This window comes from Thalassovita autumnalis, assembly GCF_001458255.1.
Classification (GTDB): Bacteria; Pseudomonadota; Alphaproteobacteria; order Rhodobacterales; family Rhodobacteraceae; genus Thalassobius; species Thalassobius autumnalis.
On record NZ_CYSB01000038.1, the window covers coordinates 1 to 56,411 of the forward strand.

At 59.6% G+C, this 56,411-nt stretch carries 52 protein-coding genes and 1 other RNA gene; 30 read left to right on the top strand and 23 right to left on the bottom strand.

Annotation, left to right across the window (positions count from 1 at the left end; all coding sequences use genetic code 11):
* Nucleotides 1-334 precede the first annotated feature (334 nt).
* The 3 genes from TL5118_RS14755 to TL5118_RS14765 are packed head-to-tail and all read left to right on the top strand — an operon-like array spanning nt 335 to nt 6,247.
* A complete protein-coding gene (locus TL5118_RS14755; RefSeq protein WP_058244887.1) occupies nt 335-2,794 on the top strand; it encodes a calcium-binding protein in 2,460 nt (819 codons plus the stop codon).
* A 46-nt stretch (nt 2,795-2,840) separates the two neighbouring features.
* Nucleotides 2,841-4,958, top strand: coding sequence for an ATP-binding cassette domain-containing protein (locus tag TL5118_RS14760; protein ID WP_058244886.1), 2,118 nt, complete (start codon nt 2,841-2,843; stop codon nt 4,956-4,958).
* A complete protein-coding gene (locus TL5118_RS14765; protein WP_058244885.1) occupies nt 4,955-6,247 on the top strand; it encodes a beta-barrel domain-containing protein in 1,293 nt (430 codons plus the stop codon). Before TL5118_RS14760 ends, TL5118_RS14765 begins: the two co-directional genes overlap by 4 nt.
* Before the next feature lie 64 nt (nt 6,248-6,311).
* On the opposite strand, the gene TL5118_RS14770 is transcribed toward TL5118_RS14765, so the two are convergent.
* The 11 genes from TL5118_RS14770 to TL5118_RS14820 all read right to left on the bottom strand — a co-directional run bounded on the left by TL5118_RS14770 (nt 6,312) and on the right by TL5118_RS14820 (nt 21,518).
* Nucleotides 6,312-8,093 carry a methyl-accepting chemotaxis protein gene (locus TL5118_RS14770; protein WP_082626402.1) on the bottom strand — a complete coding sequence of 594 codons (1,782 nt, stop codon included), beginning with the start codon at nt 8,091-8,093 and terminating at the stop codon, nt 6,312-6,314.
* 279 nt (nt 8,094-8,372) lie between these two features.
* Nucleotides 8,373-9,170 carry a heme ABC transporter ATP-binding protein gene (locus tag TL5118_RS14775; RefSeq protein ID WP_058244883.1) on the bottom strand — a complete coding sequence of 266 codons (798 nt, stop codon included), beginning with the start codon at nt 9,168-9,170 and terminating at the stop codon, nt 8,373-8,375.
* A 1-nt stretch (nt 9,171) separates the two neighbouring features.
* On the bottom strand, nt 9,172-10,245 hold the full coding sequence (locus TL5118_RS14780; protein ID WP_058244882.1) for a FecCD family ABC transporter permease: 1,074 nt from the start codon (nt 10,243-10,245) through the stop codon (nt 9,172-9,174).
* Nucleotides 10,245-11,117, bottom strand: coding sequence for a heme/hemin ABC transporter substrate-binding protein (locus TL5118_RS14785; RefSeq protein ID WP_058244881.1), 873 nt, complete (start codon nt 11,115-11,117; stop codon nt 10,245-10,247). The genes TL5118_RS14780 and TL5118_RS14785 overlap by 1 nt, the downstream gene beginning before the upstream one ends.
* Nucleotides 11,114-12,187, bottom strand: coding sequence for a hemin-degrading factor (locus TL5118_RS14790; protein ID WP_058244880.1), 1,074 nt, complete (start codon nt 12,185-12,187; stop codon nt 11,114-11,116). The genes TL5118_RS14785 and TL5118_RS14790 overlap by 4 nt, the downstream gene beginning before the upstream one ends.
* 77 nt (nt 12,188-12,264) lie before the next feature.
* A complete protein-coding gene (locus TL5118_RS14795) occupies nt 12,265-14,334 on the bottom strand; it encodes a TonB-dependent receptor domain-containing protein (protein WP_058244879.1) in 2,070 nt (689 codons plus the stop codon).
* 209 nt (nt 14,335-14,543) lie between these two features.
* On the bottom strand, nt 14,544-16,562 hold the full coding sequence (locus tag TL5118_RS14800; RefSeq protein WP_058244878.1) for a methyl-accepting chemotaxis protein: 2,019 nt from the start codon (nt 16,560-16,562) through the stop codon (nt 14,544-14,546).
* A gap of 358 nt (nt 16,563-16,920) precedes the next feature.
* The gene (locus TL5118_RS14805) at nt 16,921-18,354 is read right to left on the bottom strand and encodes a DEAD/DEAH box helicase (protein ID WP_082626400.1); all 1,434 of its coding nucleotides are present in this window, start codon (nt 18,352-18,354) and stop codon (nt 16,921-16,923) included.
* Between the two features lie 723 nt (nt 18,355-19,077).
* Nucleotides 19,078-19,515, bottom strand: coding sequence for a D-aminoacyl-tRNA deacylase (gene dtd, locus TL5118_RS14810; protein WP_058244877.1), 438 nt, complete (start codon nt 19,513-19,515; stop codon nt 19,078-19,080).
* Between the two features lie 225 nt (nt 19,516-19,740).
* Nucleotides 19,741-20,412, bottom strand: a complete 672-nt coding sequence (locus tag TL5118_RS14815) for a nitroreductase (protein WP_058244876.1) — start codon at nt 20,410-20,412, stop codon at nt 19,741-19,743.
* On the bottom strand, nt 20,412-21,518 hold the full coding sequence (locus tag TL5118_RS14820) for a TFIIB-type zinc finger domain-containing protein (RefSeq protein WP_058244916.1): 1,107 nt from the start codon (nt 21,516-21,518) through the stop codon (nt 20,412-20,414). The genes TL5118_RS14815 and TL5118_RS14820 overlap by 1 nt, the downstream gene beginning before the upstream one ends.
* A 137-nt stretch (nt 21,519-21,655) precedes the next feature.
* Here TL5118_RS14820 and TL5118_RS14825 point away from each other — a divergent pair, with 137 nt between their 5' ends.
* The 4 genes from TL5118_RS14825 (at nt 21,656) to TL5118_RS14840 (ending at nt 24,205) form a co-directional block, all read left to right on the top strand.
* Nucleotides 21,656-22,075 carry a CZB domain-containing protein gene (locus TL5118_RS14825; protein WP_058244875.1) on the top strand — a complete coding sequence of 140 codons (420 nt, stop codon included), beginning with the start codon at nt 21,656-21,658 and terminating at the stop codon, nt 22,073-22,075.
* Nucleotides 22,076-22,122: 47 nt separating this feature from the next.
* Nucleotides 22,123-22,521 (top strand): CZB domain-containing protein, encoded by a 399-nt coding sequence (locus TL5118_RS14830; protein WP_058244874.1) that lies wholly within the window; start codon nt 22,123-22,125, stop codon nt 22,519-22,521.
* Between the two features lie 442 nt (nt 22,522-22,963).
* Complete coding sequence (locus TL5118_RS14835) at nt 22,964-23,341, top strand: hypothetical protein (RefSeq protein ID WP_058244873.1); 378 nt, start codon at nt 22,964-22,966, stop codon at nt 23,339-23,341.
* A 489-nt stretch (nt 23,342-23,830) separates the two neighbouring features.
* On the top strand, nt 23,831-24,205 hold the full coding sequence (locus tag TL5118_RS14840) for a hypothetical protein (protein ID WP_058244872.1): 375 nt from the start codon (nt 23,831-23,833) through the stop codon (nt 24,203-24,205).
* Nucleotides 24,206-24,286: 81 nt separating this feature from the next.
* Here TL5118_RS14840 and TL5118_RS14845 read toward each other — a convergent pair whose 3' ends face one another.
* From TL5118_RS14845 to TL5118_RS14865, 5 genes are all read right to left on the bottom strand, one after another.
* On the bottom strand, nt 24,287-25,441 hold the full coding sequence (locus TL5118_RS14845) for an SPFH domain-containing protein (protein ID WP_058244915.1): 1,155 nt from the start codon (nt 25,439-25,441) through the stop codon (nt 24,287-24,289).
* Nucleotides 25,442-25,528: 87 nt separating this feature from the next.
* Entirely contained in the window at nt 25,529-26,470 is a 942-nt protein-coding gene (locus tag TL5118_RS14850) for a DUF2927 domain-containing protein (protein WP_058244871.1), read from the bottom strand.
* A 6-nt stretch (nt 26,471-26,476) separates the two neighbouring features.
* Nucleotides 26,477-27,676: a toxic anion resistance protein gene (locus TL5118_RS14855; RefSeq protein WP_058244870.1), complete on the bottom strand. Its 1,200-nt coding sequence runs from the start codon at nt 27,674-27,676 to the stop codon at nt 26,477-26,479.
* A gap of 82 nt (nt 27,677-27,758) precedes the next feature.
* Entirely contained in the window at nt 27,759-28,658 is a 900-nt protein-coding gene (locus tag TL5118_RS14860; RefSeq protein ID WP_058244914.1) for a 5-bromo-4-chloroindolyl phosphate hydrolysis family protein, read from the bottom strand.
* Between the two features lie 195 nt (nt 28,659-28,853).
* Entirely contained in the window at nt 28,854-29,984 is a 1,131-nt protein-coding gene (locus tag TL5118_RS14865; RefSeq protein ID WP_082626399.1) for a pseudouridine synthase, read from the bottom strand.
* A 118-nt stretch (nt 29,985-30,102) separates the two neighbouring features.
* On the opposite strand from TL5118_RS14865, the gene TL5118_RS14870 reads away from it, so the two are divergent.
* Complete coding sequence (locus TL5118_RS14870) at nt 30,103-30,552, top strand: nucleoside deaminase (protein ID WP_058244913.1); 450 nt, start codon at nt 30,103-30,105, stop codon at nt 30,550-30,552.
* A gap of 12 nt (nt 30,553-30,564) precedes the next feature.
* Here TL5118_RS14870 and TL5118_RS14875 read toward each other — a convergent pair whose 3' ends face one another.
* A complete protein-coding gene (locus tag TL5118_RS14875) occupies nt 30,565-31,269 on the bottom strand; it encodes a metal-dependent hydrolase (protein WP_058244869.1) in 705 nt (234 codons plus the stop codon).
* A gap of 147 nt (nt 31,270-31,416) precedes the next feature.
* Between TL5118_RS14875 and TL5118_RS14880 the strand changes: the two genes are divergently transcribed.
* The 9 genes from TL5118_RS14880 (at nt 31,417) to TL5118_RS14915 (ending at nt 37,844) form a co-directional block, all read left to right on the top strand.
* The gene (locus TL5118_RS14880; protein ID WP_058244912.1) at nt 31,417-32,067 is read left to right on the top strand and encodes a ceramidase domain-containing protein; all 651 of its coding nucleotides are present in this window, start codon (nt 31,417-31,419) and stop codon (nt 32,065-32,067) included.
* A gap of 35 nt (nt 32,068-32,102) precedes the next feature.
* Nucleotides 32,103-32,390, top strand: a complete 288-nt coding sequence (gatC, locus tag TL5118_RS14885; RefSeq protein ID WP_058244868.1) for an Asp-tRNA(Asn)/Glu-tRNA(Gln) amidotransferase subunit GatC — start codon at nt 32,103-32,105, stop codon at nt 32,388-32,390.
* Entirely contained in the window at nt 32,390-33,877 is a 1,488-nt protein-coding gene (gene gatA / locus TL5118_RS14890; RefSeq protein WP_058244867.1) for an Asp-tRNA(Asn)/Glu-tRNA(Gln) amidotransferase subunit GatA, read from the top strand. The genes gatC and gatA overlap by 1 nt, the downstream gene beginning before the upstream one ends.
* A 91-nt stretch (nt 33,878-33,968) precedes the next feature.
* The gene (locus TL5118_RS14895) at nt 33,969-34,679 is read left to right on the top strand and encodes a hypothetical protein (RefSeq protein ID WP_058244911.1); all 711 of its coding nucleotides are present in this window, start codon (nt 33,969-33,971) and stop codon (nt 34,677-34,679) included.
* Nucleotides 34,680-34,689: 10 nt separating this feature from the next.
* A complete protein-coding gene (locus tag TL5118_RS14900; RefSeq protein WP_082626409.1) occupies nt 34,690-35,415 on the top strand; it encodes an N-acetylmuramoyl-L-alanine amidase in 726 nt (241 codons plus the stop codon).
* A 61-nt stretch (nt 35,416-35,476) separates the two neighbouring features.
* An RNA gene (gene rnpB, locus TL5118_RS15855) (RNase P RNA component class A) lies at nt 35,477-35,888 on the top strand.
* Between the two features lie 178 nt (nt 35,889-36,066).
* Nucleotides 36,067-36,234 carry a 50S ribosomal protein L33 gene (gene rpmG, locus TL5118_RS14905; protein ID WP_007814563.1) on the top strand — a complete coding sequence of 56 codons (168 nt, stop codon included), beginning with the start codon at nt 36,067-36,069 and terminating at the stop codon, nt 36,232-36,234.
* 193 nt (nt 36,235-36,427) lie between these two features.
* Nucleotides 36,428-37,186: a hypothetical protein gene (locus TL5118_RS14910; protein WP_207383456.1), complete on the top strand. Its 759-nt coding sequence runs from the start codon at nt 36,428-36,430 to the stop codon at nt 37,184-37,186.
* 91 nt (nt 37,187-37,277) lie between these two features.
* Nucleotides 37,278-37,844, top strand: a complete 567-nt coding sequence (locus TL5118_RS14915) for a GNAT family N-acetyltransferase (protein ID WP_082626408.1) — start codon at nt 37,278-37,280, stop codon at nt 37,842-37,844.
* 102 nt (nt 37,845-37,946) lie between these two features.
* Here TL5118_RS14915 and TL5118_RS14920 read toward each other — a convergent pair whose 3' ends face one another.
* Both TL5118_RS14920 and TL5118_RS14925 read right to left on the bottom strand, forming a co-directional pair.
* Nucleotides 37,947-38,723 carry a Bax inhibitor-1/YccA family protein gene (locus TL5118_RS14920; protein WP_058244864.1) on the bottom strand — a complete coding sequence of 259 codons (777 nt, stop codon included), beginning with the start codon at nt 38,721-38,723 and terminating at the stop codon, nt 37,947-37,949.
* 180 nt (nt 38,724-38,903) lie between these two features.
* Nucleotides 38,904-39,122 (bottom strand): DUF1127 domain-containing protein, encoded by a 219-nt coding sequence (locus TL5118_RS14925; protein WP_058244863.1) that lies wholly within the window; start codon nt 39,120-39,122, stop codon nt 38,904-38,906.
* A 126-nt stretch (nt 39,123-39,248) separates the two neighbouring features.
* Between TL5118_RS14925 and TL5118_RS14930 the strand changes: the two genes are divergently transcribed.
* Nucleotides 39,249-40,100: a LysR family transcriptional regulator gene (locus TL5118_RS14930; RefSeq protein ID WP_058244862.1), complete on the top strand. Its 852-nt coding sequence runs from the start codon at nt 39,249-39,251 to the stop codon at nt 40,098-40,100.
* 64 nt (nt 40,101-40,164) lie between these two features.
* Here TL5118_RS14930 and TL5118_RS14935 read toward each other — a convergent pair whose 3' ends face one another.
* Nucleotides 40,165-41,124 carry an NADPH:quinone oxidoreductase family protein gene (locus tag TL5118_RS14935; RefSeq protein WP_058244861.1) on the bottom strand — a complete coding sequence of 320 codons (960 nt, stop codon included), beginning with the start codon at nt 41,122-41,124 and terminating at the stop codon, nt 40,165-40,167.
* A 352-nt stretch (nt 41,125-41,476) separates the two neighbouring features.
* Between TL5118_RS14935 and TL5118_RS14940 the strand changes: the two genes are divergently transcribed.
* From TL5118_RS14940 to TL5118_RS14960, 5 genes are all read left to right on the top strand, one after another.
* Nucleotides 41,477-41,848: a helix-turn-helix domain-containing protein gene (locus tag TL5118_RS14940; RefSeq protein WP_058244860.1), complete on the top strand. Its 372-nt coding sequence runs from the start codon at nt 41,477-41,479 to the stop codon at nt 41,846-41,848.
* A 117-nt stretch (nt 41,849-41,965) separates the two neighbouring features.
* Complete coding sequence (hisN, locus tag TL5118_RS14945) at nt 41,966-42,772, top strand: histidinol-phosphatase (RefSeq protein ID WP_058244859.1); 807 nt, start codon at nt 41,966-41,968, stop codon at nt 42,770-42,772.
* Nucleotides 42,773-42,912: 140 nt separating this feature from the next.
* Entirely contained in the window at nt 42,913-44,247 is a 1,335-nt protein-coding gene (locus TL5118_RS14950) for an 8-oxoguanine deaminase (RefSeq protein ID WP_058244858.1), read from the top strand.
* 339 nt (nt 44,248-44,586) lie between these two features.
* Nucleotides 44,587-45,069 (top strand): CAP domain-containing protein, encoded by a 483-nt coding sequence (locus TL5118_RS14955; RefSeq protein ID WP_058244857.1) that lies wholly within the window; start codon nt 44,587-44,589, stop codon nt 45,067-45,069.
* A gap of 100 nt (nt 45,070-45,169) precedes the next feature.
* Complete coding sequence (locus tag TL5118_RS14960) at nt 45,170-45,667, top strand: CAP domain-containing protein (RefSeq protein ID WP_082626398.1); 498 nt, start codon at nt 45,170-45,172, stop codon at nt 45,665-45,667.
* A 70-nt stretch (nt 45,668-45,737) separates the two neighbouring features.
* Here TL5118_RS14960 and guaD read toward each other — a convergent pair whose 3' ends face one another.
* On the bottom strand, nt 45,738-47,057 hold the full coding sequence (gene guaD / locus TL5118_RS14965) for a guanine deaminase (RefSeq protein WP_058244855.1): 1,320 nt from the start codon (nt 47,055-47,057) through the stop codon (nt 45,738-45,740).
* A gap of 184 nt (nt 47,058-47,241) precedes the next feature.
* Between guaD and mgtE the strand changes: the two genes are divergently transcribed.
* Nucleotides 47,242-48,675 carry a magnesium transporter gene (gene mgtE, locus TL5118_RS14970; RefSeq protein WP_082626397.1) on the top strand — a complete coding sequence of 478 codons (1,434 nt, stop codon included), beginning with the start codon at nt 47,242-47,244 and terminating at the stop codon, nt 48,673-48,675.
* A complete protein-coding gene (locus TL5118_RS14975; RefSeq protein WP_058244854.1) occupies nt 48,672-49,229 on the top strand; it encodes a 5-formyltetrahydrofolate cyclo-ligase in 558 nt (185 codons plus the stop codon). Before mgtE ends, TL5118_RS14975 begins: the two co-directional genes overlap by 4 nt.
* On the opposite strand, the gene TL5118_RS14980 is transcribed toward TL5118_RS14975, so the two are convergent.
* A complete protein-coding gene (locus tag TL5118_RS14980; RefSeq protein ID WP_058244853.1) occupies nt 49,226-49,852 on the bottom strand; it encodes a GntR family transcriptional regulator in 627 nt (208 codons plus the stop codon). The genes TL5118_RS14975 and TL5118_RS14980 overlap by 4 nt on opposite strands.
* 67 nt (nt 49,853-49,919) lie before the next feature.
* Between TL5118_RS14980 and TL5118_RS14985 the strand changes: the two genes are divergently transcribed.
* The 5 genes from TL5118_RS14985 (at nt 49,920) to TL5118_RS15005 (ending at nt 54,951) form a co-directional block, all read left to right on the top strand.
* Entirely contained in the window at nt 49,920-50,408 is a 489-nt protein-coding gene (locus TL5118_RS14985; protein WP_058244852.1) for an OsmC family protein, read from the top strand.
* 95 nt (nt 50,409-50,503) lie between these two features.
* Complete coding sequence (locus TL5118_RS14990; RefSeq protein WP_058244851.1) at nt 50,504-51,325, top strand: TIGR00282 family metallophosphoesterase; 822 nt, start codon at nt 50,504-50,506, stop codon at nt 51,323-51,325.
* A gap of 19 nt (nt 51,326-51,344) precedes the next feature.
* The gene (locus TL5118_RS14995; protein ID WP_058244850.1) at nt 51,345-52,271 is read left to right on the top strand and encodes a DMT family transporter; all 927 of its coding nucleotides are present in this window, start codon (nt 51,345-51,347) and stop codon (nt 52,269-52,271) included.
* A gap of 20 nt (nt 52,272-52,291) precedes the next feature.
* On the top strand, nt 52,292-54,070 hold the full coding sequence (locus TL5118_RS15000) for an SLC13 family permease (protein WP_058244849.1): 1,779 nt from the start codon (nt 52,292-52,294) through the stop codon (nt 54,068-54,070).
* Nucleotides 54,071-54,210: 140 nt separating this feature from the next.
* Nucleotides 54,211-54,951, top strand: coding sequence for a YebC/PmpR family DNA-binding transcriptional regulator (locus TL5118_RS15005; protein WP_058244848.1), 741 nt, complete (start codon nt 54,211-54,213; stop codon nt 54,949-54,951).
* 485 nt (nt 54,952-55,436) lie between these two features.
* Here TL5118_RS15005 and TL5118_RS15010 read toward each other — a convergent pair whose 3' ends face one another.
* Nucleotides 55,437-56,324, bottom strand: coding sequence for a LysR family transcriptional regulator ArgP (locus TL5118_RS15010; RefSeq protein WP_058244847.1), 888 nt, complete (start codon nt 56,322-56,324; stop codon nt 55,437-55,439).
* Between the last annotated feature and the right edge of the window lie 87 nt (nt 56,325-56,411).

The following is a 56,411-nucleotide window of genomic DNA, read 5'->3' on the forward strand; positions in this document are numbered from 1 at the left end:
GTGGGAGAGTAGGTCACCGCCAAACCTAATAAATACCAATTCCTCTCAAAACGATAAAAAACAAAACACCGAGCAACGGCCGCCCCATCAAGGGCGGCCGTCGGCGTTTAAGGGGTGAGATCGCAGACCGACCGGTACGGCGCAGATCACTGAAATAACCTATAGCTGTGACAGACAAATCGATGAAAATGCGTAAATCTTAGCTGCTGATCAGACCCCTAATTGAAAAAAAATTTATGTATTCACTGCGGCTTGAGCCATCTTCTTGGGGAAGATGTTAACCCTTTGCCCCTAACGTCTTGAGGAACGCAATCCCTGAGACTGAGGTGTGCAGATGGCAAACGGCGGCGAATCCCCGAACAGTGATCCGGTGAAAGACTTCATCGGAACCACGGATGATAACCAGATCATTGACGGGGTCCAGAACGCGGCGGGGCAGACCCTGCGCGAAAAACTGGCTGAGGCGGATAAGGTCAATGGCCATGCCGGCGATGATGACATCAGCACCGGCGCGGGCAATGACCTGGCCGCGGGCGACATGGTTGGGGATGAATGGTCCTTTGTTGACGGGAAATGGGTCTTCAATCCCGCGGCTGTTCAGGTCAGCGATCTAGGGCTCACCCGTTCCTATGACGACGATATTCGCACTGGCGATGGGGATGACGTGCTGCTGGGCAACGGTGGCGATGACACGCTCAGCGCCGGGCGTGGGGATGATACAATCAATGCGGGGCGTGGCGACGATCATGCCTTTGGCGGTGAGGGGGATGACCTCCTCAACCTTGAGCAGGGCAATGACCGGGCCGAAGGGGGATTGGGTGCTGACACCGTCAATGCCGGGGATGGGGATGACATCGTCTATGGCGATTTGAAAGGCGGCAATGTCCTTGCCGACGGCAGCGACGGACTCACCAGTTTTTCGCAGTATGGCGACAGCCCGGGCTGGGTGATGGCGGATGAGGACGGCGTTGAAACCATTTCCCAATCGGCCAATACCGTCGCTGGGGAGGCTTATACGATCTCCTTCGAGCTGGCGGCGAACCTCAGCGGTGGACATGGTTGCGGTCAGGTTGAGGTGCTGTGGAACGGTGAGGTTGTCGGCACGGTCGAAACCACATCAGGGGTCTATGAAACCCATGAGATTGAAGTGGTGAGCGCCGGCGAAGAGGGGCAACTGTCCTTCCGCGCGGTCCCGCCGGAAGGCAGCGTTGATTATGATTTCAGCGGTCCGGTGGTCAGCTATGACAAGACCGTCTCGCTGGGCGGGCAGGATGTTTCTGTTGATGCCTTCGCGCCGGGACAGCCGGTGCTGTATCAGGTGATTGATGGCCATCTGAAGGCCTTTGATGTTGAGGCGCGGTCTTACGTGGATGTGGGGGATCCGCCGGGGTTCAAAATCAACGCCGTGGGGTTCAACGCCGAAGATGATCTGATTTATGGCGTTGCCAAATCAAAAGGCGTGGATGCGCTTGGTAATGAGGTCAGCACCAATGACATCGTAATGCTGGATGCCTCTGGCGCCGCTTACCGGGTTGGTGACGGATTTTACGGCGATTATGTTGGTGACTTTGATGACAGCGGCAACCTTTGGACATTCCACTCGTCCCTGGATCGGATCAGCGTGGTCGATGTGGACAGTCGCGACGCCGACGGGAACCCTGATATTCAGCATTTCCATCTGCCGAAAGGTCTGTTCACCGATCGCACCTATGATCTGGCTTATAACTCCGAGGATGGCAATTTCTATGCGGTGGTGTCTCCGGGGCAGAATGGTGCTGCGGGCAAGGTGGTCAAAATCGATGTCAGCGCGGTTGCCGCCGGTGGCGAGCCGACCTTTCGTGAGGTTCCAATCACCGGCACGCTTTATGGTGACACCATGGAAAGCGGTATGGCTAAGGGGGCGTATGGCGCGGTCTTCTTGGATGGCGATGGCAACCTCTACTACGGGCTGAACAAAGGGGATCACGATCTCGATGCCAGCACCGGCAGTCAGGGCGCGATCTTCAAGGTCAATGTCGATTGGGATCTTGGCCAGGCCTATTCTGAATTTATGTCCGAAGCACAATCCACCGGATCCAACGACGGTACGGTCGATCCACGTTCGGCGGATGCCTTCACCGAGATTGACGCCGAGGCGCCGGTGCTGCTGCGGAACCCGCAACTGATCCAGGCTGAGGGTGGCAATGATGACCTGCGCGGTGGCGCGGGGGACGATCAGCTCTTTGGCAATGCAGGCGATGACACTTTGCAGGGTGGAGAAGGGGAGGATCGCCTGTCTGGTGATCAGGGCAATGATAACATCAGCGGCGGCACCGGGGATGACACGGCCTCTGGCGGGGCGGGCAATGACTCGATCCGCGGTCAGGAAGGCGATGATGTGATCAGCGGTGATGAGGGGCGTGATTATCTCAATGCCGGCAGTGGCGATGACCGTGTCGATGGGGGTGAGGGCGCTGATAAGATTGTCGGCGGCACCGGATCTGACACCATCGAAGGGGGTGCGGGCAATGACCACCTCTGGGGGGGCAACTGGCGCGGCGACGGCACCACTGATACCTTTGTCGTTTCGGGCGGTGCGGGACGCGACATCGTCCATGACTTTGAGGCGGACCATGACCGGATAGACCTAACAGCCTATGGGTTGGAGTTCAGCGAAGTCGAAGCAGCCCTGGCGGATCGCGGCTGGGCGACGGAACTGGATCTAAGCGCACTGACCGGTGGCGAGAGCGGTGACAAGCTGTTGTTGAAATCGGTGAATGTCGACGATCTGGATGAAAGCAATTTCATCTTGTGAAACCGCAGAACTTTGACCGTCGTGCCAGTGACTGCAGGGGGCTGCCATGAATGCCTATCGTCATTTGCAACGCGCCCTGCCTCCGCTTTTGGTGTTTTCACTGGTGAGCAATCTGGCTGTTCTGATCAGCCCGCTTTTCATGATGCAGGTGCTGGATCGGGTCATTCCCAGCGGCAACACGGCCACCTTGCTGCTGCTGGGCGGTCTGGCGTTGGCCGCCCTGTCGTTGCAGGCCGGGGTGGAATGGGGGCGTGATCTGGCCTTGCTGCGCCTCTCAACCTGGGCTGAGGCGTTGGGAACTGGCCACGTCGTCGCAACCGCTGGGCAATCGCCAAAAGGACAGCCCGCCAGATCGCAAACCGACCGCAGTGACATCGACCGCATCGCCGGGCTGTCGCAAGCGCTGGCCAGCCCGGCCGCCACCGCCGGTCTCAGCCTGCCTTGGTTGCCGTTGTTCCTGTTGGCTTTGTGGATCATCCATCCGGGTTTCCTGCTGTTGCTGCTTGGCTTGCTGTGCCTTTTCGGTTTGGCCCGTCTGGTGGAACGTCAGATGACCCGGGCCGGCAGCAGTGCGCTCACCAGATTGCAACAGCAGGAGGCGGCGGTTCTGCAGCACGCGGGGGATTTCGCCGGGCGTCTGGGCGTTGCAATGATTGAACAGAACCTTCTGCAGCGGTTTCAGCGGCTGCAGAGCGCCCGCCACCGTCAAAGCGATCAACTGGCGGGCTATCAAACAGCCCTCGCCGGGATCAACAGCTGGTTGCGCAGCCTTGGCCAGATCATGGCACTGGGACTTGGCGCCTTTCTGGTGACGCAAAATGCTTTGAGTCCTGGGGGCATGATCGCGGCGTCTCTGATCCTCAGCCGGACCTATGCCACCTTTGAAGCTGTGGCCACGCAATGGCCGGTGATCCGGCAGGCGCTGTCAGACTATGCCGCGCTCAGCAAAGGGGGGGATGCCGTTGAGCCGCCCCCCGTTGAGATCCCGGAGTTTTCAGGCACTTTGCGGGCTGAGGGGCTGATTGTGCCGCGCGGCGGCGGCGCCCCACCGCTGCTGGACCGGGTGTCCTTTGCACTGGATCCAGGCGAATGTCTGGCGATCGTTGGCAGTTCCGGGTCGGGGAAAACAACCCTCCTGCAAGCGATTTCAGGCGTCGCACCTGCCCCCATTGGCTCGGCCTTTCTGGACCAAAGCGAATTGCGGGCCCTGCAGCGGCAGAACCTCTATCGTGCCACCGGATATCTGCCGCAGCGGGCGGAACTGGTTGCTGGCAGCATTGCAGAAAATGTCGCCTGTTTTGAACCCGACCGGCAGGATGCTCAGGTGATTGAGGCCGCCAAATCCGCTGGCGTACATGGGTTGATCGCGGCTTTGCCGGATGGCTATGAGAGCGATCTGGCGCAGGCGCCTTACCTCTTGTCGGCAGGGCAGGTGCAGCGGGTTGCCCTGGCGCGCGCGCTTTATACCAAACCCAAATATCTGTTTCTCGATGAACCAAACGCGCTGCTGGATGGTGACGGGGAACGGGCGCTAGCGCAGACCTTACTGCGGCTCAAGGCTGAAGGGACCACAATCGTGATGGTGCTGCACCGATCCGGTCTGATGGGGCTGGCGGATAAGATCCTGCGGCTGGAACAGGGCCGGGTGATTGACTTTGGCGTCCGGGCCGAGGTTCTGGCCCGGCTCAGCGGCAACCGTCGGCGCATGGCGCTGCCTCTGTTGGCGTCTTCACTGCAGGATTTGCGGGATTGGGTGGCCTCGCAATTTACCCGCTCCAGTGATGAGGCCTTTAGTCAAAAGGCGCAGTTGGTCGCGATGGAGTTGTTTCACCTTGCGCTGGCGCAGGCACCATCGCCGCAGCAGGACCATCCCTCGGTCGAATTTTCCCTGAAGTTTCTGAATGAATTGGAATGTGAGTTGCGCATGGTCGGCGCTGGCGACGCAGATCTGGAGGAGAAGATGGTGCGGGTGCGCAAACAACTGGCCACCGGGCGCGAACCTTCCGGGGATCAGCCGCGCGATGAGATGGCCTTGGCGGCGGTCAGTCAGATGAGCCAGAGCTTCGCCCTGCACACACAAGAGGATGTGACGGTGTTTCACGTCGCTTTACATGCTGATCGCGGCGGACTGGGCCAGCAACAACCGCAGGAACGGATCAATTGAGCCATTCACCTCCCGCCAACCCAGATGCCTTGCCACATCAGGTCATGGGGCCGATCTATCGCAGCGGCCTGGCTCTGCTGGCCTTTCTGGCGGCGGTGGCACTCTGGGCGGTCTTTGCACCACTGGCCAGCACCCTAAGCCTCAGCGGCAAACTGGTTTCTGCACAGCCCGCGGTGGTTCTGCAGCACCCCTACGGCGGGCTGGTGGCAGAGGTGGCAGTGAAACGTCACGACCGTGTGGACCGGGGGGCGCTGTTGCTGCGCCTCGACACCTCCCTGGAGGCCGCGCAAGTTGAAGCCACGGTGGCGCTGCAAAGCCGGCTTTTGCAGGAAAATGCGAGCATCGCCGCGCTGCTGGATAGGGTAACTGCGTCAAATGCTGTTGATCCCGACCCAGAGGGCGGTACATCGCCGTACAAGCTGCGGGCGCGTCAGGCGCTGGTGCAACGGGCAACGAAAAAGGCGAGTGCTGAGAGCCTGACCCGACAGGCGGCGGCGCTGCAGGAAAAAATTGCCATCACCGAGGCCCAGCTGACCGGCATGCAGGCACGGGCGGACCGGCAGGATGCGCTGCTGCAAAAAGGCCTTCTAAAACGCAACGAGGGGGAGGCGCTGGCGGAACAGATCCTCATCGTTCAGGCTGAGGTGCAGGGCGACCGGGCGGAATTGGTGGCCTTGCAGGACCAGGCGCAGCAGGTTGCGGCGCAGGCGGATCTGGTGATGTTGCAGCTGCGCGAAGGGCTGCGCAGCACTATGGCGGCAAATGAAAAACAGCTGGAGGATATTGGCAAAACCCTGCTGTCATTGCGTGATCGCGTCGCGCGCGCTGAGGTCCGCGCGCCGGTGGCAGGCATGGTGACGGAGTTGAGCCTGGAAGCCGGCAACAGCTATGCCCAACGCGGGGCCACGCTGGTTGCATTGGCGCAACCGCTGGATCGGCCGCATGTGGCCTTTACCGTGCCGGTCTCACACATTGATCAGCTGCAGCCCGGCATGTCGGGGCGGCTGATTTTGCCTAGCCTGCCGCAACGGGCGATGCCGGTGATCGATGTCACTGTGGCAGCGATTTCGCCGCGTGCGGTGCTGGATGATAGTGACCAGCCCATGGGGTACGCGGGTCGGGCAGATCTGTCGGCCGCGGCGGCGGACCGGTTGCAAAGGGCGCTGGGGCAGTTGCGCCTGTCTGAGGACATGCCAGTGCAGCTGATCATTGAGGTGCGCCAGACAACCTTGGCTGAATACCTGCTCAAACCCTTTGCTGCGGCGTTCCGCAATGCCCTGCAGGATTAGACATGAAAACGCCGCCCCGGGGCCGGGGACGGCGCTGCGAAAGGTGCGAGTGTCCGATCGGGTGTCAGGCTGCTTTGCTGTTGGCCGGGGTGAAATCCACCTCATCCGCGTCATCGCCAAGATCCAGTGAGATCCCAGTGGAGGACTGCGGTGCCGCGGTTGCGGGGGCAGGGGCTGCAGCTACCGGTGCGCTAGGGGCAGTCGGTGCTTTCGCACTTGGCGCGGGGCTGTCAGCCTGACCGGCCTCACCTAGATCAAAGACGCTGATAGCATCGCGCAGTACTCTGGCCTGTGACGCCAGTTCCTCAGCGGTCACCGAAAGTTCTTCGGAAGCAGCGGTGTTGGTCTGGGTGGAGCAGTCTACCTGACCGACAACAATGCCGATCTGTTCGATGCCCTTGGTGATTTCCGAGTTCGAGGTGGAGATGTTGGACACCAGTTTGGAGGTGTTGGAGATGCTTGGCACCAGTTCATCCATCATGGTCATCGCCGTCTGAGACGATTCCACCGTTACAGAGGTGAGCGTGTTGATCTCAGCGGCCGCTTCCTGGCTGCGCTCTGCCAACTTGCGCACCTCAGATGCAACGACTGCAAAACCACGTCCATGTTCGCCCGCCCGTGCGGCCTCGACCGCGGCGTTCAGGGCCAGAAGGTCGGTCTGGCGTGCAATTTCCTGCACCACCTGGATCTTCTCGACGATGCTGTCCATGTGTTTGGTTGCTTCGTTCACCGCGTGACCACTGTTGCGCGCCATTTCGGCGGCCTCGTGGGCCAGCGCTTCGGTTTGGTGTGCGTTGTCGGCCGTGCTGGAGATGCTGGCGGCGATTTCCTCAACCGAGGCCGAGGCCTCTTCCGTGGCGGCTGCCTGAGTGATCGAAACCTCCTGCAGCTGGTTTGAGGTGGCTGAGATCTGGATCGCGCCGGCGGCCACGTTTGAGGCGGAACTTGTCACATCGCCGACGGTACGCCGCAGATCTGCGACCATCCGGTTGAGATCGGTAAGCAATTCACCGATTTCATCTTTGCGGCGGTTGTCGACTGTCGCGGTCAGATTGCCGTCTGCCACTTGTTTGCTAAGCGTTTTGGCGGAGTTCAGGCCGCGGCTGATGGAACGCACCATGCTGAAACCCACCAGAAGGCTGAACACCAGCGCACCGATGATGATGCCCATCAGCTCAAACCAGGCGAGGTTATATTCCTGTTCAGAACGCTGCACCTCTTCTTCGAGGATGATGCTTTCCTCTTCCGAGAAGTCGTGGATCAGTTTCAGGATCGCTTTGTCAAACTTGCCGCCTTCGGTCACCAGTTTCAGCGCGGCCTCTTCCAGTTTGCCCTCTTTGAACAGTGCGATCACCTCGGCGTTGACAGCCTCCAACTGGGTGCGCAGCGCGACGAATTTGTCCAGCACCGCCACTTCTTTGGCGGCGGCATGGCCGTAGGAGGTTTTGATCAGTTCTTTTTCTTCATGTTCCAAGGCCTCCAGTTCATGTTCAATCTGATCATGTAGCGGGCCTTTGTCGATCATCACGTAATCCCGCATCAGGTTCTGAATACGCTCTTGGATGATGGCCAGTTCATCAAGGTCGCGCAGCGCTTGGAAATCTTCGTGCACGATCTTGTCATTTCGATCTTTTAGGACGGCCATCTCTTTCAGGGAGATGACGCCGATAGCGACAATGAAGGTTGTTAATAACGTAAATGACAGAGCCAATTTGGCTTTGATAGAGAGGGTCATACTGAATACTCGCGCTAAGGGGGTCGGGGTCAGGTCGTACAAGCGCGCCTTTGGGTGGCAAAAATTTTCCGGCAAGACGCTTACATTGTAGTACGGACTCTGAAACCGCATGTTTTAGGACATCTTTAGGTAGTTTAATAAAATATATCTGCCATTTTTGATTTTCTTCCGCCTTTTCAGGGGCATGACCACCTACGCATGTTTCAAATAGTGAAAAAGAAATTTGCCCAAGGCAAATTAACACAGGCTGGCCGCGATTAAGTTGTGTCGCGATTTAGGCGCAATCGGAAAGGTTTGTTTCAGCCGGTCAGATCCGGGAACGGCTGTAACAGGTGCAAAACTAGGGTTTAGGTGGGGCGCAAAAGGTCACGGCCCACCCAGATTTGTATCTCAGCCAGCTTCGGCGGCTTGCGGCAGGATCCAGGCGCCGCCCAGCGGGGGTAGGGTATTGACCTGCAGCTGGCAATGATAGGCTGCGCTCAGCCGCTCATTGGTCAGCACCTGATCGGGGGTTCCGGTGGCACGGATTGCGCCGGCGTCCATCAGCGTGACCTGATCGGCAAACATCGCGGTGAGGTTCAGATCATGCATCACCGCGATGACGCCGCCACCGGCAGCGGCATAGTCACGGGCCAATTGCATCACCACCAGCTGGTGGCCGATATCCAGCGCCGAGACAGGTTCATCAAGGAACAGCCAGCGCGGCTGACCCTCCAGCATCGGCTCCCAAATCTGTACCAGCACCCGGGCCAGCTGAACCCGCTGTTTCTCACCGCCAGACAGATCGTGGAAATGCCGCCCCTCAAACCCGGCAAGCCCAACCCGCGCCAGCGCCTGAAGCGGCAACCGGTCGCTCATATCAGGGGTGTCCGAGGCCAAACCGGCGGTCAAACCAAGGCGCACCACTTCCAGCACGGTGAAGGGGAAGGCCAGATTGGCTGCCTGCGGCAGCACGGCCCGCATCATCGCCAGCTGATGGGGCTTGATACGGGCGCAGTCATGACCGTTCATCACGACGCTGCCCTTATAGGGCAACTCCCCCGTCAGGGCGCGCAACAGCGTGGTTTTGCCGGATCCATTGGGGCCGACAATCGCCGTCAGCTGGCCAGCACGGGCGGTAAAATCCACACCGTGCAGGATCTCTTTGCGGCCCAGTTTGACGTGGATGTCTTTGGCAATAAGCTCCATCTTACATCTCCACCAGATTGCGGTTTTTCAGCAAGATCCACAGGAAAAAGGGCCCGCCAAGCGCGGCCGTCACAATCCCGATTGGCAGTTCCGCCGGGGCAATCACACTGCGTGAAATCGCATCTGCCAGCAGCAGAGTCACCGCCCCCAGAAGCGCCGCGTTGACCAGTAGGCCGCGGTGATCCGGCCCCTGCACCAGACGTAAGAGGTGCGGCACCACGATGCCGACAAAACCGATGCCACCGGTCACTGCGACCGAGGCACCAACCGACCCCGCAACGGTCAGGATGGCGATCCGCTTCATCTTTTGCACATCGATGCCCAGATGGCTGGCAGCGGCCTCCCCCAGTGCAAGCGCGTTCAGGGCGCGGGCCAGAAAAGGGGCGGCGATCAGGGTCAAGATGATGAGAGGGGCCGAAGCGGTGAACTTCGCCCAGGAGGCACCTGCAACAGATCCCATGCCCCAAAAGGTCAGATCGCGCAGCTGGTCGTCCGTGGCGTAGTAGACAATTAGCCCGGTCAGCGCGCCGGTCAGAGCGCCAAGCGCGATCCCGGCCAGCAGCATGGTGGCAACGGATGTGCGCCCCCCCCTGGTGGCAATGCCGTAGAGCAGCAGCGTTGTGGCCCAACTGCCAAGGAAGGCGGCGAAGGGAACCAGGTAGTTGCCAACCAGCGCGATCACCGCAACAGGCAGGTAGCCGCCCAGCACAATCGCCGCCACTGCGCCAAAACCCGCACCGGCGCTGACGCCGACCAGACCGGGATCTGCCAGCGGGTTGCGGAACAGACCCTGCATCACAGCGCCGGAAACCGCCAGCGCCGCGCCGACCAACACGCCCGTCAGCATCCGGGGCATCCGAATGTCCCAGACAATGATCTGATCACGCACGGAACCGGTGCCGGTCAGCGCAGCCAGCACATCCGTTTGATCCGCAGCGCCCCAGCCCAGGCTGAGCAGCATCGTCAGCCCTAGGGCGCCAAGCAGAATAAAGCTGAGAAAACGTGAGAGGCTGCGGCGGTCCCCCGCCACAGCCTTTTGCCCCAAGGCAGGGCTCGAGATGGTCTGCGTCGACATTAGTGAGACACGGCCTCAGTGCCGTAGATTGCCTGATGCAACTCGCGGGCAAACTCTGCGGTACGCGGGCCAAAGCCAAGCGCGGCACCGTCAATCACATGGAAGGCACCGTTTTTGCCAGCCGGGGTAGGCATGATGGCGGGCAGGGTAAGGATCTCCTCCTTGCGGCCCGCGTGATCGCCGCGGCCGCTCATCATCAGCACCAGATCAGGCTGGGCTTCGATGATGGCTTCGTCGTTCACCAGTTTGTAGCCTTCGTAAGACTCGGCCATGACATTGGTTGCGCCGGCCAGCGTGATGATACCATCGGCGCCGGTGTTGCGGCCTGCAACGTTCAGGCGGCCACCGTCGTTTGACAGGATGAACATCACCCGCTTCTTATGGCCCACCTTGGCAATTTCGCTTGCCAGCGCGGCAAGGTCTGCTTCGACCTCACCAGCCAGGGCCTCTGCCTTGTCTTCTGCGCCGATCGCGGTGCCGACGGTGCGGATGGCAGCGCTGACGGCCTCACCGCTGAACCCGTCGCGCACCAGTACCACCGGAACTGATGCGGCGCGCAGCAGGTCCAGCGTTTCCACCGGGCCGGAGGTGTGGCGGGCAATAATCAGGTCCGGGCCGACTGACAGAACGCCTTCGGGCGACAGGCGGCGCATATAGCCCACGTCCGGCAGCGCCATGGCTTCAGCCGGGAACATCGATGTGGTGTCACGTGCGATCACCCGCTGCCCTGCGTCCAGCGCAAAGAGGATCTCGGTCACCGGGCCACCAACTGACACGATGGCGGCCGCGTCGGGGTAGCTTTGGTCCTCGGCCAGGGCGGCGGTGGTCAGGTTGAGCGCGCAGGCGGCGCCCATCAAAAGGGAACGGATCATGCGGAAACCTCCTCCACGTTCAGGTCAGGCAGGTCGGCGATCAGCTGGTGCCATTGTGCCAGATCGTCGTTGTCGTTTTTCGGGTCGCGCATGCCAAAGATCTGCATGATGGTCATGCCGCGTGCGTCAAAGCATTCCAGCGAAATGGCCGGGCCGCGTTTGGTTGGCTTTTCAACGGCATAGACCTCAGCGACGTGGTCATTGCGCAGGTGCAGGTCAAACCGTTCGTCCAGAACATTGACCCAAGGGCCCATGTTTTTGATGTTGTCCAGACGACCCCAGTGGATCTGGATGTTGCCGGGGTTGCCAACAAAGAGGATGGTGCGCTGGCCGGCCTCGGACACTTTGTTGATCAACGTCTCAACGGCGGAGATGGCCAGCGGGCGGACCCATTTTTCACCAGCCACTTCGCGGTAGGCGCCCAGACGGTTCATGCCCAGCTTGCTGGTCAGACGCATGAACTGGTGGGTGTCGGTCATTTTGCCCCATTCTTCCAGCAGGATGTCACGTTTTGCGGGGTTCTGTTTGGCCGGCTCCACCGGGGTGGCTTCGACGGTCTCAACCCCTTCGGATTGATCGTCCAGCGTCAGCTCCGCCACAACCTCCACCCAGGCGTCATGGTTGGAATTTTCGCGCATGAAGATCTTGTGCACCGCGTCACCGGCCGCATCAAAGATCTGCAGGGTGCGGCGGGTGCCGTTTTCGGTCACCTGATCGATGGCAAAGCCGTGCACCCAGTGTTTTGGGAAAATGCGCAGGTCAATTTCATGCCCCAACACCATCGCTGCATGCGGGCCAGAGCGATATTCGCCATAGGTGCCCACACGTTCATGCACGGCCGAGATGTTGCGGGTCAGCGCCATCACTTCGCCCAGCTTGCTGACCAGAGGCATCAGTTGATCGGGATGTGGGTTGATGCGGGTGATGGTCTCGCCGTCGCGGCTGCCAACATGGGCGGCGACAAGTTCCGCTTCGGAAATGCCCAATTTCGTAGCCAGATCGCGGTCGCGCATCTTGGCATTGTCAATCTTGGCCTGGCGGATGTCTGCGGCGCTGGGTTTTTGCGTCATTGGGTTTCCTCGAGAAATCTGTGTGTTTTTAGTCGTTTAGACGGATGCGGCGGCCCCCGAAGGGACCGCCCAAGGGATCAGAACGTTTTCGCGAGCGAGAACTTGATGTTCCGGCCTTTGGCGTTGCGGTTCGGGTTGGTCAGGTAGGGCCGGTAGGTGGTGTCGAAGAGGTTTTCGACACTCAGGCGCATCTCGGTGCCTTCAAGCACGCCGCTGTCCGGGGTGTAGCCAACCGACAGCGCATAGGTGGTCCAGGCGTCGGATGCCGCGGTGGCGCCGGTGGTTCCGCTGTTCGAGGTGCGGTTATGAGCAAAGGCATGTTTGGCCTCAACCGCGATATCCAGCTGATCGCCCATGAAACGCTTGCCCAGCGTCAGCTGCACCGTGTCTGCTGGGGTGTAGTTGAAGTAGTCACTGGTGCCATTGATGGTGCCACGCGTCTTGGCGGCGGCGAAGTCTGCATAGAACAATGGGCTGGCGTAGTTCAGTTCCAGTTCAACACCTTTCAGATCGGTCTGATCGATGCCGGAATAGGCGGTGCCGTCCCAGATGTGGGTCTTGAACGCCGTCAGTTTGGCCTGCAGACGATCATCACCGGTCAGCACATCATAGCCATCAAAGGACACGCCTACTTCGAAGGTGGTGCCCTTCTCCGTCTTCTCGCGGTTGGTTGAGGACCGCAGATCGTCAAGGATCGGCAGGTTTTCATTGTAGGCGGCGGTGCCGAAGACGGCGAAACCGTTGTTGAACGCGTAACGGCCCGCCAGCGCACCGGTCCAGGATTGGGTGGTGTAGCTGGTGCCATCAGGAATGGCGGGGTAGGGGATACAGAAGGTCGGGCCAAAACAAACCGAGGTGTCCTGGTTGTTGATCGAGGTGAGCTTCTGCTTTTCAAACCGCAGCTGGGGTGTCAGGGTGAAGGCATCGCTGAGCGTGATCTCATCCGCGAGGTAAAGCGAAATGCTCTCATCCGTGCCGCCCGGCGCGGTGCCGTCGTTTTCACCCGCATCCGCACCTTCCAGCAGGATCGCCGAGCGTGAACGTTCCTTGATTTCCAAACCGGTTGTCAGTTCGTGACCGATCGCGCCTGTGTCAAACCGCGCCACGTTTTCCAGACGCAGGCCCACCGTTTCCGTTGTATGATCGGTGTTGGTCAGGCTAGCCCCAACAGTGCTTGAGGTGATCTGCATCTCTTCGCGTTTTTTGAACAGGCGCGCCTCAAAGTTCACCAAATCGCTGTCCACTGGCGCGAATTTATAAGCCAGGTAAGTGGTGGTGTCCTTCATGTAGCGATCCACCAAATCACCGCTCCAGAGCGGATCAAAGGCGTCATAGGGCACATCTGTTTCGGGCGATTCCGTGTAGGAGTGTGCAAAGGTCAGCGTGCTGTCATCACTCAGGTCGAAGTTCATTTTCAGCAGGGCCGAGGGCGCTTCGAAACCTGTTGCATCACGCGTTGTGCCAGAGCCGTCAACGCCATCTTCGATCTTGCGATGGCCGTAAAAGGCCAGCACATCAAAGCGTTCGCTGGGGGCGAAGGCCAGGATGGTCGAGGACAGCATGCCATCGCCGTTTGACTCAAAGCCGAACTTCTGGCGCAGCGCGAAGGTGTCACCATCGGTTAGGAAATCACTGGCGTCTTTGGTTTCGGCCTCAACCGTGCCGCCCATTGCGCCCGAATTATAGCGGAAGCTTTCCGCCGGGCCCCGCTGAACCTTGATTTCGCGGAACAGTTCCGGCTCGACGCTGAGGAGGGAGCCGTTGCGGTAGATTTCCTCTGCGCCTGAAGCAACACCGTCGATCACAACAGCCACGTAGCCATCGGTGCCATAGGTGCCGGCCTGTGCGCCCAAGCCGCGGATGTTCACGGCTGACCCCTGCGGGGTGGAGCCATTGATCAGCGAAACGTTCGGGATCGAATCCAGCAAATCGCCCATTGAGGACGCCTGCCGCGCTTCGATTTCGGCTTGGTCAACAACGGTGATTGAGTTTGCAGTCTCGGTCTGAACGCCGCGACGGCTTTCTTCCAGAACGATTGCGTCCAGTTCGACGATTGCATCTGCGTCCTGCGCCAGCGCTGGGCTGGACAGGGTTGGTAGGGCGGTCAGACCGGCAACGGCCACCGCGACGGGTGTTTTATGCTTCATAGTCCCCTCAAAGCATCAGGTGAAACTTGCGCGTGAGTGCGGCGAGTTGATTTGCTGGCTTTGAGCGGGCTGTTCGTTGGGCTAATGCTAAAGCTTATTAAAACTGTCAAGCATTTTTTGCGCCGAATGGAGCCGCCACGACGAAAAAAGGGCGATGCTGGATGCATCGCCCTTACAGGTCTTATGGAGGATACCCCACAGGTTTGACGTCAGAGACGCTCGATCTTTTGCAGGAAGTCCTTGATCGCGGAATTGGTGTTGGCCGCCGCATCATCGACCGAGAACATCTGGTTCATCACATCCGCCGCCGCTTTGGCCGCGATGGTGGAGCTTTCTTCCACACCGATGATGTTTTTCGAGACGTTATCAACCCGGTTCGACAGATCCGCCATCGAATTTGACATCTCCAGCGTCACACCGCCCTGCTGCTCGGCTGCAGAGGACATGTTTGAGGCTTGGTTTTGCACCGCCGCCACCGCATCAGAGATCGCTTTGATCGCGACAACATTGGTTTCCACACCATCGGTCACCGCGTCGATCTCACGGCGGATTTCTACCGTGGATTCAGCGGTTTGTTCGGCCAGTTTGCGGACCTCTTCGGCCACCACGGCAAAGCCACGGCCAGCTTCACCAGCGCGGGCGGCCTCCACCGCTGCGTTCAGCGCCAGCAGATCGGTCTGTGCTGTGATACCGTTGATGAACTTCACCACGTTGGAGATACGCGCAGTGGCATCCTGCAAGTCCTGCAGGGTGGCCGTTGCGGTCTCGGCTTTGGTGTTGGCATCCTGACTGAGGGTCGAGGTGCGGGTCACACCACCTGCAATCTCCTGGATCGAGGCAGACATTTGCTCCACCGCCGAGGCGGTGCCAGACACTTTGTCCGCCGCTGCGACGGAGTTTTCCTTGACCACAGCACCCTGGGCGCTGGTCTGTTCCGCCATGGAAGCCATGGATTCCGCTGCTGCTTTCGACCGGTTCGCGGCCTCAGCCAGGCTGTCCATCGAAGACACAACCATTTCCTGGAACTCATTGCCCAGTCGGCGCACAGGCCGCAGCAGGGAGGTGCCAAGCGCAAAGCCTGCGACGACGATCACCAGACCGATGATGCCAAACTTGTAGAAGGTCGCCTGTACCGCAGCATCAGCCTCGGCCAGTGCCTCAGAAGTGTCCACACCGGTGACCATCACCCAGTCAAAGCCGGGGATATCCAACCGCCCATAGGAGGCAAAGCTGTCAGTGCCCACATGGTTTTCACCACGGATGAAGCCACCTTCGCCGGCCAGCGCCAGATCGATGGTTTCGCTGTCAACCTCAGAGCCGATGTTCAGATCCGTACTCAGGCGTGGGGCCGCGCGCAGGCGATGGTTGTCACCCAACAACAACGACTCGGAAGATTTGAACCCTGTCACCTCGGTGTTGACGATGGCGTTGATCCGGTCGACAGGCGCCTGGAAGGCGATGATGCCCTTTAGCGCATCCCCTTCCATCAGGGGCACCAATACAAAACTGGCATCTGCACCGTAGGAGGGCTCATAGGGTTCAAAATCAACCATCACGGTGCCGCGTTGACCGTTGTTGATGATATCATCCACGGCGCGGCCAAAGCCCGAGGATTTGTAAGGGCCGGTCAGGAAGGAGGTGCCGTAGTCCAGTTCTTTGAACACCGAATAGACGATCCGGCCGTCCTGCGCGTCCAACAGGAAGATGTCGTAGAAGCCAAACTCCTCAAGGGTGGAGGTGAAATAGGGATGATACCAGGCGTGCAGGTTGGAATAGAGGCTGCCGTCACCGGCATCATTCATCAGGTGTTTCTCACCGATGTTCTGTCCGTTGTCGCTGATGTAGAGCTGCTGCAACTTCCGTGCGAGGGGATCCAGCTCCTGCCAGCGGGCCACGTCTTCGGCGGAGGCGCCGGGCGTGTTGTCGCCCTGGTAGGCATAGCGCTGGGCCAGAGCGGCATTTGCGGGTTCATCTTCCATCCGGCGGTCCACATCTTTGGCGGCTGTTGCGAACTCCTGAGCGGAGTTGATGACCATCGGATTTTGCGCCATGGTTTCGGCCACGCTGACCACATTGGCAAAGTAATTTTCGATCGACTTTTTCTTCATCGCAAAGACGGTCTCGATCGAGCCACGCGCGGCATCTTCGGACAGTTTGTAGATGCGCTGAATATCGACGTAGGTGATGACAGCCGCCGGTGCCAAACCAAGCACCAAAAGCGCCGTCATGATCTTCGTCCTGAACTTCATACCTGTGTACCTTTCACCGTAACAAATACCAAAGCGGCACCCGAAAGAGTGAGTGGTAGCGGGGGCGACTTTGGACGGAATGAGTGTAGTTCCGCGTTGAACAGAACGGAGCGCTTCTGTCACAGTTTAGGTCTAGGGCCTTAAAAAACTTGAAAAAATCCACTATGAGGTGCGGGTGCGCAAAAAATTGGCAGGCTAGGTTGAATGTTAGGGCAAACGGTCAAGGCTTGGGCGTGTGCCGATTAAGGCTTGTGCACATTTTGCAAATTTGGGTGTATCAATTGTAAAAAAAACACCCCCTGGTTTCAGGGGGTGTTTTTGCTTTTTTTAACCGGTGTTACACTTCTGCCGCTTTGCGAGGCCGGCGGCGTCGATTGCGGCGGGGTTTGTCGGCACCGGGCTGGCCATTGTTCTGGCCCCCATTTTGCCCCCCTTCAGCGCTGCGTCGCGCACCGTCACGGGCGGGGCGTCCACCCTGTGCGTTGCCGCCGTTTCCTCCACGTGACCGGCCGTTGCCGCGCCCTGAGGCGCCACCACCACCTTGACTGTTCCCCTGACCGCCGCCCTGACTGTTGCCACGGGCGCCGCCACGTCCACCACGGCGACGATTGCCACCGGATTTCTTCGGCGCCTCACTGGGCTGGAACGGTGTGCCTGAGGCGACCGGGATCTCCAGCTTCATCACCTTTTGAATGTCGCGCAGCAGCTCCGCCTCATCCGCGGTGCAAAAGGCAATCGCTTCGCCTTCGCGGCCAGCACGGGCGGTGCGGCCGATGCGGTGAACGTAGTTGTCGGGCGTATCCGGCAGATCATAGTTGATCACATAGGCAACGCCGGGAATGTCGATACCACGGGCGGCCACGTCGGTGGCGACCAGCACGTTGATACTGCCCTCGCGGAAGCCTTTGATGGCGCGGTCACGCTGGTTCTGACTTTTGTTGCCGTGGATCGAGGCAGCGTTGAAGCCATCGCGCACCAGCGATTTCATCAGCTTCTCCGCCCCCCATTTGGTGCGGGCAAAGACCAGTGTCAGCGCATCGAGGTCCTTGGACAGGATTTCGCGCAGCATTCGGGGTTTGGCATCCCGGTCGAGGAAATGCACCGACTGTTTGACCTTATCCGCCGCTTTGCCCGGGGGCGACACCTGCACCCGGCGTGGGTTGGTCAGGTAAGCTTTGGACAGCTCTTCCATCTGTTTGGGCATGGTGGCCGAAAACAGCATGGTCTGACGCGGGGTGCCCAGTTTGGGGGCAATTTTGCGCAGCGCATGGATGAAGCCCATGTCCAGCATCTGATCGGCCTCATCCAGCACCAGATGTTTGGTCTGGGACAGATCCACGGCGCCACGGTCCATCAGGTCGATCAGACGACCGGGGGTCGCAACCAGAATATCGGTGCCGCGGTTCAAAACGGCGATCTGGCGGTTGATCGATTGACCGCCCACCACGGTGCGCACGTGGATCGGCGTGTGATTGGCCAGCATGTTCAGGTTGTCGGCGATCTGGTTCACCAGTTCGCGGGTCGGGGCCAGCACCAGCGCTTTGGCGGTTTTTGCGGCAGGTTTGCCCGGTTGGGTCAGCAGCTGCTCCATCAGGGGCAGGCCAAAGGCCAGGGTTTTGCCGGTGCCGGTCTGGGCAAGGCCCAGAATGTCATGACCTTCCAGCGCCAGCGGGATCGCCTGGTTTTGGATAGGTGTTGGGGTCTTCAGCCCGGCTTTGCCAAGGGCCTTGTTCAGCGCTGGGCTGAGGCCCAGCATGTCGAAATCAAACAATTCATGTCCTTTCACGCATGGGCCGGCAGGCCCACACGGGGGGAGGCCGCACAGCGTGCGGCGCAGGAGGTTTCCGCCAGACACAAACCCCCAAAGGGGGTTGGTTGGCGTCTAGAACCCTGCGTGATGGGGAACTGGAGGGGTAGGGCGCTGGGGCCTCGTCTTCGGGCCCGGCTGGTCACGCGACAGCGCAGCGCTGTCGGTGCATATGATCCCTGTCCGGTGGGAAGTCAAGCCGAGGGCGGGCGGTTGGCGCAATGAATATTGAGGGATCGTTTTAATCCGTCGCCATTTTGGGACGCAATACGGAGCATGGTCAGGTGTTCTTCAACCGCAGATGTTGAGATGCACAAGATGCCGCGGTTGAGGGGGCGGAAATTGGCAAACCGGTCATGGACAAACCTGCGGCGGGGACATAATACGCGCGCTCTTCCTGCCCTTTCCGCTGGGCCCGCTTCAGCAGGGTCTGACGCAGAGTGGCTGGAACAGGCTGTTTGTATGGACGGCAGATGCAAAGGGCGCGTGAGCTAGATACCACGCTGCGCTTGGGTGATCTGTCCATAGCTATGGCGAGGACCGTCCTAACTTCCCGGGGCGGAACTGATCTTGCCATATGTCCGGGGCCTGAGGGTATCTTACTCTCCTCCCCAGGTGGGGCTGCTTCGGCGGCCACTCCGCAGATGCTCTCACCGGCCCCGGACACCTTTTGGCCTGCCCCTAGTCTCAGGCTTCCATCCAGATGGTGACCGGCCCGTCGTTGAGCAGCTCAACCTTCATATCCGCGCCAAATTCACCGGTTTCCACAGGCACGCCTTCACTGGCGAGTTTCGAGGCAAAATACTCATAAAGCGCTTTGCCCTCGTCCGGGCTGGCGGCGGTCGAAAACCCGGGCCGGTTGCCGCGAGAAGTGTCTGCCGCCAGCGTGAACTGTGACACCACTAGGGCTGAGCCGCCGATGTCCTTTACCGATTTGTTCATCTTGCCGGCCTCATCCTTAAAGATGCGCAGTTTTGAAATCTTAGCGGCCAAATGATCTGCCTGGGCTTCACTATCGCCCTGCATCGCGCAGATCAGGATCAGCAACCCCGGGCCAGACTGGCCGATTTTTTCACCCTCTACGGTGACTGAGGCATGGGAAATCCGTTGCAGCAATGCGCGCATGGGGCGGCTCCTGTCGTAAAGTTATGTTGGGCCGCATTGGCCGGATTTCTACGGCAAAAAGCAAGCTGATTTGAGGCGGATCAAAGTGGCGTCGCGACTCGTCTGGCACAATATCCAAGACAGCGGGAGGGAGCGGGCATCGCCCATCACCAACCCGATGTTTGGACGACGGGCGTCCTCACGCCGCCCGGAGGGGATAGTTAAGGAATTGACGGGGCCGAGGGGTCAGTCCCGCCATTCGACCACTTCGTCCAACGCGGCCCGTTCTGTACGGAATGCGTTGGCGGGGTGGTCGCTATCTTCATAGCCAAAGGAAATGGCGCAGAGGATCAACCGGTTTTCAGGGATCTCAAAATGGCTGCGCAACAGCGGCGCATAGGCCGCCACGGCGGCCTGCGGGATCGATCCCACGCCCAGGGCCTCGGCCGCCAATGTAAAGGCACTGACAAAACCACCGCAATCCATCGCGCCATAAGGCCCCAGATCCCGTTCTGAGGTGACGATGGCTACATGGGGCGCGCCAAACAGGCGGAAGTTTTCGGCCATTTGCACAGCCGATGCCGCCCGGTCCCCTTTGGGAACGCCCACCGCCTCATATAGCTGCCAGCCGCAAGTGCGGCGACGGTCTTGATAGGCGCCGGTATATTGCGTGGGCCAGTCCAAATCCGGGGCGGGCGTACCACTCGCGGCCTCAGCCATCAGTTTCTGACGGAACGCCTCGGTCGCTGCCGGTTCGGTCACAATCACCTGCCAGGGCTGGGCGTTGCACCAGCTGGGCACGCGGCCTGCCGCACGGATGATCCGCGCGATCACATCGTGCGGCACCGGGTCTGCGCGAAACCCCCGGCAACTGTGACGACGTGCCAATAGGGTTTCCAGCGCTTCAATATCGCTCATCAGATCTTTCCTTCACTCACCGCAATCAGATAGCCAATGGCCCCGGCGACAATCAGCCCGATCAACACCGCAAATGCAATCTTCCACGCGGACCAGGGTCGTTCGCCCTGCACCCGGCCGGTGCGGCCATTGACCACAAAGCGATAGCTCTTGCCGCGATATTTATAGGCCGCCATCCATACCGGCAGCAGCACATGTTTGAAGGTGACGTCTTTTACATCGGTGTCGACGCGGTGGATTTTCTGTCGGTCACCGCCAATGTCAAAGCGCACATCGCGCTCAATCACCCGGTCCATATGGGCGCGGGCCTGATCGAAACCTTCATCCAGTTCAACAGTGTAAGCCTCAGCCCTAAACCCGGCGAGGAACTCTGGCCGGTAAGGTTCCAGGGCCGCCAGATCCCAAGGCTCCAGCGCGTCGGTGTATTTCTTCGGCAGGGCGCGTGACGCCAGCACCAGCACGTCATCAAAGAACCGCGCAACCCGGCCCGAAGCCGGGGTCCAGCGGATTTTCTGCACCCGCTCTTGTTTGGTCTCACCATCCCGGGTCACGGTGCGGGTTTCATAATAGATGGTGCCGCGTTGACCGCTGTAGCGGCTCTTGGTGTCGGCATCAAAGGTCCAATAGGGCACATAGATGCCCTCCATTTTGCGGCCTTTGCGCGCATAGTCCTGCAGCCCGTTAGGGGCGAACCACAGTTTGCCCAACCAGCTGGTCATCGCCTCACGCGCCTGCTTTTCCTCCAGCGCAAAGGGCAGCACCCCCTTGGGCTTGATATGGCGATGGGTGCCGGTGCCCGTCACCACTGGGGTGGCGCAGAACGGGCATTCCGCGGCGTGGGTGGCCTCGGCCATTTCCACCTGCGCCCCGCAATTGGGGCATTTGCTGACGCGGGTCTCTTCTATCTCCTGGCTAGGCAGCAGGTTGTTCAGCGCCTGTTTGAAATCCAGCTCTTTCAAGCCACCCTCCCAGGGGCCGGCCTGGGTGACTTCACCCTCATTGCCGCAGTGGTCGCAGATCAGCTGTCCCTTTTGCGGGTCAAAGCGGAAATCTGCGCCACACAGGTCGCAGGGGAAACGGTGTTCGGAAATGGTTGATTCAGTCATAAAATCAAAAACCCATACTTTGGTTTGCAAGCCTCCCCAACTTTTTTCCACTTTTTTGCTAAAAAGGGGAGGGGTTATGTCGTTTTGGGATCTGAACGCATAGAAAAGATATCAACGCACACTCTTAGGAGCCCGCCATGACTGCCACCATGACTGCCACCGCAAATGCCAACACCACCCCCGCTGCCTTTCTTGGGCTGCATGTGGCGCTGCAAAGCGCGCTGAAGGCACATGGCGCCTGGAAACAGCGCATGGTGCGCGCCGTTGCGAACAAAAATACGCACCTGTCGATTGATGAGCTGCGTCTGGCCGAGGTCAGCGATTTTGGTAAGTTCCTGATGGATCTGCCGGCTGAACTGCAGTCTTCACCCTACCTGGCTGAGGTACGCCGCTTGCATGCGGATATGCATATCGCTGCTGCTGATGTGGCGCTGTTGGTTAAGCAAGGCAAATACGAAGAGGCCCGCGCAGCCCTGTCGACCGGCGCCTTCCCGCAGATCAGCGGTGCCTTGAACCAGGCGCTGGTGCGCTGGCAGGTACGTGATCTGGCAGCGTGAGTTTCGCTGAATAACTTTTGCGGGGCTCTGAGCGGAGGGCCAAGATCATGATGACTTTGGACACAACACGGGATCTGACCCAAGATCTGGATCAGGCGTTGCAGGCCCATGGTGCGTGGAAACAGCGCCTGCGGGCCGCCGCTGTGCACAAAGAGGTGGATCTGCCGGTCAACAGCATCTGCCGCGATGATTGCTGCCGCTTTGGTCGCTGGCTCTACAGTCTGCCGGTTGAAAAACGTGAAAGCCCTGAGGCGCGCACCGTGCTGCGCCTACATGCCCAGTTTCATCGCGCCGCAGGGGCGGTGGCGAATATGATTGAGGATGGAATGTTTGATCAGGCCCTGTCGAGCCTGGCCACCGGCGGCTACCCGCAGGTGAGCGCCGAACTGACCCGCGCCGTGATGGACTGGAAAGTGGCCCTGATGCGTGAGGCGCGCACAGCTTAACCTATATGAGACATATGAGCGTTCAGGGCGGTCTGCAGCAGCAGGCCGCTTTTTTGTTGTCTGACCCCCGTGAGGTGTCAGCACCGCGCCGATCGCCTGCAAGCGCCTTGCCCCCCAAGGGAAGCGCCCAGCCCTGAAAACACCCGCCCTTTGACACAAAGCTGCCACATTTGCCGCCGTTCCCTGACTCGCTGCCTGAAACTCAAGGTACGCGGTTTAGCAGGGCGGTTTGGCACGAATCCTGCTGCAAACCCTTGAATAGACTGCATTTGGCAGGGCCAAGGTTACGAAACTAGGACCATGGTACTAGTCACACTAGGACCAACGAGACCTCAGCCCATACTTTATCGCAATTTCATCCTAAAATGGGGTGCGGTATTGTCGTTTGTAGTTACTGAGAGCAGCCCTTCGCACTAGCGAATAACCGAGAAAGAGATACGACATGGCCCAGAAGACAGTCACCAACACTTGCGAGATCATCAACAACGCAATCGTTGCCCATTTTGTCCTGGGTCATCAGCTGCGCGCCGCCGCCTACGAAGAAAACCGTGGCCTGCCGGTTCGCGCTTATAAGAATTCGCAGAAATGTGGTCTGGGCAAACTGATCGCCTTCCTGAAAGAAAACGATCAGATGACCGACCGCGCCAAAGAAGTGGACGGCCTGCACCTGGACCTGCACGACGCCGCCTGTGGAGTGGCCGCGCTGATCGCCACCGGTCACTTTGACGAAGCCATTGATGAGCTGTCCACCGGCTACTACGCCGAAGCCGCCGCTGCGCTGACCAAAGCGCTGTCGCAGTGGAAGATGGAAACTGCCTAAACCTACTTTTCGGTAACGATTGCTCTCAGGGCGCCCTCTGTGGCGCCTTTTTCTTTGCCCGCGTCCTGAAGGGGGGCGTGACTGCAACTGGCCGCTTTGGGGGATAAGGGGGCTGCTCTGACCTATCCGCGTCAGCACGACCAGGGGCGGGTGCCCAAAGGATAGATTTTGCCTCCATTCCATCGCTGTCGCGGGCAAATCATCGCCCGAATCTGGCGAATCCACCCGTTTTGGGCCCTTGGTGCCAACCAAAGGATATATCCCCCACCTATCCTTTTTGGGCCGCCTCTACCCCGGAATATTCGCCGTTTTTGCGACCTTGGTTGCAGAATCGCCATTGCGTTCAGACCAAGGCCCTAAGCGCCCTAGGACCATAGAGAGCGTAAGATATACTTTATAGAGATAGAGCGCGAATGGGGGTGGGGGTATAGTCATTTGTACAAACACAGAGCAAACCATCGCATAGCGAAAACAAAGAAAGATAGAAACATGACCCAGATGACCGTTATCAACACCTGCGAAATCATCAACAACGCAATCGTTGCTCACTACATCCTGGGTCACCAGCTGCGCGCCGCAGCGATCGAACAGAACCGCGGCCTGCCGGTACGCCTGTACAAGAACGCGCAGAAATGCGGCCTGGGCAAACTGATCGATTTCCTGAAGAAAAATGACCAGATGACCGCCCGCGCTCAGGAAGTTGACGCGCTGCACGTTGACCTGCACGACGCAGCCTGCGGTGTTGCCGCCCTGATCGCCACCGGCAACTTCGACGCCGCCATCGATGAGCTGGCCACCGGCTACTACGCCGACGCTGCCGCCGCCCTGACCAAAGCCCTGTCGCACTGGAAAGTTGAGGTCTAATAGACCCGATAGAAATTACGTTTGCTCTGACTGAAAAGGCGCCCCTCGGGGCGCCTCTTTTTATGTAAGTTTTGCTAACAATTATGCCGGTGGCGGCGGGGGCGGTGGCATCACCGTGAAGAGCTGTGCCAGCTCCGCAACATCCTCAGCGGTTTTCCAGCCGTCCTGACCCGGTGTCCAAACGTGGCTTTCGCGTTTCAGCTCACCCGTTTGCGCCATACGCCCCATCTGCGCCTTGGAAAACGGTCCTTTGGTGGCGCCGTTTTCCGCCACATGCCAAACATGTTCCACCGGCGGGGGCGGCGGCGGGGCCATCGCGGCGGGCGCCGCAGCTGCCGGGGCGGTACCGCCCCAGGGACCGGGCTGTTGCTGGCCCGCGGTTTGGCCCATCATCTGCTGCCCCATGGCCTGGGCCATCTGCAGGCCCATACCCATGCCCATGCCGGCGCCCATCGATTGATCCATAGCGCCGCCCTGGCCCATGGCCTCGGCCGCTTTCCACTTCATGTGATCGTCCAGATTGCCCGCGATCCCGCGAGAGGTGCGTTGATCCAGCGCCTTTTCCACCGCCGGCGGCAATGAGATGTTTTCGATATAAAGCTCAGGGATCGACAGCCCGTAGCCCTTCATCACCGGATCGATGGCCTGCGCGATCAGCTTGCCCACTTCGGCGGTGTTTGCAGCCATATCCAGCACAGGAATGCCCGATGCGGCGATGGCGCGGGAAAACTCCTGCACGATGATGTTGCGGATCTGGAAGCTGACCTCATCCATGGTGAATTCACCATCAGTGCCGACAATCTCGGTCAGGAAGAGCGCCGGGTCGTTTACCTTGATCGTATAGGTGCCATAGGCGCGGATCCGGGTGGGGCCGAATTCAGGATCGCGCAGCATGATCGGGTTTTTGGTGCCCCATTTGAGGTTGGTGAACCGGTTGGTTGAGACGAAGTAGATCTCAGACTTGAACGGCGATTTGAACCCGTGATCCCAGTGCTGCAGCGTGGTCATCACCGGCATGTTGTTGGTTTCAAGCATATAAAGGCCGGGACTGAAGACATCGGCCAGCTGCCCTTCATGCACAAAAACCGCCGCCTGACTTTCGCGCACGGTCAGTTTGGCGCCGTATTTGATCTCATGGCCTTCACGTTCAAACCGCCAGACCAATGTGTCGCGTGTGTCATCCACCCAGTGAATGACATCGATGAATTCCCCGGTGAGGAAATCGAAAATACCCATGGAACCCTCCTTGGTGGGCGGTGGATCCGCCATGTTCCTGTTGTAGGGGCGCGGTGGGCGCCCGGATGTTAAGCCGTCTTGCCTGCCTCAGCTGCCGCCCGTGGCCGCCCGCGCCAGTTGCGCGATGATCGGGCGGGCCTCTTCCAGCCCCATGCCGATGCGTAGACGGGGATCGTAATGCATCCGAAGCAGCTGTTCGTCATGGGTGGTGAGGAAGGCAAATTCGTCATTGTCGTTAAAGATTGAGGGGCGCGCCTCTAGGCTGTCATTGATCAGCCCCAAGCCTTGCGCCATCTCCTCATGCACGCAGGATTTGCGTAGGATATCAGGATGTTCGGCCCGGATCACCACAATAGAGCGGCGGATGTCATGGGCGTTGTGTTTGGCCGAGTAGCTGAGCATCAGACAATGGGTGGAGCGTGGCATCGTCTCAATCACCCGGAAGGATCCCGGATCCATCTGCGGCACGATCTGGCGCAGCCGCTGCATCATCTGGCCATGGTCGTCATAACCCATGAACAAAACGTTAAAGTTTGCGCTATCCTGCGGCGCCATGCGGATGGGATGGTTGGTGACCCGGGCCAGACGTTCCGCAAAGAGGCGCACATTGGTGCCATCCAGCTGACGTTGCTCCACCGGGACCGAGTTGCCGAATTCCACTGCCACCTTCACCGGCACCGACCAACGCCGCAGTTTTGAGGGCGCGCCATCCTGCCGGCGTTTCCAGCTGCCGCTTTCGTATTCGTCATAAAACGCAATGGTTTCATAGTTTTGCGCCAGTTGACGGGCGCTGTAAGGCGTGTCCACACCCCCGCCATCCGTGCGCAATAACCCTTGGGTCAGCAGATCCGCCTGCAGGTTGCCATAATACCGCGCCAGGGCCAGCGTGCTGTCCGAAGGTGTGTGGATCGCGGGTTGCGGCGCGATGGCGCGGCTGGGGCTGGTGGTTTGTGAGGTGGGCATGCAACCCGCCAGCGCCACAAGGGCGCTGAGGGTTGCGATGGTTTTGCGTTGTTTCACCCACCTCATAGCGGATCAGGCCTCTGGTACAGCGGTGGACGTGGTGTCACCCAGACCGTCTTTGCGGGCCTTGGCAGCGGCGAGCGTGTCGCGCAGATCGCCTTCCATTTTCTGCAGGTCGGCTTCGGCGGCGGCGCGTTTCGCCTTGCCCTCATCCGCGATCTGCAGGCTTTCGTTGATGGTGGCAATCAGATCGGCATTGGCCTGTTTCACCGCCTCAATGTCAAAGACGCCGCGCTCCATCTCGGTACGGATCATCTTGTTGTTTTCACGCAGGTTTGCGGCGTTGGCGGTCAGCAGCTCATTGGTCAGGTCATTGGCTTCACGCACCGCTGCGGCGGCTTCGGCGCTGCGCTGAATGGTCAGGGCCTGCGCCAGTTGGGTTTCCCACAGCGGCACGGTGTTGACCAAGGTTGAGTTGATCTTGGTGACCAGCGATTTGTCATTTTCCTGTACCAGCCGGATCGACGGCAGCGACTGCATGGTCACCTGACGGGTCAGCTTCAGGTCATGCACCCGGCGTTCCAGATCATCCCGCGCGGCGCGCAGATCGCGCAGCTCCTGCGCTTTCATGACCTGATCGTTTTCCGGCGCTGCGTTGACCTCCGCCTCTTTGGCGGGGATATCGGTGCTGTCCAGCTCGGCGATCTTGGCCTCACCGGCCGCGATGTAAAGCGCTAGCTCGTCGTAGAAATCCAGCGTCTTGTCGTAGAGCATATCGAGGGACTTGATGTCCTTCAGCAGCGTGTGTTCGTGTTTCAGCAGGTTGTCGGTGATCTGGTCGATCTGGCCCTGAACCGTTTCAAACCGTGCCGTGAACTTGGCAAAAGGCGCCGCCCGCCCCATCAGACGTTCCCAGAAGCTCTGCTTGCGCCGGGTGTCCAGCTCACTGATTGAAAAGCCGCGGATGGTTGTCACGATATCGCGCAGGGAATCGCCTGCCGGGCCAACATCTTTGTTGCGCACATCGGCCAGCATCGCCTGGCTGATCGTCTGCAACTCGGCCTGCGCGGCTGAACCGAAGGCCACGATGGAGTTGGTATCCCCCATATCCAACTCGCCCATGCGTTTGCGAATCTCGGCGCTGACCGGGGCATCGGCCGCCTCCAGCGAGATCACTTCGCTGGCCTCGGTCGGTTCTTTCAACGCAACGGCGGTGACTTCCTCAACCATGGCCAAATCAGCCTGGGCTTTCTGTTGAATGGTCTGTGACATGATGTTCCCTTTCAGATGGGGCAAAATTGAGGGCCGGGGGCACTGGGCGGGCGCCGATTGGGCGCTGTTTCCGCGGCGGGATCTATTCGGTTGTGATGCCTTCTCGCTTCAGCCTGTCACGGAGCACCTCAATCTCAATCGTGAGGTCGCTACGGTCTTCCAGCAAGAATTTTTCGGTACGGGCGGCAAAGTTCTGCTCAAGATCATCCAGCAAGGCCAGATAATCTGCACGGGCCTGCTCATCGCGGGACCGGCCATAGATTTCGGCAAAGCGGCTGGTCGCGTCACGTGCGCCCATCAGATAGACGGTCAGGTATTTGCGCGCCGCCGTCAGATCGCGCGGGTCGTCTTCGATCTTGCGGAACAGACCGCGGGCGGTTGCCTGAAACTGTTCCAACCGGCGGCTGGCCTGCCGATCCCCGGCGCGGGTCATCGCATTGCGCATGGCGGCCAGATATTCCTCAGCCTCTTCAACGGCGCGGGCCACCCGGTCGGTCTGGAAGGTGTCCACACCCTCCATGCCCTTGTCCTTCAAAGGATCAATGCCAAAGGCAAACCCATGCAACACGGCCCCCAACACGGCAAAAATGGGCACCTCAAGTGGGCCAAACCCGGCGGCGCCGACCAATCCCAGCCCCAGGCCCATCAGGATGGAGCCCAGAATTTTGCGCGGCAGGGCAGGGCGGCGGGCCACCTTGCGGGCATCATATGCTTCCTCGGCGCGCAGACCTTCGCGGGTCAGCCAGGCCGACAGCAGCAATACTCCCAGCGCCGCCAGATACTGCGCCATCACCAGCGGCTCAGCGCTGAAGGCATTCCAGATCAGCGGCAGGGGCGCGATGAACAGCAGGTTAGACCGCATGCCGATGCGGCTGCGGGTGGCGCCGCGAAACTCTTGCTGCGGGCTGGCCTGAGGGCTCGGGCGATCTGACGATTGGGTCTGGCCGTCCGGGCTGTATTTGCCACCAAATTTCTGTGCCATCATGCCCCTCCGAAAATCGTATAGAGCATGAGCAGCAAAAGCAGCACAAAGGCGAGTTTTTGCAATCCGCTTTGGGTCATCAAAGGCTCACATCAATAAATCATGTGTAAAACCTAGGGCCCCCCAGCCATTTTCGCTAGGGGGAAGATCGCCAAAAAACCTGCAAATATGCGATATTGCGGGGAAAGTGGTGGTTCAGCGCGGTTTGCGTGCGCTGAAGGGCTTGCCTTTACCGCCGCCGCCGGTTGGACGTGCCGAGGCGCCGGTGCTGCCGCCCGGTTTTCCCCCCGGCTTTCCAGCCGACTTGCCACGACGCAGCGACTGGCTGGGATCCGTGGCGCGTTTGCCGCCGCCAGAGCGGTTCGGCTTATCATCAGACTTGCCAAAACTGTCACGCGCACCGGTGCTGTTTGCCTTGCGCGGGTCGCGGCCTTTGCCGCCGGCGCCGCGCGGGGCTTTCTGATCTTCTTCGCGGGGACGACCCGGCTGGCCGGGGCCACCAAAGCGCCCCTTTGATTTGGGTTTGCGCAGCGGGCGGCGCACCTTTTGGCCGGGGGCGGTGTCGGTGTCGCCAAGGTCCTCAGCGCTGAGGCCCAGCTGGTCGCGCATCACTTTGCGGCGGATCTCTTCCACCTCACCCTGTTTCAGGGTGCCCAGTTGGAACGGGCCGTAAGACACGCGGATCAGGCGGTTCACGCTCAGCCCGATGCTTTCCATGGCGCGGCGAATCTCACGGTTCTTGCCTTCGCGCAGGCCTACGGTGACCCAGGCATTGGCGCCTTGCTGGCGATCGAAGGAAACTTCCATCGGCTGGAATTTTTCGCCATCCACAACCACGCCTTTGCGCAGCGGGGTCAGTTTGGCGTCATCCACGGTGCCCTTCACCCGCACACGGTATTTGCGCAGCCAACCGGTCGAGGGCAGTTCCAGCTGCCGTTTGATGCCGCCGTCATTGGTCAGCAGCAGCAACCCTTCAGAGTTCAGGTCCAACCGCCCAACGCTCATCACCCGCGGCAGATCCTCGGGCAGATTGTCAAAAATGGTTTCGCGGTCCTGCTCATCCTTATGGCTGGTCACCAGGCCTGTGGGCTTGTGATACAGCCACATCCGGGCAGGTTCCGGCGCTTGCAGGGCGCGGCCTTTGACCACGATGCGATCCTTGCCCGTCACGTTCAGCGCCGGGGAGGTGATGACCTTACCGTTGACGCTGACCTGACCGGTTTCGATCAGCTTCTCCGCTTCCCGGCGCGACGCAACACCAGCGCGGGCAATCACCTTGGCGATGCGGTCCCCGGCAGGGGTGGGGGTGGCAGGTTTGTCGGACATAAGGCAGCCTTTGCACAGTAGGGGTGTTGCGGGTCTGAGGAGAGCCGGATCAAGAGGCGTCAGACCTATCGCAATTTTGACCATTGCGAAAGCGCAGATCGCAGGGCAAACCCAAGGGATGACATTTCGCAGCTATATGGACCAGGCCCTGGAAGAGGCAGAGGCCGCCGCCGCCCGGGGTGAGGTGCCGGTGGGCGCCGTTCTGGTGGCACCCGATGGCACTGTTGTGGCACGTGCCGGGAACCGCACCCGCGAGTTGTCAGACCCAACCGCCCATGCCGAAGTGCTGGTGATCCGCGAGGGCTGTAAGCAAATGGGCAGTGAGCGGCTGCCGGGCCATGACCTCTATGTCACGTTGGAGCCTTGCCCGATGTGCGCCACAGCAATTTCCGCCGCACGTATTGCCCGGCTCTACTATGGGGCCAGCGATCCCAAAAGCGGCGGGGTTGGGCAGGGGCCGCGCATCTTCAGCCATGCGCAATGCCACCATGTGCCAGAGGTCTACGACGGCATTGGTGCAGAACCGGCGGAGGCACTGCTGAAAACCTTCTTTGCGGCGCGCCGGTAAGAGCTCCTTACGTCAATCGCTGCGGATGAACGCAATTGGGGTCAGGACCTCAGGTTCGATCACGTCGACCCCCGGCAGGGCGGCTCTGAGGGCCTCGGCCGATTGTTCCAACAGCGGGAAAGTCTTGTAATGGCAGGGGATCACCGTCTTGAAATCAAAGAAGGTTTTGGCAGCATAGGCGGCGCGTTTCATATCCATCGTGAAATGGCCCCCGGCGGCCAGAATGCCAATATCCGGCGCATGCAGATCGTTGAAGATCTTCATATCCGCCATCACATCGGTATCCCCTGAGACATAGATCGTGTGGCCTTCGCCCGCGATCATGAAACCAGCCTCAGCCCCGGCATAGACCGGCCCATCCGTCCCCGCGATCGATGACGAATGCACCGCGTTGACCATGGTCACCGCAACCGCGCCCAGGCGCACGGTGCCCCCTTTGTTGAACCCCACAGTGGCGATGCCTTGTTTGGTTTCCCAGTGGCTCATCAGATCGTAGATCCCGACCAGCGGCACCGACAGGGATTTGGCCAGCCGCACCGCGTCGTTGGAATGATCGCCATGGCCGTGGGTCAGCAAAATAGCGGTCGCGCCGTCGGTTGCCTCATCTTCGCGGCCCTCGGGGAACATCGGGTTGCCGGTGAACCAGGGATCAATCAGCAGCACCTGATCTTCGATCTCAAGTCGGAAACTGGCATGGCCCAGCCAGGTGATTTTCATGTGGCGTCTCCCGTTCATTTGTTGGTTCGGTCGTGGGTTTCTGTGAGCCTAGCACGACTTAGCCGAATTGCGAGGGGCTTGGCAGAACGGCGACAGCGGGTATCTTGAAACGATCTGAGGGGTGAATTGGCGCCGGGTGGGGGTGAAATGTTCGAACCGATTGACGGCTATTGCGAAAGATTGGATCCCGGGCTCTGGGCGGAGCCGGTGAATTTCCTGACCAATGTCGCCTTCATGTTCGCCGCAATTTGGATCTGGCCGGGCTTGCGCGGCATGATCTGGGGGCAGGTGCTGGCGGTGAACCTCTTTGTGATCGGCCTTGGGTCTGCGCTGTTTCATACGGTCGCGCAGGGCTGGGCGGCCATTGCCGATGTTGTGCCCATTCTGACCTATGTGCTGATCTACATCGCCCTGTCGCATCGGGAATACTGGGGCCACAGCTGGCGCCGCACGGCGGTCTTCTTGGTGCTGTTTGTCCCCTTCGTCGCCGCAACCCTGCCGCTGTTTCAGATGGTGCCGGGGCTTGGATCATCGGCAACCTACGCCCCGGTGCCTTTGCTGATCCTGCTGCATGCGGTCCTGTTGCGCCGTCAGCTGCCACAGGTGGCGCGGGGTCTGGCCATCGGGGCAGGGATCCTATGCCTGTCGATTCTGATGCGTGCTGTTGATGAGCCCCTGTGCCCGGTCTGGCCATTGGGTACGCATTTTATGTGGCATATCCTCAATGCCGTGATGTTGATGCATATGATCGCTGTCTATCGCGCCCATATGCTTGCAGCGACGCGGACAGAGCGCTAAACGCTTTAGCAACGCGAAAACGGAGATCTCTCGAGATGTCGATCGACACGAAAACCGCCGCCAAAGTGGCCAAGCTGGCCCGGATCAAGGTGGAAGACGATGCGCTGCCGGCGCTGGCGAATGAATTTAACACCATTCTGGGCTTCATCGAGCAGCTGAATGAGGTGGATGTAGAAGGTGTGGAGCCGATGACCTCGGTCACCCCGATGCGCCTGAAGCGCCGTGTGGATGAGGTCACCGATGGCGGTCAACAGGACAAAGTTCTGAAGAACGCGCCGGATGCGCGTGAAGGCTTCTTTGCGGTTCCGAAGGTAGTAGAATAATGACTGAGCTGAACAAACTGACCCTCGCCGATGCGCGTGACAAACTGCGCGCCAAGGAAGTGACCTCGGTTGAGCTGACCCAGAGCTGCATTGATGCCATCGAAAAAGCCGATGCGCTGAACGCCTACGCACACAAAACCCCCGAAATCGCGCTGGAGCAGGCCAAGGCCGCTGACGCACGGATTGCCGAAGGGGATGCGCCTGCGATGTGTGGTCTGCCGGTGGGCATCAAGGATCTGTTCTGCACCAAAGGTGTGCCCAGCCAGGCGGCTTCGGCCATTTTGGAAGGCTTCAAACCGGAATACGAATCCACCATTACCTCGAAACTGTTCGATGCAGGTTCGGTCATGCTGGGCAAGCTGAACATGGATGAGTTTGCCATGGGTTCGTCTAACGAAACCTCGGTCTACGGCAATGCCGTGAACCCCTGGCGTCGTGGCAATGATGATGCGCAGCTGACCCCGGGTGGCTCTTCGGGTGGCTCGGCCTCGGCTGTCGCGGCGGACCTGTGTCTGGCAGCAACCGGCACTGACACTGGCGGTTCGATCCGCCAGCCTGCCGCCTTCACCGGGACTGTGGGCATCAAGCCGACCTACGGCCGTTGCTCACGTTGGGGCGTTGTCGCCTTTGCCTCGTCGCTGGATCAGGCCGGCCCGATGACCAAGTCGGTGCGCGACGCGGCGATCATGCTCGAAGCCATGTGCGGCCATGATGAGAAAGACTCGACCAGCGCCGATCTGGCTGTGCCGAACTTTGAAGCCATGCTGACCGGCGACATCAAAGGCAAGAAGATCGGCATCCCGAAAGAATACCGCATGGACGGTATGCCGGGTGAGATCGAAAAGCTGTGGGAAGATGGTCAGGCGATGCTGAAAGATGCCGGCGCTGAGATCGTCGATATCTCGCTGCCGCACACCAAATACGCGCTGCCGGCCTACTACGTGATTGCCCCGGCCGAAGCGTCCTCGAACCTGGCCCGCTATGACGGCGTGCGTTTCGGTCACCGCGCCACGCTGGAAGCGGGCGACGGCATCACCGAGATGTATGAAAAGACCCGCGCCGAAGGCTTCGGCCATGAGGTGCAGCGCCGTGTCATGATCGGCACCTATGTGCTGTCGGCTGGTTTCTATGACGCCTATTACAACCGCGCCCGTCGGGTGCGTGCGCTGATCAAGAAAGACTTCGATGACGTCTTTGCAGCAGGTGTAGACGCGATCCTGACTCCGGCAACGCCTTCGGCCGCCTTTGGTCTGGGCGAAATGACCGACGCGGATCCGGTGCAGATGTATCTGAACGACGTGTTCACCGTTACGGTGAACCTGGCCGGCCTGCCGGGCATTTCGGTGCCTGCAGGTCTGGACAGTCAGGGTCTGCCGCTGGGGCTGCAGTTGATTGGCCGCCCATGGGAAGAAGGCGATCTGCTGAATACCGCCTACGCCTTGGAAGGCGCCGCAGGGTTTGTAGCCAAACCAAGCCAGTGGTGGTAAGACAATTAAGAAAGAAGGCCCGGGCATGTCTCGGGCCTTTTTGCGAATAGGCAGTGATAACAACAGCAAAGACGACAGGCAGGGCAGGATGATGCGGCATATCTTGGGTGGATTGGCACTGGTTTCTCTGGCGGCATGTGATCCCACAGTGCCCGATTCCGCAGCCGGTGTTGGCTTTGGGGATTACAACGAATACCAGCGCGATCAGGCATCCCGTGAGGCCGCGCTGAACGGCCAGCCCCTGCCGGCGGCCACCGCAGTGTCTTCTGAAACGCTGGCAGGCGCCCCTGCCGCCACACCCACGTCAGATGCCGAGCAGCTGGCAGCCGATGCCGCCGCAGCGCTGAATTCTGGCGAGGCCCCGGTCAATGCAGATCCGTCGAACCCTGCGCCCGCAGTTGCGGTGAACGCCTCGGGCATTTCGGATGAGAACAATTTTGACAACGTCTCCTCCCTGCGTACCATCGAAAGCGACAAGCAGCGGATCGCCCAGAACCGCGCGCAATATCAGGTGGTTGAGCCGACAGCCCTGCCATCCCGTACCGGCAGCGAAGGCCCCAATATTGTGGCCTATGCGCTGCAGACCAGCCATCCGGTAGGCGCCCAGATGCACAAACGCTTTGCCGCCTCACAGGCCCGCGCAGACCGCAACTGCGCCAAATACGCCTCACCTGATCAGGCGCAATCGGCCTTCCTGGCCAAAGGTGGCCCCGCCAAGGACCGGCTTGGCATTGACCCCGATGGTGACGGCTACGCCTGCCGCTGGGATCCCAGCCCGTTCCGCAAGGTGAATGGCGGCTGAGCCAGAGGCCATGGCTGATCTGAACATTATCCAACACCCGTCCCCCAATTTTGGGGAGCGTCGCGATGGCGCGCGCCCTGAGTTGATTGTGCTGCATTACACCGCCATGCCCACCGCGCAGGCGGCGCTGCGGCGGCTTTCGGATCCCGAGGCAGAGGTCTCAGCCCACTATCTGATCGGCCGTTGTGGTCAGATCTGGCAGATGGTTGAGGAAGACAAACGTGCCTGGCACGCCGGGGCGGGGTCCTGGGGCGGGCAGGGGGATGTAAACTCCCGCTCGATCGGGATTGAGCTGTCAAATAGCGGCTCCGAACCATTTTCTGAGCTGCTGATGTCCTCACTTGAGGCGTTGCTGAGCGATCTGATGACCCGCTGGGACATCCCGGCTGAGGGGGTGATCGGCCATTCCGATATGGCGCCTTTGCGTAAGAAAGACCCTGGCTCGCGCTTTGATTGGGAACGGCTGGCCAGGCAGGATCTGTCAATCTGGCCGAACCCCAAATTGACCGAAGTTCATTATAATTCCAAGTTTTGGACCGCCGAACGGATTACGGAGTTTGGCGAACTTCTGCGCCAAATCGGCTATGATGTCCCCACCGATGAAATGCCCGGCACGGTGTATCTGGCAAAATTCAGCGACCGTTTTGTGAAGGGGCGCAAGCAGGCATACGGCTACGCCTTCGCCGCTGCGGCGGATCTGGCGCGAAGATATCCGGCGCCGTCCAATCGTTCCTAGACTGGAAAACCCCTTTGGTAACATTGACCACACAGGGCTTTCCCCGTAGACCCACACCCGCGCGGAGGGCCGGATGGCCGCTGGTGGCAGGGTAACCGGTCACGAGAGGAAAGTCCGGACTCCACAAGGCAAGGGTGCCGGGTAACGCCCGGCGGGGGCAACCCCAGGGAAAGCGCCACAGAAAACAGACCGCCCCGCGGACCAGAGGTTCGCCAATGGAGCATCCGACGGGGTAAGGGTGAAACGGTGGGGTAAGAGCCCACCGCGGGTCTGGCAACAGAACCGGCACGGCAAGCCCCACCCGGAGCAATGCCGAATAGGGGCCTCACGCGGCGTGTCCGCAGGGTTTTGCTTTGACCCAGAGGCCCGGGTTGGCAGCTAGAGGTCTGTTGGCAACAGCAGGCCTAGATGAATGGTCATCTCGGATGGGTTTCCATCTACGACAGAATCCGGCTTACAGGCCCTCCGCGCATAGCGAAACTTCCGCCCTTTCAGGGGCTGGAAAACCCGCAAAACAAAGGCTTGTTAGAATCTGCCCAGAATCCTGTCATATTGCTGTTGACTCGGGGGGCCGATACCTTAAAAGGCAGGCTTCAAGGATTCCGCGGGCGGCCCGACTGACCCGTATCGATTGAGACTGGAGATATAACAATGGCGAAGCCGACGACGATCAAAATCCGTCTGAACTCGACCGCTGGCACGGGCCACTTCTATGTGACCAAGAAAAATGCCCGCACCATGACCGAAAAAATGGTTGTACGTAAGTACGACCCGGTTGTGCGTAAACACGTCGAATACAAAGAAGGCAAGATCAAGTAAGATCTGCCCTTCTGGACAAGTTAGCGCCGTGTCAGGGAAACCTGGCGCGGCGTTTTCTTTTGCGCCGTCTTTGGTGTTGATCTTGGTGCTTTGAACGCATCGTTTGAGACAGCTGGCGACTTGTGGGCGCTCTGGGTCTCTTATGGGGATATTGATCGGAAAACGGCTTTTGCTTTACTTTAGGGTAACTTCAATGCTGCTCAAGGCGGGCGGCAACCAATGGAAGGAGCCCCCCATGTCCCACTCAGTTTGCAAAACTATAGTGGTCATAGCGCTGTCGGCCATGACCATTGCTCCAATCGCCGGAGGTAGCATTCTCCTGTCGGCGGAAGCTGCTTTTGCAAAAGGCGGAAAGGACAATGGTAATGGCAACGGGGGCGATAATGGCAAAGGCAATGACCGCGGTGGAAACAGTGACCGCGGAAATGGCAATGACCGCAGCAGTGCCTCTGGGGCCGATGGTCTAACGCCGGGGCAGGCCCGCAAGGCCGCGCGGCAGCAGATCATTGAAACGGCTGGTGTGCGCAACTGGGGGGCAATTGCCTCTGAACTTGGGGAACTCAACAAAGCCAATGCCAATGTTAATGCCAGGCTGAACTCATCGGATCCCGTGCATCAAGCCCTGGCTGCCTATGAGCTGAGCGGCGGTACCACGCTTGCCGGTGTCAGAGAGGTGAACGAGGCGCGGGAAAGCTATGCCACCTATCGCGAGGAGTTGCTGGGCACCGAGGTCGAGGATCCGCCCGGTTCGGGCACAATGGTCGAAATTACGCCGGACAACCTGGATCAGTACGCGGAGAGTTTCGAAGACTTCGCTGACCTATCAGAGGATCTGGCCGAGGCTTACGCCGCCTTGGCGACCCTATCTAGTATGCGTGACAAGCCTCTGACACGCGGCGCGCTTGATGCTTTGAACGGCATGTTGGGTCTGGAAGACCCCGTCAGCCAGTAACGTTCTGTCAAGGAGGCGCGCGCGCGATTGCTGCCCCCATTGATGCCCCTTGCATGGGGGCGGCGCTTTGTGGAATGCTGCGCGGATGGGAATGTTATCGCAAACATTGCAGGCAGCGCTGCGTCAGACCACCAAAGACGGCCTTGTTGAAGGTCATGGTGACCTGCGTCTGCGTCGTGCACGCCCCGAAGATCGCGTCGCAATTGATCAGCTGCTGCGCCGCAGTTACCCGCAGCTTCTGAAGGCGGATTACCCCCCTTCGGTTATGGTCACTGCGGTGCCGCTGATGTCCCGCGCGAATCCCCGTCTGCTGGCGTCAGGGCGCTACTATGTCATTGAAACCCAAGGTCGGGTGCTGGCCGCTGGCGGTTGGAGCAAACCCACCGCCACCCGTGGCCGTGGCCGCGCTGGCATCGGGCATCTGCGCCACCTGGCGACGGATCCGGACTATCTGCGTATGGGGCTGGCAGAGGCTATTGTGACCCATGTGCTGGAGGAGGCACGCCGTGAAGGCGTCACCGAGATGCAATGCATGTCGACCCGCACCGCGCATAGGTTCTACTGGGCGCAGGGCTTTCAAAGTGGTCGGGAATTGCAGATCCCGCTGGCACAGGGAATCACCTTCCCGGCGATTGAGATGTGGCGCAAGCTGGATTGATCCCGCCGCATCGCGCGGTCAGCGCACCACCAATCTATTAGAAGCAGCGCAATAAAAAAGGCCGGTCCAAAGACCGGCCTTTGCTGACTGATGTCAGATGTCTTATTCGCGGTTGCCCAGCAGGTTCAGCAACATCATGAACATGTTGATGAAGTCCAGGTAGAGGCTCAGCGCGCCCATGATGGCGGCTTTGCCCAGCCACTCCTGGTCGCCGTGGTGGGCGTGGGCCAGGTAGGTGGTTTTGATGTTCTGGGTGTCATAAGCGGTCAGGCCCGCGAAGATCAGAACACCAATCGCCGAGATCGCCAGGCTCATGATGCCCGAACCCAGGAAGATGTTGACGATCGACGCAACAACCAGGCCGATCACACCCATGATCAGGAACGAACCCCAGCCCGAGATGTCTTTCTTGGTGGTGTAGCCCCAGATCGACAGGCCAGCGAAGGCAATCGCGGTGACCAGGAAGACCTGAATGATCGACTGACCGGTGAAGACCAGGAAGATCGAGCTGATCGAAACACCCATCACTGCGGCGAAGATGTAGAACACGGTCTGTGCAGTGGCGGCCGACATGCGGTTGATACCGGCGGAGAAGCCGAACACAAAGGCCAACGGTGCAAACATCACAACCCACTTCAGCGGCGAGGCGTAAAGCGAATAGCCCAGCTGGGTCAGATATTTATCCGCGCTCAGCTGCGCAACGGCTGCGGAAGGATCGGTGGTGACCGCCAGACCGGCCAGCGCCCAGGCGGCCAGGAAAGTGATCAGCATGCCTACGGACATGGTGCCGTAAACTTTGTTCATATGGGCGCGCAGACCCTCGTCGATCTGTGCGGCACGGGCACCCGCTGCGCTCCGGATGGTGTCGAATTCAGCCATTAAAGCCTCCGATAGAAGTGTGACAGCCCCAAGTCATTGGGGTCTTGGCGCAAATATCGGGTAGGGGCGGGCTTATTTCAAGAGGGCGCAACACAAAAGGAGGCGCAAAGTTGCGCCTCCGTCATCTGTATTTCGTCGCTAAGTCGACGCAAATTTTCGCTCAATACGTGCGAAAGGTGGTCACTTGATCCAGTTGGCGGGGGCGTCCCACACCGGACGGGCTGCTTCAGCCTCTGCTTCTGCGCGGCTCAGACCCATGTCGCTCAGCGCGGCCGAGTCGAGGCTTTTCAGCGCGCGGCGCTGACGATAAAGAGCGTTCAGATCCATCAGGCGGCTCAGAACGGATTTGCGGGCGGCTGCGGGCAGGCAGGCTGCGCTGTGCGAAGTCATGGTGGTCATGTCGGTCTCACTTTCCTGACTGTGATTCGTTGGGGAGGAATTATCATTTCTGTTGATGTGTATGCCTGACTATGATTCATAGTGAAAATGAATGTTTGGCGATTCACTTATCAAGGAATGTGATGAATGCGAAATCTTGATGTCACCACCCTGCGCTCTTTCGTGGCTGTGGCCGAATTGGGCGGTGTCACCCGCGCGGCCGGGTTCTTGAACCTGACCCAATCTGCCGTCTCGATGCAGCTGAAACGTCTGGAAGAGCTGTTGAACCTGTCGCTCATTGACCGCTCCAGCCGATCCGTCAGCCTGACCGCCTCGGGGGAGCAGCTGCTGAGTTACGCGCGCCGCATGGTGAACCTCAATGATGAGGTGATGTCACGGCTGACCGATCAGGCCTATGAAGGTGAGATTGTGCTGGGCGTGCCGCATGACATTGTCTACCCGGCGGTGCCCCTGGTGCTGCAGCGGTTCCACGCGCAGTTTCCGCGGATGAAGGTGCAGCTGCTGACCAGTTTCACCCGCGAACTGAAGGACCAGTACCGGCGCGGTGAGGTGGATGTGATCCTGACCACGGAAATTGGTCTGGATGCGGATGGCGAAACGCTGGGGGGCCTGCCATTGCAGTGGATCGGCGCGGCTGACGGTTCGGCCTGGAAGCAGCGCCCGCTGCGCCTGGCCTTTGGCCGCAACTGTATTTTCCGCGGTGGCGCGATGAAGGCGCTGGAGCGTGCAGGCACCGCCTGGGAACTGGGGGTGGAAACCGACAGCGACCGCACCATTGAGGCCACGGTCAGCGCTGACCTTGCAGTGACCGCGATGCTGGAAGGCACCAAGCCGGACCATCTGGAGGTGATTGATCATGGCGGCGCCTTGCCGGCGCTGACCCAGCAGAACATCAACCTCTATGCTGCAGAGAAGGGCAAAGGGGAAGTTGTGCAGGTGCTCTGTGATCAACTGCGCCAGGCGCTGATGCGCAGTTAATGAATGTTAAGGCGATTGGCGCGGCTCACTGGTTGCGCCAATTCGCTGATAATGTTGGGGGGCGTCAGGGGGTGACCACAACCTTGCCAGTGGATTTGCGGCTGCGCAGCAGCTCCAGCGCCTCATCCGCACGGTCCAAGGGCAGCACATGGCTGACATGGGGCTTCAGATACCCCGCCTCATACCATGTAAACAGCTCAGCCATGCTGCTGGTCAGAACCTCAGGCGCGAACTTTAGATATCCGCCCCAGTAAAGCCCCAGAACGGTAAGGTTTTTCACCAACAGATGGTTTGCGGGGATCTGCGGCACCTCACCACTGGCAAAGCCGATCGGGATCAGCCGGGCCTCGGGCTTACAAGCGCGAAAGGCGGCCTCCCACTGATCACCACCGACGGGATCATAAACCACATCGGCGCCGCCGAGCGCCTTTACCTCTGCGCGCAGGTCGGCGGTTTTGGCATCGATCAGATGATCAGCACCGGCGGCTTTTGCGGCCTCCAACTTGTCAGCGCCACGGGCGCAGGCGATCACCTTGGCGCCCATAAGTTTACCAATCTCAACAGCCGTTAACCCAACACCGCCGGCTGCCCCCAGCACCAGGAGTGTTTCCCCCGGCTGCATTCTGGCCCGATGTTTCAGGGCGATATGGCTGGTGCCATAGGCGATCTGAAAGGCGGCGGCCTCTTCATAAGGCATGTTGTCCGGGATCGGGACCAGTCGGTCAGCGTCAAAACAGCCGTATTCCGCCAGGCCACCGCTGCCCGCATAAACCGCCACCCGTGTGCCGGGGGCTGGCCCATCGGTTTCGGGGCCCAGCGTCACAACCTCACCGGCCATTTCCAGTCCCAGCGTGAAGGGCAGCTGCGGTGTGTCCTGATATTTGCCTTTGGTCATCAGGGTATCGGCAAAATTCAAACTGCAGGCGTGGATCCGGATCAGGGCCTGCCCCTGCTGCGGCTGTGGCTCTGGCCCTTCGACCAAAGCGGGGGGGTGTTCAAAACTGTGAACCTGAAATGACCGCATGGTCGCGCCTCCTCTATGTCTCCTCTCGCTGGTTATGCCGCGATGCAGCATGGCTGTCAAAACTTGAGGTAGGGGCGGGGCAGGCGACGTTGCGCAAAATTGGTGCAGAGGGGCGGACAATCGCGGAAATTGGGTCGAATTGCCCAGTTTCCGCTGCGTAAGATGTGTGACTTCTAGCACAACCTATCCGAATGAGAGTGAATTGCTCACTCAAAGCGTGTGTTTCCCCTTGATAGAATCGCCTGTTTCATTAAGGTCAACACCCAGTAAACGTTGGGGATTATCGTGCAACGCCTGATCGAGTAGCCACGGCACCCATGTTTTGAGATATGGTTTTGTTAAGGAGAGGCACATGGCGCACCCCGTAGATGTGCATGTTGGCAAGCGTGTTCGGCATCGTCGTTGGATGGTAGGCATGACGCAGCAGCAGCTTGCCGAAAAAGTGGGCATCAAGTTTCAGCAAATTCAGAAATATGAGACCGGCACCAACCGTGTCAGCGCCTCGCGTCTCTGGGCCATCGCCGAAGCCCTGAATGTTGAAGTGAGCTTTTTCTTCGAAGGTCTGGACGGCGATCAGGAAGAGGCGGGTGCGGAAACCCTCGGCCCGGCCGATTTGATTGCCGACAAAGAGGCGCTGGACCTGGTGCGCTCCTACTATGGGATCCCGGAACATCAGCGCAAACGCCTGTTTGAACTGGCCCGCTGCCTGTCCGACGTGGCCTGATCCACAAATTGCGTTAGAAAAAACGACTCCGCGCCGCCCCCTAGGCGGCGCTGGCGCTTGAGGCGCCGTGGCAGGCATAGTACCCCTTGGCGCAACTGCGAAAAGGGGAGCCTGCAGATGAACACTTCAGACATTCTGACAACGGCCCATGTCATGGCGGATGCAGCCCGCGCGGCCATTCTGCCGCATTTTCGCGCGGTGGGTCTGGCTGCTGAAAACAAGCTGGCAGATGGCTTTGATCCGGTCACCGTGGCGGACCGGGCCGCAGAACAGGCGATGCGTCAGGTCTTGGCTGAGCGCCGCCCCGAAGACGGCATCTTGGGTGAAGAGTTCGGTGTGAGCGAAGGCAGCAGCGGTTTGCACTGGGTGCTGGACCCCATTGATGGCACCCGTGGGTTTATGTCCGGCACACCGACCTGGGGTGTGCTGATTGCCCTGTCTGATGAAAACGGTCCCAAGTTTGGCATGATCGATCAGCCCTATATTGGCGAACGCTTCTGGGGCGGCAAAGGGGAGGTGGCGTTAGAGGCTCAGATGACCGGCCCCCACGGCAGCGGCCCCCTGCAGGTACGCGGTGGGCGCCCGCTGTCTGAGGCGGTGTTGTTTACCACTTTCCCCGAAGTGGGCTCTGAGGCGGAGCGCGCTGGTTTTCAGGCGGTAGAGCAACAGGTTAAGCTGACCCGCTACGGGATGGATTGCTACGCCTATGCGCTGTTGGCAGCCGGGCAAATTGATCTGGTGGTGGAGGCCGGGTTGCAGCCCTATGACATTCAGGCGCCGATTGCGGTGATTGAGGCTGCGGGCGGCATTGTCACCGACTGGCAGGGTGGACCGGCCCATCAGGGTGGGCGCGTTCTGGCCGCGTCCCATGCTGATCAACACGCCGAGGCCCTAGCCATTTTGCGAAATGTGCCTGCCGGCTAAACCGGTCTGACGCCACGCGGGCTTGATCGCGCGGCGGATTTCAGCGATCAAAGGGGCAGCTCTGCGAGTCCTTTGCCCCTTTCTGTCGCAGGCTTCACACACACGTACCGAAGGGGGCCAAACCGTGTGTGGAGCAAGCTATGACTCACCTAACTATCCGAAATGCCGATCATATTCTGACGATGAATGATCATCGTGAGGAATTGCGCGGCGCAGATATCCACCTTTCTGACGGGCAAATCACGGCGATTGGCCATGACCTGCCGGTGCAGGGGGAGGTGGTGGAGGCCACCGGCTGCGTGGTGACGCCCGGGTTGGTGAACACCCATCACCACCTTTATCAAAGTCTGACCCGCGCGGTTCCCGGTGGGCAGGACGCCCTGTTGTTTGGCTGGCTGCAGACCCTCTATCCGATCTGGTCACGTTTTGATCCTGAGGCCTTCTTTGTCTCGGCGCAGGTGGGGCTGGCCGAACTGGCCTTGTCTGGCTGTTCGCTCAGCTCAGATCACCTTTATCTGTTTCCCAACGGTGGTCGTTTGGATGACACCATCGCCGCAGCCGCCGAGATTGGGATGCGGTTTCATCCAACCCGCGGCGCGATGAGCATTGGGGAAAGTGATGGCGGGCTGCCGCCGGACCATCTGGTGGAGCAGGAAGCCGACATTCTGGAGGATTGCATCCGGGTGATTGACGCTCACCATGACAGCTCCGAAGGTTCCATGTGCCGCGTTGGCGTTGCCCCCTGCTCACCGTTTTCGGTCAGCCGTGAGCTGATGCGCGATGCGGCTGTTCTGGCGCGCGACAAGGGGGTGATGTTGCATACGCATCTGGCGGAAAACGACGAAGACATCGCCTATTCGCTGGAAAAATTCGGCTGTCGCCCCGGGCAATATGCCGAGGACCTGGGATGGACCGGTCCGGATGTCTGGCACGCCCATTGCGTGAAATTGGACGGTGAGGAGATCGATCTTTTTGCCCGATCGCGCACTGGTGTTGCGCATTGCCCCTGTTCGAACTGTCGCCTCGGCTCAGGGATAGCGCCGCTGCGTCCGATGCGGGACGCGGGCGTCAAGGTTGGGTTGGGCGTCGATGGCTCGGCCAGCAATGACAGTGGCAACCTGATGGCCGAGGCGCGGCAGGCGATGTTGTTGCAGCGGGTTGCGCGGGGCGCCGATGCCATGAGCGCGCGCGAAGCACTGGAAATCGCCACCCGTGGCGGTGCTGAGGTTCTGGGGCGTAGCGATTGCGGTCAACTGGCCGTCGGTAAACGGGCTGACATCGCCATCTGGGACGTGCGTGGCGTGGAAAGCGCTGGCAGCTGGGATCCAGCCGCCCTGCTGCTGGCGGGGCCGCAGAAGGTGCGCCACCTGTTTGTTGAGGGCCGTCAGATCGTGCGAGACTACCAGATCGCCAGCCTGGATCTGCCACGGGTTCTGGAACGGCAACGCGCTTTGGCGCTGCAATTGGCAGAGTAAGAGCTGCCGAACAGCTCGGGCACGGTATAAGGCGGTTTTGTATACTCCTTTATAGGTGAACTGTGTGAGTGGCGTTTCAGGGCGGGGTTGCGACTCACCCTAGCGTGAGAGTGCAAACAAACGGTTAACCGCCCGCCCGGTCATGCGACCACAGCGTGAATACCCCAATAAAAAGGACTTAGAGGGGGGATTCCCCCTCTTTCCGCCGGTGCCACACCTTCTAAAGAAAGGCCCAATAGCCGCCTGCAGAGCTTCTTTTTTTGGCCAAAATTGCCCAATATCACGGGGCTGCTACTCACACCTGCCCGTCAGGGCGCCCCTAGACGATTGGACCAATTGATGAAAATCCTGCGAAAATCCGCCCTGGTCAGTGCTGCCGCCGCTTTGCTTCTGTCGGCCTGTGTCAGTTCTGAGCCGGCCCAGTATCAGTCAACCAGCAACAGCCGTCAGGCCAGCAACGGCGATCTGCACCAGAGCCTGAATGCCGAACGTGCGGCACGTGGTCTTGGTTCGGTGCGCGCAGATGCCACTCTGGCCCGCGCCGCTGCCGCCCATGCCCGTGATATGGCACAGAAAAACTACTTCTCGCATTATGAACCTGACGGCGGCACCCCGGTCACGCGGGTGAACGAGGCGGGCGGTTGCCGCGCGTCGGTCAGCGAAAATATCGCGATGAAATGGAACGACGACATGAAGGTGTTCTGGGCCTGGATGGGCTCACCCGGGCACTACAAAAACATGATGGGCAAGAAATACACCCGTTATGGAATGGGCGAATATGGCGGCTACTACGTGATGGTGCTGGCCGGCCCCTGCGTCTGATCCTATCAACGCTAAAATGATTGCAGGCTGCCCCGGCGACGGGGTAGCCTTTTTTTGTCGCTTGCGGCGGGTTTTTCTTGGCTTTTAGGGAAATATTAAGATGCAGCAGGATAAGAATAAGAGGATTTCGCGCGGATTGATTCTGGGGGCCGTGGTGGCGTTGGCCACGGGGCTGTCGGCCTGTGTTTCAACCGGCGGGGCGCCCTCGGCAACGGCCTCTCCAACCGTGGCCAGCAGTGGTTTTGGCGGCATGCTGACCGCGGAACGGGGCAGCCGCGGCCTGTCCTTGCTAAGCGAAGACAGCGCGCTGAAGGCGGCAGCGCAAGCGCATGCAAACGATATGGTGTCGCGGGGCTATTTCTCGCACCAGTCAAAGGGTGGCGGCAATCCAACCAGTCGGATGCGGGCGGCGGGGGGCTGTCGGTCTGCCAATGCGGAAAATATTGCGCAGGGTCAGACCAGCAATGCGGCGGTCTTTAGTGCCTGGATGCAGTCGTCTGCTCACCAGCGCAACATGTTGAACGGTTCCTACTCGCGCTACGGCCTAGGGCGCAGCGGCAACACCTGGGTTTTGGTGCTTGCAGGCCCCTGCGTGTGATCCAATTGAGGCCGCGCCGTGTAACTCCGGCGGGGCCTTGCCGAAGACTTAAGGGTGCATTTTTCCGTTGTTAGTCAACGGCCTTGCGGCAAGAGCCGTTGATCCAAACGCTGTGGATGGCGCGATCATCGCCCATCATCAGCGTTGGAAATACCGCCTCCCAGATGTCATCGGCTTGGCTGGCGCGCTGGGCAATATCGGGTGTTGAGGCGAGGTCTAGAACCACCAGGTCAGCCTCCATCCCGGGGGTGATATTGCCGATTTTGTCACCCATCCGCAGCGCATGTGCAGAGCCGGCTGTGGCCAGGTAGAGCAACTCTGCCGCATGCAGCGGGCGGTGCCGTAGCTGCGCTACCTCATAGGCTGATGCCATGGTGCGCAGCATAGAGAAACTGGAACCGCCGCCGGTATCCGTTGCCAACCCTATGCGATGGCCGGCGCGGCTGAGGCCGTCCATGTCAAACAACCCCGAGCCGATGAAGGTGTTTGAGGTGGGGCAATGGATCAGTGCCGCCTCCACCTCGCGCAGGCGATCACGTTCGCGTGGTTCCAGATGGATCGCGTGACCAAAAAGCCCACCAGGGCGCAGCAACCCGTAAGCCTCATAGGTGTCCAGATAGTCGCGCGCGCCGGGGTAGAGCGATTTCACCCATTCAATCTCATCCACTTGCTCACTCAGATGGGTCTGCATCAGCACCTCAGGGTGTTCCCCCCAAAGCGCCCCCAGCGCTCGCAGTTGTTCCGGCGTTGAGGTCGGTGAAAATCGTGGCGTGATCGCATAGCTCAGCCGGTCCACGCCGTGCCACCGGTCCAGCAGGGCTTTGCTGTCGTCATATGCGGATTGCGCGGTATCGCGCAGACCGGCCGGCGCCGTGTCACGATCCATACAGGTTTTGCCCGCAATCACCCGCTGCCCGCGCTGTTGCGCTGCGGTGAAAAACGCATCCACGCTTTCGGGATGAATGGTGCAGTAGCTTGCCATGGTGGTGGTGCCATGGGACAGCGTCAGATCTAGATATCTTTCTGCAATTTCATCGGCATAGCTGCGGTCAGCGAAACGCATCTCTTCCGGGAAGGTGTAGCTGTTCAGCCAGTCTATCAGCCGCTTGCCCCAGCTGGCGATGATGCCCGTTTGCGGGTAATGCACATGGGCATCAACAAAACCGGGCAGGATCAGGTGATCGCCATAATCCACCCGCTGGGCGGTTGGATATTCGGCAACCAGACGCTCCGTTGCCCCACTGTCCAAAATCTTGCCATCCCGGATCAGAACCGCGCCGCGGCGTTCAACCTTGGCCGCCTGCTGCCCCTGCTCAAAGGGATTGCCGTCAAAGTGCAGCACCTGACCGGTGAGCAGGCTGTCGGTGTTGGCACTGGTGGCGTTTTGCATCGCGGAATTCCTTTGGCGGCGGCGCCGAAAGCTGGCGCAAGGGTAATCTAAGCAGTCAGTCGATGAAGGTAAATCACGCGGCCCGGTGGGGCAGGGGCGTTTTTCGACCGCAATCTGCCGCTGGCCCGTTGCGTGTGCTGGCTTGCCTCCGTTAAGAGGGATGAAGGCGAGAGCGGAGGCAGAGATGCGCAAAGACCACGATCAGATCGACCTCTTGGACCGCGCTGACACCTCGATTGCGCCGCAACGCAATCCGGATGGTACCACCGAAGGCGATTATGAACTGTCGCGCCGTGATGTGGCGACGATCCTGCACACCGTAGATCGTGGTGATCAGCAGCAACTGCTGACCCTGATGGAACCGCTGCATCCTGCTGATATTGCAGACCTTTTGGAGCAGCTGAATGCCCATGACCGGCGCCGTCTGGTACAGCTTTACGGCCAGGAGTTTGACGGGGACATCCTGTCCGAACTGGATGAGGGGCTGCGCGAAGAGATCATTGCGGTGCTGCAGCCGGATGTTCTGGCCGAAGCGGTGCGGGATCTGGAAACCGACGATGTGGTGGATCTGGTTGAGGATCTGGATGAGCCGCAGCAAGAGGCCATTCTTGAGGTGCTGGAGGATGCCGACCGCGTCGCGGTGGAGCAGGCGCTCAGCTACCCGGAGCATTCGGCCGGGCGTTTGATGCAGCGCGAAACCGTGGCCGCACCAGAACATTGGACGGTTGGGCAGGCGATTGATTTTCTACGCTCTGCCAAAGAGTTACCGGAACAGTTCTACCATGTGATCCTGGTGGACCCGCGTATGCATCCAAAGGGCAATGTGACCCTGGGCAAGATCATGTCATCGCGCCGCGATGTGCAATTGCAAGACATAGTGGAAGAGGTGTTTGAGGTCATTCCCGTCACCCAAGATGAGGGCGACGTGGCCTATGCCTTCAACCAATATCACCTGATTTCAGCGCCTGTTGTGGATGAAAATGACCGCCTGGTTGGCGTCATCACCATCGATGACGCGATGGCGGTGCTCGATGAGGAACACGAAGAGGACATCCTGCGCCTCGCCGGGGTCGCGGATGAGGCCAGCTTGTCTGACAGCATCCTTGCCGCGGCGCGTGGCCGGGCGGTCTGGCTGGGGGTGAATCTATTGACGGCTATCCTGGCCTCGCTGGTCATCGATATGTTCTCAGCCACGATTGATCAGATGGTGGCTTTGGCCGTTTTGATGCCCATCGTGGCCTCAATGGGGGGCAATGCCGGCACCCAGACCATGACGGTGACGGTGCGCGCGCTGGCCACCCGCGATCTGACTGCGCAGAACGCCATGCGGGTGATGCTGCGGGAAGTCTCGGTCGGGGTGATCAATGGCGCACTGTTTGGGGCGATCATGGCGGGCATTGCGGTGTTGTGGTTTGGCGTGCCGATGCTGGCGCTGGTGATCGGATTGGCGATGCTGGGCACCCATGTGGCGGCGGCGCTGGGGGGCATTCTGATCCCGATGGGGCTGGAACGGCTGAACGTTGACCCGGCGCTTGCCTCTGGTCCCTTTGTGACTACGGTGACGGATGTTGTTGGGTTTCTTGCCTTTTTGGGACTTGCTGCACGGGTGTTGCTATGAACGATCTGGCTGAGATTAAGGCGCAGGCCCGCAAGGCTGCTTTTGCCCGACGCAAAGCAGCACATCAGGCTGGGCTGGTTGGGCGCGCCGGCTTGTTGAGTGAGGTTCTGGCGGGCTATCGCGGCGTGCCACTCGCGGGCTATATGCCGATCCGAACGGAGATCTCCCCGCTGCCCGCGATGGAGGAGGCCAGCGCGCACGGGCCTGTCGGTGTGCCCGTGATCCAAGGTGAAGCGCAGCCGTTGAAGTTTTCGCGATGGTCGCCGGATGGACCGCTTCGCGAAGGTCCGTTTGGGGCGCAGGTGCCTGAAAAGGATGACTATTTTGACCCGGAAATCCTGATCGTCCCGCTGGTTGCCTTTGACCGGGCCGGTAATCGTCTGGGCTATGGCGGCGGCTTTTATGATCGCACGCTGGAGGGTCTGCGGCAACGCGGGGGCTGTCTGGCCATTGGGTTTGCCTATGGCGCGCAGGAGGCGGCGGAGCTGCCGTTGGAACCCACTGATCAACCCCTGGACATGATCGTGACCGAGGCGGAAATCCTCAGCTTTTAAGCATCTGGCGGCATCACATCCAGCAAATGGGCCTCGGCCTCCCGCAGGTGGCGTTCCAGATGGGTAACGGCGGTTTCACTGCCACCAGCTGCGACAGCTTCGACCATAAGTCTATGATCTTCCAGCCAATCCTCAGTCCGGCTGGGCAATGCGCCATAGGCGGCGATTTGGATCTGACAGGCGATGCGCAGCTGATCGATGATGGCGATCTGCCGGGGGCGACCGCTGGGGGCATAAAGGGCGGCATGAAACGTCCGATCCCCTTCGGCCCAATTGGGCCCATGGGCGTCAATGTCCGAATGTTTTTGTACCTGCTCCAGATGCGCTAACTGTGATTGGGAAAAATTGCCAACAGCGCGCCGCAAGGCATCCGTTTCAAGCATCACCCGTAAATCAATCGCTTCCCGCAGATCGCTCCGGCTCATTGAGATCACATGCGCCCCTTTGTTGGGGACTAGGGTGATCAAGCCCATCTGCGCCAGTAAGGCAAAGGCATCCCGTACCGGGATCCGGCTTGCGCCAAAGCGACTTGCCAGAACCTCCTGCTTTAGCTTTGCGCCCGGCGCGAACTCACCCCGCAGAAGGGCGGATTTTAATTGATCAGCAATGTGTTGTGCCTGCATTTGGCATTGCTCCTCACATAATGTATACATGTATACATTCTAGATTCGAAAACTTCCAGAGGACCCGATGCCGAATTTGTCCACGAAAGAGCACGACTTTACCGCCCAGATCCTTTGGACGGGCAACACGGGCCGGGGGACGGAAAGCTACCGCGCCTATGAACGGACCTGGCAGGTCCAAACCCCGGGCAAGCCGGTCATTCACTGTTCTAACGATCCGATGCTTGGGGGGGATCCGACGCTTCACAACCCCGAAGATATGCTGCTTTCGGCGCTCTCGGCCTGCCACATGTTGTGGTATCTGCACCTCGCGTCAGAGGCAGAGGTTGTGGTCACCGGCTATCAGGACGCGCCGATCGGTCGGGGGGAAACAGCGCCAAACGGGGCAGGGCGGTTCCTGTCTGCCACCCTGCGGCCAAAGATTACGCTCGCGCCGGGTAGCGACCCTGCCGTCGCTGACGCGCTGCATGGGCGCATTCATGAAGTATGTTTTATCGCGCGTTCTGTCGCGTTTCCTGTCAGCTATGATGCGACGTATTCTTTTGCCGCTGCCTAATGTGCGTAACGAACTGTTAGGAATTTTGCCCTATTCATGATCGAAACGGGCATGTGCCCCTTGCCACATCACCCGCTGCCGCCTAGGCAGAGGGCATGAAAGTATTGTTCTTAGGCGATGTAATGGGGCGTGCGGGGCGGCGCGCTGTGGTCGAAACCCTGCCGAAACTGCGCGACGCGTGGCGGTTGGACTTTGTTGTGGTGAACGGCGAAAACGCCAGCAACGGAATGGGCTTGTCGGCAGAGCACGCAAAGGTTCTGTTGGATGCCGGGGCGGATTGCGTGACCCTTGGCGATCACGCCTTTGACCAAAAGGACATGTTGCAGTTCATCGAACGTGAACCGCGCATCCTGCGGCCGCTGAACTTCGCCAAGGGCGCACCGGGACGGGGGCATCGGGTGTTTTCTGACCGCCGTGGGCGCAAGATCCTTGTGACCCAGGTTCTGGGAAATGTCTTTATGAAACGGGCGTTTGACGATCCGTTTTCGGCGGTGGATGCGGTGCTGCGTCAGCATGTTCTGGGCGGCGCCGTTCAGGCCGCGCTGGTGGACGTGCACTGTGAGGCGACCAGCGAAAAGATGGGTATGGGGCATTACTGCGACGGGCGCGCCAGCGTTGTTGTGGGAACCCACACCCATGTGCCCACCGGCGATGCGCAGATTTTGCCCGGCGGCACGGCCTACCTGACGGATGCGGGAATGTGCGGCGACTACAACAGCGTCATCGGTATGGAAAAGGCCGAACCGATGCGCCGTTTTGTGACCGGCATGCCCAAGTCCCGCTTCACCCCCGCCCTGGGGGAGGCAACGTTGTCAGGTGTTTATGTTGAAACGGACGATCGCACCGGTAAGGCGACTGTGGTTAAGATGGTGCGCCAGGGCGGGCGGCTGGAACAAGCGGGTCCTGACTCCGTTTAACCACAAGATGAGCTGACACGTGAAAAATCCCCTCGGTCTTTACCTTTTCTTAGCGGTTCTTGGCGCAGGATGGGGCCTGAACTCGGTTCTGGCAAAGATCGCCGTCGGCGGCGGCTATGCGCCATTTGGTTTGATATTTTGGCAGTTGGTGATCACGTCACTGATCCTCGGCGTCATATGTTGGGTGCGTGGCAGCTGGCCAAAACTGGGGCGGGCGCAATTGCGCATGGGACTGTTTGTTGCGGTGATCGGGACGATCGTGCCCAACGCGGCCAGCTATCGAGCGGCAATGAACCTACCAGCTGGGATATTGGCGTTGCTGCTATCGCTGGTGCCGATTTGTGCCTTTCCTTTGGCGCTGGTCATGGGCAACGAACAGTTTAGCGCGCGCAAGTTTCTGGGCCTGAGCCTTGGCGCCCTGGCTGTGGCCCTGCTGGTCCTGCCTGGTGAGGCATTGCCAGATGCGGCGATGTTGGCCTTGTTGCCTTTGGCTGTGATTGCCCCGATCTGCTACGGGTTGGAGGGCAATGGCGTCGCAAAATGGGGCACCGGTGATCTGTCGCCGGTTGAATTGCTGTTCCTCGCCTCTCTGCTCGGGGTGGTGATTGCTTTGCCTTTGGCGATTGTGACAGGACAGTGGATCAGCCCTGCGCCGCCTTATGCGCTGCCCGATCTGGCGCTGGTGGCCTCGGCGATGATCCATGCGCTTGTTTACACTGGCTATGTCTGGCTTGTGGGGCGGGCGGGGGCGGTTTTTGCCTCTCAGGTGGCCTATCTGGTGACCGGCTTTGGCATCTTCTGGGCCATGGCGATCCTCGGGGAAAACTACGCCAGCTCGTTCTGGGGGGCTATGGCATTGATGTTACTGGGGGTCTTCTTCGTGCAGCCGCGAAGGCAGATCCCTCTTGTTGCCGCTGCGCCCCTGCGCCACACTAACGGGGAATGACCTAAGTTCGGGCGAAGTATATGGCGTTGATGGAGCTGTCGCAGACCGGCCAGGCGGTGTTGAGCCTCTGCGTGGTGCTGGGCATGTTTGCCCTGTTTATCAAAGAGATATTCCCCACCGAAGTTGTGGCCATTTTCGGCGTTGCGGTGTTACTGGCGCTGGGGCTACTGCCCTATGAGACGGCGCTGGACGTTTTGTCAAACCCCGCACCTTGGACCATCGCGACGATGTTCATCGTGATGGGGGCCTTGGTGCGCACTGGCGCCCTGGCGGCCTTTACCAACCTGGCGGATCGGGCCGGCCGCACGAACCCGAAACTGGCCATTGTGGTTTTGATGGCCTTTGTGGTTCTGGCCTCGGCCATCATGAACAATACGCCGGTTGTGGTGGTGATGATCCCGGTGTTTGTGCAGCTGGGCCGGACCATGGGGGTTTCCGCCTCGAAAATGCTGATCCCGCTCAGCTACGGCGCGATCATTGGGGGGACATTGACCCTGATCGGCACCTCAACCAACCTGTTGGTGGATGGGGTGGCGCGCAGTCAAGGCCTTGAAGGGTTTGGGATTTTTGAGATCACGCCACTGGCCGTGGTGCTGGTCGCCTGGGGGATGACCTACCTGTATTTCTTCGGTCGCAAGATGTTGCCGGAGCGGACGACGATGGCCTCGATGCTGTCCGATCGCTCTAAAATGAAGTTCTTTACCGAGGCCGTGATCCCCCCTGAATCCAACCTGATAGGCCGTGAAGTTGCCGGGGTGCAGCTGTTCAAACGCGAAGGGGTGCGCCTGATTGACGTGGTGCGCGGGGACCGATCGCTGCGGCGGAATATGAAAGATGTGGTGCTGCAGGTTGGCGACCGCGTGGTGCTGCGAACCCAAATGACCGAGTTGCTGAGCCTGCAGCGCAACAAAAGTCTGAAACGATTGGATCAGGTTGGGGCCGTAGAAACCTCAACGGTGGAGGTGCTGATCACGCCGGGCTGCAAAATGGTGGGCCGCGCGCTGGGCTCCATGCGTCTGCGTCGCCGCTATGGTGTTTATCCGCTGGCGCTGCACCGGCGGAACCAGAACATCAGCGGCCAGTTGGATGAACAGGTGGTGCGTGTCGGCGACACGCTGCTGCTAGAAGGCGCGCCCGAAGATGTGCAGCGCCTGGCCTCTGATATGGATATGGTTGATGTCACACAGCCATCCGTCAAAGCCTACCGTCGTGGGCATGCCCCGCTGGCGGTGGCCACATTGCTTGCAATCGTTGGGCTTGCCGCACTGGGCGTCGCACCGCTGTTCCACCTGTCGGTCATTGGCGTGGCGCTGGTGCTAGTCAGCCGCTGCATCGACAGCGAGGAGGCGTTTACCTTTATTGAGGGGCGTCTGCTGGCCCTTATCTTTGCCATGCTGGCCATCGGTGCCTCCCTGCAACATACTGGCGCTGTTGCCTTAATTGTCGATGCGATCGCACCCTGGCTGGGCCAATTGCCGCCCTTCCTGATTGTCTGGGCCATTTACCTTTTGACTTCGGTGTTAACCGAAATGGTGTCAAACAACGCAGTTGCCGTTGTGGTCACCCCGATCGCCATTGGCCTGGCCGGCGCCATGGGCATCGACCCGCGCCCGCTGGTGATTGCCGTGATGGTCGCGGCATCCTGCAGCTTTGCCACGCCCATCGGCTATCAGACAAATATGCTGGTTTACGGCCCCGGCGGCTATAAATTCACCGATTTCCTGCGGGTTGGCGTGCCGCTCAACCTCACGATGGGGCTCCTGGCCTCGGCGTTGATCCCGGTGATTTGGCCGCTCTGACGTGACCCTGCCGCAATATTCAGGAAAATAAGGTGTTCTGAGCACGCTTTCGCCGGGATTGAAGCGGTGGCAGGCTTGCAGCCCCCTGCGCCGCTCCTTTATAGATCGGTCCAAACAGGACAATACGAACGGAGGGTGCCATGGCTGGCCACTCAAAATGGGCAAACATTCAGCACCGCAAAGGCCGCCAGGACGCCGCGCGGTCCAAGCTGTTTTCAAAGCTGTCGAAAGAAATCACCGTCGCCGCAAAAATGGGCGACCCTGATCCGGAAAAGAACCCGCGCCTGCGCCTGGCCGTAAAAGAAGCCAAGAGCCAGTCCGTCCCCAAGGACGTGATTGAACGCGCGATCAAGAAATCGGCGGCGGGTGAAGGCGACGATTACGAAGAAATCCGCTACGAAGGCTATGGCCCGAACGGCGTGGCCGTGATCGTGGAAGCGATGACCGACAACCGGAACCGCACCGCCTCCACCGTACGCTCCACCTTCACCAAAAACGGCGGCAACCTTGGCGAAACCGGCTCCGTTGGCTTCATGTTCGACCGTAAAGGCGAAGTGACCTACACCGCCGACGCAGGCGATGCGGACACCGTGATGATGGCCGCGATCGAGGCGGGCGCTGAGGATGTGGAAAGCTCGGAAGAGGGCCACCTGATTTACTGTGCAGACAGTGATCTGCACGAAGTGTCCGGCGCTTTGGAGGCAGAGCTAGGGGAATCTGAATCGACCAAACTGGTTTGGAAACCCACCACCACCACCGAATTGGATCTCGAAGGCATGCAGAAGCTGATGAAGCTGGTGGATGCGCTGGAGGACGATGATGACGTTCAGCGTGTAACCACAAACTTCGAAGCCTCGGATGAGGTTATGGCGCAGCTCTAAGCGCGCTCAGCTTCAGACATTGAAAGAAAGGCGGTGCATTTGCGCCGCCTTTTTCCGTTTGGCGTAGGGAAAGAGGCTTCCGTGACGCGTACGCGGCTAGCGGTCTAGTGCGACCGCTAGCCAAAATGACTCATTTCCGGACCCAATCTTTGCTCTAAGGTCCGCAGGCTTGTCCAAACATGACATCTGCGATTGAGCGGTGTTTGCGCGTTTGAAACGTGCCGTGAACCGGCTTGCGATGACGGATGGCAAGGAATTGCCGCAGTTAATGAAGGGGGCAGAACCCTGCAACCTTCGCGCCAAGAGTAACTGGACCTCGATCTAGACATGTCAATTAGTTGTCCCGGGTAATGCCTGTGGATAAAATGTGGATAACTTTTGGCATGTAGATAAATCTGAGGACTTACTGGGCGGGTTAAGCTTATCCACATTTGTATGTGGATAAGTTTGTGGGTTTTTGATTTTTATCTATTTAATTCATATTATTATATAATCACCAATTTATCCACATTTTCCAAGTTCTCCTTTGCGACAGCCCTGATGGCATCAGTCAACGGCGACAGCATGTCCGAAAACAGGCGTGAGTGCTGCCAAAAGAGTGACACATGCAAATCGCTGCCGGCAACTAGCCGAACAAGCTCGCCTGAGGCCAAATAATTATCCACAAGACCATGTGGGTTCATGCCCCAGCCCAGACCCAGCCGGGCGGCTTCGACGAACCCTTGTGTGGATGGAATTTGATGGAAGTATGTGCTGTGGATAATTCCAAAATTTTGTTTAATCCAAGTGCTTTGAAGCTTATCTTTTCTGTTGAAAACTAAGAATGGAGCCGACTCAATGCTCGACTTATCCACACCATTTTGGAAGTGTTTCTGAACGTATTTTGGGCTGGCTGAGGCCACATAACGCATCGCACCCAATGGAATGGACTCACATCCGCGGGGCGGATTGGCGACCGACGTGATTGCAGCGCTCACTTCACCTCGTTTCAGCCATTCGGCGGAGTGATCCTGGTCATCCACCACCACATCGTAGAGGTGGTCTGGAACCTGGGCCAATGCTTCTAGAACCCAAGTGGCCAGGCTGTCGGCATTGACCGCAATGCGCATCCTGGCGGCTGGCCCCGCTGCTTTGCCCGTGACCCGGGCTTCCAGCAATGCGACCTCCTGTAGGTGCCGGGCCAGGCGGTTGCCGATTTCTGTCCCGGTGCAAGGGCTGCCCCGTTGCACCAGGGGCGCGCCAACATGTTCTTCCAGTTGGCGAATACGTTGAGACACCGCAGACTGGGTAATGTTCAACTGCGCCGCGGCCAGATCGAAACTGCCAAGACGCAAAACGGCGGCGAGTGTTTCAAGTTGGGTATAATCCAGCATAAGAATCCCTAATCTAAATAGAAAAACTTTAAATCGACTAACCGACCCCGCGGCGTTAGTCAAAATTTAAGACTTATGAGGTGACCT

Excerpts from the sequence above, each read along its gene's own strand:
- TL5118_RS14880 (WP_058244912.1), top strand. The coding sequence starts at position 31,417 with ATGTTCGAACCGATTGACGGCTATTGCGAAAGATTGGATCCCGGGCTC.
- TL5118_RS14920 (WP_058244864.1), bottom strand. The coding sequence starts at position 38,723 with ATGGCTGAATTCGACACCATCCGGAGCGCAGCGGGTGCCCGTGCCGCA.
- TL5118_RS14860 (WP_058244914.1), bottom strand. The coding sequence starts at position 28,658 with ATGGCACAGAAATTTGGTGGCAAATACAGCCCGGACGGCCAGACCCAA.
- TL5118_RS14825 (WP_058244875.1), top strand. The coding sequence starts at position 21,656 with ATGACTGCCACCATGACTGCCACCGCAAATGCCAACACCACCCCCGCT.
- TL5118_RS14820 (WP_058244916.1), bottom strand. The coding sequence starts at position 21,518 with ATGACTGAATCAACCATTTCCGAACACCGTTTCCCCTGCGACCTGTGT.
- TL5118_RS15010 (WP_058244847.1), bottom strand. The coding sequence starts at position 56,324 with ATGCTGGATTATACCCAACTTGAAACACTCGCCGCCGTTTTGCGTCTT.
- TL5118_RS14755 (WP_058244887.1), top strand. The coding sequence starts at position 335 with ATGGCAAACGGCGGCGAATCCCCGAACAGTGATCCGGTGAAAGACTTC.
- TL5118_RS14855 (WP_058244870.1), bottom strand. The coding sequence starts at position 27,676 with ATGTCACAGACCATTCAACAGAAAGCCCAGGCTGATTTGGCCATGGTT.
- TL5118_RS14760 (WP_058244886.1), top strand. The coding sequence starts at position 2,841 with ATGAATGCCTATCGTCATTTGCAACGCGCCCTGCCTCCGCTTTTGGTG.
- TL5118_RS14790 (WP_058244880.1), bottom strand. The coding sequence starts at position 12,187 with ATGACGCAAAAACCCAGCGCCGCAGACATCCGCCAGGCCAAGATTGAC.
- TL5118_RS14850 (WP_058244871.1), bottom strand. The coding sequence starts at position 26,470 with ATGAGGTGGGTGAAACAACGCAAAACCATCGCAACCCTCAGCGCCCTT.
- TL5118_RS14865 (WP_082626399.1), bottom strand. The coding sequence starts at position 29,984 with ATGTCCGACAAACCTGCCACCCCCACCCCTGCCGGGGACCGCATCGCC.
- TL5118_RS14960 (WP_082626398.1), top strand. The coding sequence starts at position 45,170 with ATGCAGCAGGATAAGAATAAGAGGATTTCGCGCGGATTGATTCTGGGG.
- dtd (WP_058244877.1), bottom strand. The coding sequence starts at position 19,515 with ATGCGCGCATTGCTGCAACGGATTTCCCATGCCTCAGTCACCGTAGAG.
- hisN (WP_058244859.1), top strand. The coding sequence starts at position 41,966 with ATGAACACTTCAGACATTCTGACAACGGCCCATGTCATGGCGGATGCA.
- TL5118_RS14775 (WP_058244883.1), bottom strand. The coding sequence starts at position 9,170 with ATGGAGCTTATTGCCAAAGACATCCACGTCAAACTGGGCCGCAAAGAG.
- TL5118_RS14895 (WP_058244911.1), top strand. The coding sequence starts at position 33,969 with ATGCGGCATATCTTGGGTGGATTGGCACTGGTTTCTCTGGCGGCATGT.
- TL5118_RS14835 (WP_058244873.1), top strand. The coding sequence starts at position 22,964 with ATGGCCCAGAAGACAGTCACCAACACTTGCGAGATCATCAACAACGCA.
- TL5118_RS14900 (WP_082626409.1), top strand. The coding sequence starts at position 34,690 with ATGGCTGATCTGAACATTATCCAACACCCGTCCCCCAATTTTGGGGAG.
- TL5118_RS14955 (WP_058244857.1), top strand. The coding sequence starts at position 44,587 with ATGAAAATCCTGCGAAAATCCGCCCTGGTCAGTGCTGCCGCCGCTTTG.
- TL5118_RS14910 (WP_207383456.1), top strand. The coding sequence starts at position 36,428 with ATGCTGCTCAAGGCGGGCGGCAACCAATGGAAGGAGCCCCCCATGTCC.
- TL5118_RS14980 (WP_058244853.1), bottom strand. The coding sequence starts at position 49,852 with ATGCAGGCACAACACATTGCTGATCAATTAAAATCCGCCCTTCTGCGG.
- TL5118_RS14925 (WP_058244863.1), bottom strand. The coding sequence starts at position 39,122 with ATGACCACCATGACTTCGCACAGCGCAGCCTGCCTGCCCGCAGCCGCC.
- mgtE (WP_082626397.1), top strand. The coding sequence starts at position 47,242 with ATGCGCAAAGACCACGATCAGATCGACCTCTTGGACCGCGCTGACACC.
- TL5118_RS14785 (WP_058244881.1), bottom strand. The coding sequence starts at position 11,117 with ATGATCCGTTCCCTTTTGATGGGCGCCGCCTGCGCGCTCAACCTGACC.
- TL5118_RS14845 (WP_058244915.1), bottom strand. The coding sequence starts at position 25,441 with ATGGGTATTTTCGATTTCCTCACCGGGGAATTCATCGATGTCATTCAC.
- TL5118_RS15005 (WP_058244848.1), top strand. The coding sequence starts at position 54,211 with ATGGCTGGCCACTCAAAATGGGCAAACATTCAGCACCGCAAAGGCCGC.
- TL5118_RS14770 (WP_082626402.1), bottom strand. The coding sequence starts at position 8,093 with ATGCGGTTTCAGAGTCCGTACTACAATGTAAGCGTCTTGCCGGAAAAT.
- TL5118_RS14985 (WP_058244852.1), top strand. The coding sequence starts at position 49,920 with ATGCCGAATTTGTCCACGAAAGAGCACGACTTTACCGCCCAGATCCTT.
- TL5118_RS14975 (WP_058244854.1), top strand. The coding sequence starts at position 48,672 with ATGAACGATCTGGCTGAGATTAAGGCGCAGGCCCGCAAGGCTGCTTTT.
- gatA (WP_058244867.1), top strand. The coding sequence starts at position 32,390 with ATGACTGAGCTGAACAAACTGACCCTCGCCGATGCGCGTGACAAACTG.
- TL5118_RS14875 (WP_058244869.1), bottom strand. The coding sequence starts at position 31,269 with ATGAAAATCACCTGGCTGGGCCATGCCAGTTTCCGACTTGAGATCGAA.
- TL5118_RS15000 (WP_058244849.1), top strand. The coding sequence starts at position 52,292 with ATGGCGTTGATGGAGCTGTCGCAGACCGGCCAGGCGGTGTTGAGCCTC.
- TL5118_RS14840 (WP_058244872.1), top strand. The coding sequence starts at position 23,831 with ATGACCCAGATGACCGTTATCAACACCTGCGAAATCATCAACAACGCA.
- TL5118_RS14815 (WP_058244876.1), bottom strand. The coding sequence starts at position 20,412 with ATGAGCGATATTGAAGCGCTGGAAACCCTATTGGCACGTCGTCACAGT.
- TL5118_RS14940 (WP_058244860.1), top strand. The coding sequence starts at position 41,477 with ATGGCGCACCCCGTAGATGTGCATGTTGGCAAGCGTGTTCGGCATCGT.
- TL5118_RS14990 (WP_058244851.1), top strand. The coding sequence starts at position 50,504 with ATGAAAGTATTGTTCTTAGGCGATGTAATGGGGCGTGCGGGGCGGCGC.
- TL5118_RS14935 (WP_058244861.1), bottom strand. The coding sequence starts at position 41,124 with ATGCGGTCATTTCAGGTTCACAGTTTTGAACACCCCCCCGCTTTGGTC.
- TL5118_RS14830 (WP_058244874.1), top strand. The coding sequence starts at position 22,123 with ATGATGACTTTGGACACAACACGGGATCTGACCCAAGATCTGGATCAG.
- guaD (WP_058244855.1), bottom strand. The coding sequence starts at position 47,057 with ATGCAAAACGCCACCAGTGCCAACACCGACAGCCTGCTCACCGGTCAG.
- TL5118_RS14870 (WP_058244913.1), top strand. The coding sequence starts at position 30,103 with ATGACATTTCGCAGCTATATGGACCAGGCCCTGGAAGAGGCAGAGGCC.
- TL5118_RS14795 (WP_058244879.1), bottom strand. The coding sequence starts at position 14,334 with ATGAAGCATAAAACACCCGTCGCGGTGGCCGTTGCCGGTCTGACCGCC.
- TL5118_RS14930 (WP_058244862.1), top strand. The coding sequence starts at position 39,249 with ATGCGAAATCTTGATGTCACCACCCTGCGCTCTTTCGTGGCTGTGGCC.
- TL5118_RS14915 (WP_082626408.1), top strand. The coding sequence starts at position 37,278 with ATGTTATCGCAAACATTGCAGGCAGCGCTGCGTCAGACCACCAAAGAC.
- TL5118_RS14950 (WP_058244858.1), top strand. The coding sequence starts at position 42,913 with ATGACTCACCTAACTATCCGAAATGCCGATCATATTCTGACGATGAAT.
- gatC (WP_058244868.1), top strand. The coding sequence starts at position 32,103 with ATGTCGATCGACACGAAAACCGCCGCCAAAGTGGCCAAGCTGGCCCGG.
- TL5118_RS14800 (WP_058244878.1), bottom strand. The coding sequence starts at position 16,562 with ATGACGGCGCTTTTGGTGCTTGGTTTGGCACCGGCGGCTGTCATCACC.
- rpmG (WP_007814563.1), top strand. The coding sequence starts at position 36,067 with ATGGCGAAGCCGACGACGATCAAAATCCGTCTGAACTCGACCGCTGGC.
- TL5118_RS14780 (WP_058244882.1), bottom strand. The coding sequence starts at position 10,245 with ATGTCGACGCAGACCATCTCGAGCCCTGCCTTGGGGCAAAAGGCTGTG.